Raw genomic sequence first — 57,204 nt, 5'->3', positions numbered from 1 at the left:
TTCGAGCTGTGGTGCCTCGCCGTCTCGGCGATCACCGGCTGCGGCGTCTGCCTGGAGTCGCACGAGAAGACGCTGCGTGGTGCCGGGTTCACCCGGGAGCAGGTGCACGAGGGGCTGCGCATCGCCGCCGTCGTGCACGCCGCCGCGGTGGCCCTCGACGCGCAGGCCGCGCTGGCCTGAGGCCGGTCGGTGTAGCGATCCCCACAACCGGGTAGGTAGTGATCCGACAGGCAAATCCCCCGAGAAAGTCGAGAAAGGGAGTGTTGACGCCATGGAGCGGCTCGACCCTCGAACGACCCACGGGACGCCGGATCCGCTGACCCAGGGTGGTCAGGGCGCCTTCGCGGGCGGCGCGCCCGCCGGGCGCTTCGATCCGTGGAGCTACCGGGACGACGCCGGGGTGACCGGTGTCGACCTGGTCGGCTACAAGGTGGAGGCGAGTGACGGCGGTATCGGCAAGGTGGACCGGGCCAGTCACGAGGTGAGTTCCAGTTACCTCGTGGTGGACACCGGGCCGTGGATCTTCGGCAAGAAGGTCATGCTGCCGGCCGGCACCGTCAACCATGTCGACCACGACGAGCGGAAGGTCTACGTCGACCGGAGCAAGGACCAGATCAAGGCCGCGCCCGAGTACGACGAGACGACCGACACGGACCCGGCGTACCGGGACAAGCTCGGCGGTTACTACGACGACACCTACTCGTCGATTCCGCCGGGCACGGCCCGGTAACGGAGGCACCTGCAACCAGCGGCCGGCGGGGCACATCGTGGCCCCGCCGGCCGTTACCGTGTCAGGGGTGGACGCCCCGGAGACACCCTTCCCCGCGCTGTTCAACTTCCGCGACGTCGGCGGCTACCGCAACCGGGACGGGCGCACCGTCCGGCACCGCCGGCTCTTCCGCTCCGACTCGCTGCACCGGATCGACCAGACCGACCGGGCCGCGTTCACCGCGCTCGGCATCCGCACCGTCATCGACCTGCGCCGCCCCACCGAGGTGGCGCGGGACGGCCGGGTGCCGGCCTACGACGGCCTCACCTACCGGCACATCCACCCGGAGCACACGGACTGGGCGCAGCACCGGTACGAGCCGGGGTCCGACCTGGCCCGCTACCTCGCCGACCGGTACGCCGACCTCGCCCGCACCGGCACCGCCGGGCTGGCCGAGGCGGTCGGGCTGATCGCCGACAGCGCGACCGCGCCGGTGGTCGTGCACTGCGTCGCCGGCAAGGACCGCACCGGCATCGTCTGCGCGCTCACCCTGGCCGTGCTCGGCGTGCCCGACGAGGACGTCGCCGCCGACTACGCGCTCAGCACCGCCGCGTCCGAGCGGTTCAGCGCCTGGGTCCGGGCCACCATGCCGGACGCCGAGGAGCCACCGCCGCCATTCCTCTCCTCCCCCGCCGAGGCGATGATGCTCTTCCTCAGCGAGCTACGCGAGGGCTACGGCTCGGCCGAGGGCTACCTGCGCCACGCCGGAGTCACGGACGACCAGCTCACCGCCCTCCGCGACCACCTGCTCGACCAGCCCGCGTCCCGCCCCGGCCGCCCGCGATGACCGACCGCCGGCCGCGCCGCACCACGGCGGCGGGCCGGCGGCCGGTACGGGTCGTCAGAGGACGCGCCGCACCCAGCCGTGCGGGTCCTCGGCCTCGCCGCGCTGGATCGACACCAGCTGCTCCCGCAGCGCCATGGTCGACCGGCCCGGCTCGCCCCCGCCGATGAGGAACTCCCCGTCGGGGAAGCGCACCCGGCCGATCGGGGTGATCACCGCGGCGGTGCCGCAGGCGAAGACCTCGCGCAGCCGGCCGCTGGCGGCGTCCGCCTGCCAGTCGGCGAAGCTGACCGGCCGCTCCTCGACCCGGTGCCCGGCCGCGGCGGCCAGGGTGAGCACCGCGTCGCGGGTGATGCCGGGCAGGATCGTGCCGGTCAGCGGCGGGGTGACCAGGGTGTTGTCGTCGTAGACGAAGAAGACGTTCATGCCGCCCAGCTCGTCGACGAACCGGCGCTCCACCGCGTCGAGGAAGACCACCTGGTCGCAGCCGGCCCCGATCGCCTCGGCCTGGGCCGCCAGCGAGGCGGCGTAGTTGCCGCCGCACTTCGCCGCGCCGGTGCCACCGGGCGCCGCGCGGGTGTAGTCCGGGGAGACCCAGACGGTGACCGGCTTGACCCCGCCGGCGAAGTACGCCCCGGCCGGCGAGGCGATCACGCAGTAGAGGTACTCGTTGGCCGGGCGGACGCCGAGGAAGACCTCGCTGGCGAACATGAAGGGCCGCAGGTAGAGGCTGGCGTCCGGCCCGTCGGGGATCCACTCCCGGTCGATCTCGACCAGCCGGCGCAGCGACTCGACGAACGTCTCCGCCGGCAACTCCGGCATGGCCAGCCGCTGGGCGGAGGCGATGAACCGGTTGGCGTTGGCCTCGGGGCGGAACATGGTGACCGCCCCGTCCGCCGTCCGGTACGCCTTGAGCCCCTCGAAGATCTCCTGCGCGTAGTGCAGCACGGCGCTGGCCGGATCCATCGGGATCGGCGCACGCGCCTCGACCCGGGCGTCGTACCAGCCCTTGCCCTCGGCGTAGCGGATGGTGACCATGTGGTCGGTGAAGACCCGGCCGAAGCCCGGGTTGGCCAGCAGGGCGGCCCGGTCGGCGGCGGATACCGGTGCGGGATTCGGACGGATCTCGAAATCGAGCTTGTCACCACCGCTCATCGCGCTGACCTCCCTGCGGGTCGACGGCGTGCGGGATCGCACACCGAATCACTGGTGCCAGAAACTTACCCCGAACGGTCGTTCAGCGGATAGCTCCGCCCCGGCGGATCGAACGCCCCGGATGGGGGCGCCACGGGGGCGTGCGGAGCAGCGACGACGGCGGGGCCGAGAAGGCCCGCCCCGGGTCCGGCGGACCCCGGAGGCGGACCGGTGGAGCGTGCCGGTGGCCGGTCAGGCCACGGCGTGGGCGGCGAGCCGGTCGCCGACCTCCTCGGTGCGCAGCGGTACGCCCGGGGTGCGGTTGGCCAGCTCCACGCCGACCGCGGCGGTCACCCGCGCGGCGGCGTCGGCGTCGCCGAGCTGGTCGAGCAGGAGCGCGGCGGAGAGCACCGCGGCGACCGGGTCGGCGAGCCCCTTGCCGGCGATGTCCGGCGCCGAGCCGTGTACCGGCTCGAACATCGACGGGTACGTCCCGTCGGGGTTGATGCTGCCGCTGGCGGCGAGCCCGATCCCGCCGGTGACCGCGGCGGCGATGTCGGTGAGGATGTCGCCGAAGAGGTTGTCGGTGACCACCACGTCGTAGCGCTGGGGCTGGGTCACCAGGAACATCGCGGCGGCGTCGACGTGCTGGTACTCGGTGGTCACGTCCGGGTGCTCGGCGGCCACGGCGGCGAAGGCGCGCGCCCACAGCGAACCGGCGTGGGTCAGCACGTTGGTCTTGTGCACCAGGGTCACCTTGCGGCGCTCGCGCCGGGCGGCCCGGGCGAAGGCGTCCCGGACGACCCGCTCGACCCCGTGCCGGGTGTTCAGGCTCTCCTCGGTGGCCACCTCGGCCGGGGTGTCCCGGTGCAGCACGCCGCCGGCGCCCGCGTAGAGCCCCTCGGTGCCCTCCCGGACGACCACCAGGTCGACCTCGCCGGGCTTGACGTTGGCCAGCGGGCCCGGCACGCCGGGCCAGAGCCGCGACGGGCGCAGGTTGACGTACTGGTCGAAGGCGAAGCGGAGCTTGAGCAGCAGGCCGCGCTCGAGCACGCCCGGCGGGACGGAGGGGTCGCCGACGGCGCCGAGCAGGATGGCGTCGTGGCCGGCCAGCTCGGTCAGCACCGCGTCGGGCAGCACCTCGCCGGTGCGGTGGTAGCGCTCCGCGCCGAGGTCGTAGCGGGTGGTCTCGATCCCGGGGTGCACGGCGTCGAGGACCTTGAGGGCCTGCGCGACCACCTCGGGTCCGATACCGTCCCCGGCCACCACCGCGATCCGTGCCACCTGGCGCTCCTCACCTCGTCGTTCACGTGCACGGTACGTCGCCGTCCCGCTTCCCGGTACGCGTCTTCCAACATTCGGGACACGCCGATGCTCAGGAGGCTCCCAGGTGACATTCATGGTGCGGTCATGTCCGCTGCCTATGGTCGATGACGAACGGGTCACGGGGGCCCGTGACGGGATTCGCCGCGGTGCCGCGGCGCCGTCGGCGAAGGAGCGGTGTCATGCGGATCGACCAGCGGTACCGACCGGCCGGGACGAACGAGCAGCCCCGCACCCGGTGGGTGGACCAGGCGGCGTTCGCCCGGCGCCGGCCGGACCTGCGGCTCGGCACCAGCAGCCACCGGGTCGACCGCACCGGCGAGGCCGCCGTCGACCGGATCGCCGTCCGGCACACCGTACGCACCAGCACCGCCGAGTACTCGCTGCTGCTCAACGCCCCCGAGCACGTCGGGCGCCGGCTGGTCGGGGACGCGCTGCGCGACGCCGTCGCCGAACTGCGCGCCATCGACCTCACCTACGGCCCCGGCCGGCCGGACAGCCTGGTCTCCCGGCTGCGCCGGGGCGAGATCGCGCCCGAGTCGTACCCGCCGCTGGCGGACCTGGTGGACCGCTGCGCGGCGATGCGCGCCGCCACCGACGGCTGGTTCGACGCCTGGGCCGTACCCGGCGGTTTCGATCCGGGCGGCCTGCTCAACGGCTGGGCGGTGGAGCGGGCGGCGGCCCGGCTGCGCGCCGCCGGCATCCACGACTACGCCGTGCTCTCCGGCGCGGACCTCACCGTGCGGGGTCACGCCGCGCACGGCGGGCCCTGGCGGGTCGCGGTGCACCACCCGACCGACGGGCGTCGCCCGCCGCTGGTGCTGGAGATGACGGCCGGCGCGGTGGGCACCTCCGGGGTGACGGGCCGCCGGGACCACGTGGTCGACCCGCACACCGGCGAACCGGCCGATCAGCTGGTCGCCGCCACCGTCGTCGGGCCCGACCTGGCGGTGGCGGACGCCTACGCCACCGCGCTGTACGCGGCCGGCCCGACCGGGCTGGCCTGGTTCCGCAACGGCTCGGGATATCAGGCGCTCTTCGCCCACCGGCGTCGCTGAGTGGGGCGGGGGCACGTCGGCCGACCGGTGGCGGGGGTCCACTCGGGTGGCGCGGTCGGCGGGCCCGCGATCGGCCCCCACGGTCTCGGCAACAACCGTGGGGGCCGGTCAGCGACGAGTGCGCGTGGCTCGCGCAATCGAGGGGTGCGGACCGGTCGGCCGGAACGCCTGACCTCGTCACCCGAAGACGGGCCGAACGCTCCACCCGGCCGGCGACCGCACCGGTACGCTAGCGAATCGACGCAACTCGACGCAAGAGTCTCCACAGCGGACCGTCGTGTACGGACCTCGCGTCACTCTCGGAGTCGCTCGTCGGCGGGTCCCTGCAGCAAGGTGAACGGCGGATGGCACGCTGTCCGCCGTGAGTTTCGATCTGAGCGTGTGGGCCCTGCCTGCCGGGGCGACACCGGAGGACGTCCGGGCGGCGGTGCGGCGGTGCCGCGAGGGACGCCACGATGACCTGCACCCCGACCCGCGGGTCGTCGCCTTCTACCGGGCCATCACCGCGAGCTATCCGGACCGGCGGGTCGTACCGGGTACGCCGTGGGAGGTCGTACCGCTGCACGCGGCCAACGACCACGTCGAGCTGAACCTCGTGCCGACCTGCGCGGACCAGGTGCTGCTCGACATCGAGCGGCTGGCCGGCCAGCACGACCTGATGCTCTTCGACGCCCAGGACGGCTCGGTCTATCCGCCGCCGTCCCGCGTCGCGGGCTGACCCGCCGTACGGCGAGGGGCCCGGCCGAGACGGCCGGGCCCCCCTGCGTCGTGCCTACGGGTACTACTCGTCGCGCAGGTCGGCGGCGCTGGCCGAGGTCGCGCCGATCGAGTCGGCCGCCGAGGTGAGCAGGTCCGCCCCGAGCGCCTGGTCGACGGTGAGGGTCATCAGCGTCTCGCCGCCGGCCTCCCGACGGGCCACCTGCATGGCGGCGATGTTGACGCCGGCCTCGCCGAGCAGGGTGCCGACCGTGCCGACCACGCCGGGCCGGTCGACGTAGCGCAGGAAGAGCAGGATGCCCTCCGCGCCGATCTCCACGTCGAAACCGTCCACCTCGGTCAGCTTGATGACGTCGCGGGCGCCGGTGTTGGTGACGGTGCCGGAGACGCTGACCGTACGGCCGTCGGGCAGCGCGCCGCGGACGGTGACCAGGTTGGGGTGGTCGACCGTCTCGGCGTGCGTCGCGAGGGTCACCTCGACGCCCCGCTCGGCGGCCAGGTGCGGCGCGTTGACGTAGGTGACCTGCTCCTCCACCACCGAGCTGAACAGCCCCTTGGTGGCGGCGAGCTTGAGGACCGACACGTCGTGGTTGACGATCTCGCCGCGCACCTCGACGGTGACGCTGGCGGCCACCCCGCCGGCGACGGCGGTGAAGGCCCGGCCCAGCTTTTCGGCCAGCGGCAGCAGCGGGCGGACGTCCTCGGCGACCACACCGCCGGCCTGCACGTTGACCGCGTCCGGCACGAACTCGCCCTGCAGCGCCAGCTTGACGCTCTTCGCCACGGCCAGCCCGGCCTTGTCCTGCGCCTCGTGGGTGGAGGCGCCCAGGTGCGGGGTGGCCACCACGTTGTCGAACGCGAACAGCGGCGAGGAGGTGCAGGGCTCCTTGGCGTACACGTCGACGCCGGCGCCGGCGACCCGGCCCTCGGCGATCGCGTCGGCCAGGGCCTGCTCGTCGACCAGGCCACCGCGGGCGGCGTTGACGATCCGGACGCCGGGCTTGACGACCGCCAGCTCCTTCTCACCGATCAGGCCCACGGTCTCCGGGGTCTTCGGCAGGTGGATGGAGATGAAGTCGCTCTCCCGCAGCAGCTCCTCCAGGCCCACCAGGCGGACGCCGAGCTGGGCGGCCCGGGCCGGCTGGATGTACGGGTCGTACGCGATCAGCCGGGTGCCGAAGGCGGCGATGCGCTGGGCGAAGAGCACGCCGATGCGGCCCAGGCCGACCACGCCGACGGTCTTGCCCTGCAGCTCGACGCCGGTGTACTTGGACCGCTTCCACTCCCCCGCCTTGAGCGCGGCGCTGGCCGCGGCGGTGTTGCGCGCGACGGCGAGCAGCAGCGCGACGGCCTGCTCGGCGGCGGAGACGATGTTGGAGGTGGGAGCGTTGACGACCATGACGCCCCGCGCGGTGGCGGCCGGCACCTCGACGTTGTCCAGCCCGACGCCGGCCCGGGCGACCACCTTGAGCCGCGGCGCGGCCGCGATCGCCTCGGCGTCGATCTGCGTGGCGCTGCGCACGATCACCGCGTCGGCCTCGGAGAGCGCGGAGAGCAGGGCCGGGCGATCGGTGCCGTCGACGTGGCGTACGTCGAAGTCGTGGGCGAGCACCTCGATGGCGGCGGGAGCGAGTTCTTCGGCGATCAGTACGACAGGATTCATCGGTCCTCGTAGACGTCGTATGCGGTCGGCCTGGGGCGTCGGGACGCCGCGCTGCGCCCTGCGCTGATCCGTGCCATGGCCGTGTCGGTGCCGGCTACGCACCTACCAGGGATCGTAGGTGGCCCGATGCCCGACGTGTCCCGGACGGCGGGGTGAGCGCCCTCACACAGGGTCGTCGCACGCTCGTCATCCCGCGTTCACCCGGCCACCCGGTGGCGCGGCCCGGCTGCGCCCGGCTGACCCGGCGGGCGCCGCTCCGGTTCGGCCCGCCGCTGGCCGAGGCGTTGGTCACCCGGTCCCAGCAGGTGGGCAGCCGGCCCAGCGCCACCGCCACCGCCCGGCCCACCTCGCCGCGGTCCTGGCCGCCTCGGCCGCCAGCACGAGGCGGACCGGACGGCCACCGAGGCCGACGCCGTGCGCTCCGTTCCACCTGGGCCGGGTGGGCCCACGGACCGGCCTGGGGTATGAGCCCGCACGCAGCGTGACGGACACCGACGCGGGGCATGCGGTGAGCGATATGCCTCAGCGGCATAAAAATGACTGTCCGGCATACCGCTCGACGGGCACCGGAGTGTCCGCGGCGACACGCCGGCTCGGCGGCGACGCGCTTCCTTCTCGTCGGCGCGAGGTCGCGAAACAACGCGGCCCGCGACCCGACGCCGGGGAGAGCGTCGGGTCGCGGGCCGCGTCGCGGCGGCCCCGCCGGGGCGGGGCCGCGCGTCAGGCGGTCTCGGTGATCGGCCGGTCGACCCAGCTCATCATGGCGCGCAGCTTCTGGCCGGTCTCCTCGATCGGGTGGGCCGCGCCCTCGGCCCGCCACTTGGCGAAGTTCGGCCGGCCGGCCTCGTCCTCGGCCACCCACTCGCGGGCGAACTCGCCGGACTGGATCTCACCGAGGATCTTGCGCATCTCCTCCTTGACCCGGGAGTCGATGACCCGGGGGCCACGGGAGAGGTCGCCGTACTCGGCGGTGTCGGAGACGCTGTAGCGCATCCGGGCGATGCCGCCCTCGTACATCAGGTCGACGATCAGCTTCAGCTCGTGCAGGCACTCGAAGTAGGCCACCTCGGGGGCGTAGCCGGCCTCGGTGAGCACCTCGAAACCGGTCTGCACCAGCGCCGCCGCGCCGCCGCAGAGCACCGCCTGCTCGCCGAAGAGGTCGGTCTCGGTCTCCTCGGTGAAGGTGGTCCGGATCGCGCCGGCCCGGGTGCCGCCGATGCCCTTGGCGTACGAGAGGGCGAGCTGGAACGCGGTGCCGCTGGCGTCCTGCTCGACGGCGACCAGGCAGGGCACGCCCTTGCCGTCGACGTACTGGCGGCGGACCAGGTGACCGGGGCCCTTCGGGGCGACCATCGCCACGTCCACGTCGGCCGGGGGCTTGATCAGGTCGTACCGGATGTTGAAGCCGTGACCGAAGAAGAGCGCCTTGCCGGGGGCGAGGTTGGGGGCGATCGCCTCGGCGTACAGGCCGCGCTGCGCGGTGTCCGGCGCCAGGATCATGATGACGTCCGCCTCGGCGGCCGCCTCGGCCGGCGTGAGCACCCGCAGGCCCTGCTCCTCGGCCTTCGGCCGGCTCTTCGAGCCCGCCGGCAGGCCGATCACCACGTCGACGCCGGAGTCGCGCAGCGACAGCGCGTGGGCGTGGCCCTGGCTGCCGTACCCGATCACCGCGACCTTGCGGCCCTGGATCAGGCCCAGGTCGGCGTCGTCGTCGTAGTACACCTCAACGCTCATTGACTTCCCTTTCGTACGGCGGTCCGAGCGGCCCGTCGTGGACTAGTGCGGTGGTTCGGGCGGCGCGGAGCGCCGGCGAGGTCAGATCAGGCGGCGCGCAGCGCGGGCCCGGCGGTGATGGAGCGCGAGCCGCGCCCGATCGCCACCGTGCCGGACTGGACCATCTCCTTGATGCCGAACGGTTCGAGGTCGCGCAGCAGCGCGTCCAGCTTGTCGGGGGTGCCGGTGGCCTCGATGGTCAGCGTGTCCGGCGCGACGTCGACCACCCGGGCCCGGAACAGGTTGACCGTCTCCAGCACCTGCGCCCGGGCGTTGCGGTCCGCGCGGACCTTGACCAGCAGCAGCTCCCGGGCCACCGAGACCTGCGGGTCCAGCTCCACGATCTTCAGTACGTTGACCAGCTTGTTGAGCTGCTTGGTGACCTGCTCCAACGGGGACGACTCGGCGTTGACCACGATGGTGATCCGGGAGACGTCCGGGTTCTCGGTCTCGCCCACGGCGAGGCTGTCGATGTTGAACCCGCGCCGGGAGAACAGGCCGGAGACCCGGGCCAGGACACCCGGCTTGTTCTCCACCAGGACCGAAAGGGTGTGCAGAGTCATCAGATCTCGTCCTCGTCGAAGGCCGGGCGGACGCCACGGGCGAACATGATCTCGTCGTTGCTGGTGCCGGCGGCCACCATCGGCCAGACCATCGCGTCCTTGCCGACCACGAAGTCGATCACGACGGGCGCGTCGGTGATCGCCATCGCCGCCTCGATCGTCTTGTCGACGTCCTCGGGGGTCTCGCAGCGCAGGCCGACGCAGCCGAGCGCCTCGGCCAGCTTGACGAAGTCCGGGATGCGGTGCTTGTGGGTGCCCAGCTCGGTGTTGGAGTACCGCTCACCGTAGAAGAGGGTCTGCCACTGCCGGACCATGCCGAGGTTGCCGTTGTTGATCACGGCGACCTTGATCGGGATGCCCTCCAGCGCGCAGGTGGCCAGCTCCTGGTTGGTCATCTGGAAGCAGCCGTCGCCGTCCACCGCCCAGACCACCGTGTCCGGCCGGCCGACCTTGGCGCCCATCGCCGCCGGCACGGCGTACCCCATGGTGCCGAGGCCGCCGGAGTTGAGCCAGGTCCCCGGCTTCTCGTACGAGATGAACTGGCTGGCCCACATCTGGTGCTGGCCCACGCCGGCCACGTAGACCGCGTCCGGGCCGGCGATCTCGCCCAGCCGCTTGATCACGTACTGCGGGGCGAGGGTGCCGTCGGCCGGCTCCTCGTACCCCAGCGGGTAGCGCTCGCGCAGGTCGTCCAGCTGGGTCCACCAGTCGGCCAGGTCGGACCGGTGGCCGGCCTTGCGCTCGGCGGTGACCGCGGCGATCAGCTCGTCGATGACGTGCTTGGCGTCACCGACGATCGGCACGTCCGCGTGCCGGTTCTTGCCGATCTCGGCCGGGTCGATGTCGGCGTGCACCACCGTGGCGTCCGGGGCGAACGAGTCCAGCTGGCCGGTGACCCGGTCGTCGAACCGGGCGCCCAGCGCCACGATCAGGTCGGACTTCTGCAGGCCGTACACCGCGGCGACGGTGCCGTGCATGCCGGGCATGCCCAGGTGCTGGCGGTGCGAGTCGGGGAACGCGCCCAGCGCCATCAGCGTGGTGACCACCGGGATGCCGGTCAGCTCGGCGAGCTTGCGCAGGCCCTCGGTGGCGCCGGCCTTGAGCACGCCGCCGCCGACGTAGAGCACCGGCCGGCGGGCCATCGCCATCAGCCGGGCCGCCTCGCGGATCTGCTTGCCGTGCGGGTGCAGGGTCGGCCGGTAGCCGGGCAGGTCCAGGGTGGGCGGCCAGGCGAAGGTGGTCGGCGCCTGGAGGACGTCCTTGGGGATGTCGACCAGCACCGGCCCGGGCCGCCCGGTGGAGGCCAGGTGGAAGGCCTCGGCCAGCACCTGCGGGATCTCCTCCGGGGTCTGGACCAGGAAGTTGTGCTTGGTGATCGGCAGCGTGATGCCCTGGATGTCCGCCTCCTGGAAGGCGTCCGTGCCGATCGAGGGCCGCGCGACCTGACCGGTGATCGCGACCATCGGCACCGAGTCCATGTACGCGTCGGCGATCGGGGTGACCAGGTTGGTCGCGCCCGGGCCGGAGGTGGCGATGCAGACGCCGACCCGGCCGGTGGCCTGCGCGTACCCGGTGGCGGCGTGTCCGGCGCCCTGCTCGTGGCGGACCAGGATGTGGCGCACGGTCGAGTCGTAGAGCGGGTCGTACGCGGGCAGGATCGCCCCGCCGGGGATGCCGAAGACGACGTCGACGCCGAGCGCCTCGAGGGACCGCACGAGCGAGCCGGCCCCGGAGACCTGGGCCGGGGCGGGCTGCCGTACGGCCGGGGTGGCCGCGGCGGCCCCGCGCGGCGCGGGGGTGTGGTCGGCGTCGCCGGCCGGCTCGGTGGCCGTGCGCGCCCGCCGGGCGGAATGGGCGAGTGTCTCTGGCGTGGGTCTCGTCATGGCGGTTCAGGCCTTCGGCTGGAGGGTGGAGGCTCTTTCGACACGTGCGACGCGGGCGGGGCCCGCCCGGTCAAGTCCGACGGCAATAAAAACGGCCCTCGTGCAGATGCACGGGGCCAGCGCACTCTCGGTGACGGAGAGTGCGCTCAGGTAAGTACTCGCTGCGACGGGATCGACGACATGTGGACCAGCCTGACGCATCTCACGCGATGAGTCAACTGATCCCACATGTTGGTTCACGAACGGGGGACACCGTCTCCCGTCGCGGGCTTCGCGAGCGGTCCGACCTGCGCGGATCCCGTCCCACCGACGCGCGGCGCGGGCACCGGCCGCCGCCCACTGGCGAACGGCGTGGCCGGCAGCGGCCCCGGGCGGGCGCCGGGCGAGGTGGCGGCGTCCAGCATCGCCTCCAGGTGCTCGGCCGGCACGCCCCAGCCGAAGAGCGCGCCCTGGCCGAACCGGCAGCCGGCGGCGACCACCGCGGCCAGCTCCGTCGGCGTGGTGACGCCCTCGGCGATCACCTCCAGCCCGAGCTGGTGCCCGAGGCGCATGACGATGTCGACCATCGGGGCGAAGGCCGGCCCGTCGGTGTCCACCGGGCGGACCGGCTCGTGCTCGGCGACCAGGCTGTGGTCGATCTTGAGGATGTCGATCGGCAGCCGGCGCAGCTGGCCGAGGGACGAGTAGCCCGCGCCGAAGTCGTCCAGCGCGATCCGCACCCCGGTGCGCCGCAGCGCGGTCAGCCGCCGGATCAGCTCGTCGAGGTCGGTGGCGACGGCGTGCTCGGTGACCTCCAGCACCAGCCGCTGCGGCGGCACGTGGTGGGCGCGCAGCGCCTCGGCCACCTGGACGACGTACTCCGGGGCGTGCAGCTCACGCGGGGAGACGTTGACCGAGACCCAGACGTCGTGGCCGTCGGCCAGCCAGCGGGAGAGCTGCCAGCAGGCCTGGTGCAGCACCCAGGCGCCCAGCTTGGCGATCATCCCGCACTCCTCGGCGAGCGGGATGAACTCGTCGGGGCGGACGTTGCCCAGCTCCGGGTGGTGCCAGCGGAGCAGCGCCTCGGCGCCGACCGGGCGGACCGACGGCAACGAGGCGACCGGCTGGAAGACCAGCCGCAGCTCGTCGCGCTCGATCGCGCCGCGCATCTCGTGCTCCAGCCGGGTCCGCCGCAGCAGGAGCTGGTCGTGCGTGCCGTCGTAGCGCTCGATGCGGTTCTTGCCGCGCTGCTTGGCGTAGCGCAGGGCGAGGTCGGCGTGGCGCAGCAGGGCCACCGAGTCGGGCTCGCCGCACTGCCCGGCCACCCCGATGCTCACCGAGAGGAAGACCGGCCCGTTCGGCTGCTCGTACGCCCGGCCGAGCACCCCGAGCAGCCGCTCGGCGACCACGTCGGCGTCGGCCTGCCGGCCGCGCATCAGCACGGCGAACTCGTCGCCGCCGAGCCGGGCGGCCAGGTCGCCGGGGCGCAGGTTGCCCCGCAGCCGCCGGCCCACCTCGGCCAGCACCATGTCGCCCACGTCGTGGCCGCGCATGTCGTTGACGTTCTTGAAGCCGTCCAGGTCGAGCCCGAGCAGCACGCACCCGACGCCCTCGTCGGCGCAGCGTTGCAGCTCCCGCAGCAGGCCCCGCCGGTTGGCCAGCCCGGTCAGCGGGTCGGTGTGGGCCAGCTCGCGGAAGTGTCTCTCGCGCTCGGCCAACCGGCCGGCGTACCCACGCATGTCGTTGAGGGTGAGGTACTGCCGGGCCACCAGCGCGAACCCCTCGACGCTGCCGGCGACGATGCCGAGCGCGTCGAAGCGCCCACCCTGGGCCAGGTGGTACATCGCCGAGGCCGCCATCGCGAACATCGGGACGAAGGCGTACGCGCCGTCCCGGCGGATCAGGTCGACGTCGACCTGCCCCGGCGCCTCGACCCGGTGCACCGCCAGCGCGACCGCCAGCAGGCCCACGGCGAGCAGCGCGGCGCTGGTCAGGGTCATCCCCGGGCCGGCCTGGCAGACCCCGCCGGCCACGCCCAGCCCGCCGGCGGCGTTGGCGGTGATGCCGATGCCGAGCAACCCGAACCGGCCCCGGGGCGGAGCGGCGCGCAGCAGCACGGTCAGGGTCACCCCGACGGTCAGCGCGGCGTTGACCGTGGCCAGCAGGATCGCCGGGCAGGCCACCGGGGTGGCCGGCCCGAGCAGCCGGGTCGGCGCGGAGAAGAGCACCCAGCCGACGAACCAGAGGGCCGTCGCGACGATCAGCGCGTCCAGCAGCAGCCGGGCGGTCGCCGGCCGGGACACCACCGCCCCGGGCAGGCGGAGCAGCCCGGCGGCGGCGGCCAGGCCGCTCACCGTCACCGCGGCGGAGATCAGGACGGGCCACCCGCTGAGTCGCGCCGGGTGCGGCGGGTGGTGCGGGTCACCGAGCACCAGGCCCACCCCGACCAGCAGGCCGACCAGGGCGAACCCGCCGGCGGCGGCCAGCAGCGCGTACGGCCGGCGGTCCGGGCCGCTGCGCCGCTGGACCGACCCGACGAGCAGCAGGGTGGCGGTCACGGCGACCAGGGCGCTGGGGAGCGCGACGGCGACCATGCCCGGGGGGAAACGCACGTCCCCAACTGTGCCGGATCCGCGCCCCGCGCGGGGAACCGGGTGTGCATCTGTTGGGACACGCTCGGACCGCTGGGGGCCGCCGCCGGGACGGTGCCAGACTGGTATCCATGCCTGAGCTGCGGTCGAGGACCTCCACCCACGGTCGGACGATGGCCGGCGCCCGGGCCCTCTGGCGGGCCACCGGGATGACCGACGACGACTTCGGCAAGCCGATCGTCGCCATCGCCAACAGCTTCACCCAGTTCGTCCCGGGTCACGTACACCTGAAGGACCTCGGCGGCCTGGTGGCCGACGCGGTGGCCGAGGCCGGCGGAGTGGGTCGCGAGTTCAACACCATCGCCGTCGACGACGGCATCGCCATGGGCCACGGCGGCATGCTCTACTCGCTGCCCAGCCGGGAGTTGATCGCCGACGCGGTCGAGTACATGGTCAACGCGCACTGCGCGGACGCCCTGGTCTGCATCTCGAACTGCGACAAGATCACCCCGGGGATGCTGCTGGCCGCACTGCGGCTGAACATCCCGACCGTCTTCGTCTCCGGCGGGCCGATGGAGGCCGGCAAGACGGTGGCGATCGAGGGGATCGTGCACTCCAAGATCGACCTGATCGACGCCATGATCGCCTCGTCCAACGAGGCGGTCACCGACGACCAGCTCGGCGAGATCGAGCGCTCCGCCTGCCCCACCTGCGGCTCCTGCTCCGGCATGTTCACCGCCAACTCGATGAACTGCCTGACCGAGGCGATCGGCCTGGCGCTGCCGGGCAACGGCTCGACGCTGGCCACCCACGCCGCGCGCCGGTCGCTCTTCGTCGAGGCCGGCCGCACCGTCGTGGAGATCGCCAAGCGGTGGTACGACGGCGACGACGCCTCGGTGCTGCCCCGCGCGGTCGCCAGCCGGGCCGCCTTCGAGAACGCGGTCGCCCTGGACGTGGCGATGGGCGGGTCGACCAACACGATCCTGCACCTGCTCGCCGCCGCCCGCGAGGCCGAGCTGGACTTCCAGGTGGCCGACATCGACGCGATCTCCCGCCGGGTGCCCTGCCTGGCCAAGGTCGCGCCGAACTCGCCGCAGTACCACATGGAGGACGTGCACCGGGCCGGCGGCATCCCCGCCATCCTCGGCGAGCTGGACCGGGCCGGCCTGCTCCACCGGGACGTGCACGCCGTGCACTCCCCCTCGCTGGAGCGCTGGCTGGCCGACTGGGACGTGCGAGGCGGCTCGCCGAGGCCGGAGGCGGTCGAACTGTTCCACGCCGCCCCGGGCGGGGTGCGCACCACCGAGCCGTTCTCCACCACCAACCGCTGGTCGTCGCTGGACACCGACGCGGCCGGCGGCTGCGTCCGGGACCGGGAGCACGCGTACTCGGCCGACGGTGGGCTGGCCATCCTGTACGGCAACCTCGCCCCGGACGGCTGCGTGGTGAAGACCGCCGGGGTGCCCGAGGAGTGCCTGACCTTCCGCGGTCCGGCGAAGGTCTACGAGTCGCAGGACGACGCGGTCTCGGCGATCCTGGCCAAGCAGGTCGTCGCCGGGGACGTCGTGGTGATCCGCTACGAGGGCCCGAAGGGCGGCCCGGGCATGCAGGAGATGCTCTACCCCACCTCGTTCCTCAAGGGCCGGGGACTGGGCCGGGCCTGCGCGCTGCTCACCGACGGCCGCTTCTCCGGCGGCACCTCCGGGCTCTCCATCGGGCACGTCTCCCCCGAGGCCGCCTCGGGCGGGCTGATCGCGCTGGTCGCCGAGGGCGACGAGATCGTGATCGACATCCCCGGCCGGTCCATCGCGCTCAACGTGCCCGACGACGTGCTCCAGGCGCGCCGGGTCGCCGAGGAGAAGCGGGAGCGGCCGTACACCCCGGTCGACCGGCAGCGGCCGGTGTCGGCGGCGCTGCGCGCGTACGCCTCGATGGCGACGTCGGCCAGCGACGGCGCGTACCGGCGGGTGCCCGAGTAGTTCCTGGCGACGGCTGTCCGCGGCGCGAAGGTCGTACCGAGCCGCTGCTTGCGCTCACTGCGTGGCCCCGGCCGTCACGCCCAGGGCGATGGGGCGGGCGTGGCGAATGGCGGCCGGGGTGTCCGGGAAGACCAGGCCATCCCGGCGCAGCTGGTCCGCGACGCCGAGGGTGGCCAGCACCTGGTCGTGGCCGGGGGTGATGCCGGAGAGCAACACGGTGATTCCCCGCCCCCGCAACCGGGTGATCGCGTCGCCGAGGACCTGCGCGCCGGTGGCGTCGATGGTGGACACCCGGGACATCCGCAGGATCACGACCCGGACGTCCGCGACGTCGGAGAGTTCCAGCAGGAAGGTGTGGGCGGCGGCGAAGAAGAGCGGTCCGTCCAGCCGGTACGCGACGATGTGCTCGGCCAGCAGGGCGTGTTCCTCGGCGCTGTGGTCCCCGGCGTCGAGCGGGACCTGCTCCAGCCGCGCGCTGCGGGCCACTGCGCGCAGCGCGACGACAACCGCGACGGCAACGCCGACCGCGACGGCGGTGACCAGGTCCCAGATGACCGTGACGGCGAAGGTGAGCACGAGCACCAGCGCGTCGCCCCGGGTGGCCCGCGCGAGCGCCCAGAGCGAACCCGCCTCGACCATCCGGACGGTCGTGGCGAGCAGGACTCCGGCCAGGGCGGCGAGGGGGATCCGGCCGACCAGGGGCGCGGCGGCCAGCACGATCACCGCGAGCGCGACGGCATGGGTCAGTGCCGCCAGTTTCGAGGACGCCCCGGCGCGGACGTTGACCGCCGTCCGGGCGATCGCGGCGGTCGCGGGAATTCCACCGAAGAGCGGGGAGGCGAGGTTGGCCAGGCCCTGGCCGAAGAGTTCCCGGTCCGGGTCGTGCCGCTCGCTGACGGTCATCCCATCGGCCACGGTGGCCGACAGCAGGCTCTCCAGCGCGGCGAGTGCGGCCACCGCGAGCGCTGAGGGTAGCAGCACACTGGCCGCGCCGAGGTCGAGGAAGTCCAGCGACGGCGCCGGCAGGCCCTGCGGCAGGGCGCCGATCCGGACCAGTTCGACCGGGGTGGTCTCGGCCAGCACCGTCGCGGCGGCCACCCCGAGCAGCGAGAACGGCAGCCCGGGCCGCCACCTGGCGCCGAGCAGCATCAGCGCCGCGACACCCAGGGCCACTGCAACGGCCGCCGGCCGAGGGTGTACGACGAACCGGGCGACCGCGTCGGCAGCCACCGCCCAGACCCGGTCGCCCTCGGCGTCGGTCACGCCGAGTGCTGCCGGCACCTGTTGCAGGGCGATGACCACCGCGATGCCGGCGGTGAAGCCCTCGATCACGGGGGCGGGCAGGTAACGGACGTACCGGCCGAGGCGGGCGAGGGCCAGGGCGACCAGGATCAGTCCCGCCATCGCGCCGACCATCAGCACCCCGGTCGGGCCGAACTGCTGCACCACGGGCACCAGCACCACCGTCATCGCGCCGGTCGGACCGGACACCTGGAGGTTCGAGCCGCCGAAGATGGCGGCCACCGCGCCGGCCACCACGGCGGTGACCAGCCCGGCCTGCGCGCCCAGCCCGGAGGTGACCCCGAACGCCAGGGCCAGGGGCAGCGCGACCACCGCCACGGTCAGCCCGGCGAGCAGGTCCCGGCGCGGCGAGCGGCGGACGGCGGCCCAGTCGGCGCGGCCGGGAAGCAGCCCGAGCACCCGCCGTCCCACCAGGCCGGGAACGCCCTGCCGCCGGTCTGAACCTGGTATCCGCGGCCCGCGGACGCTCTCCGCCCGGCGGGCGGACGGTGGTGGTTGGTGACCCGCTCCCGCCCTGCTCACCGGTCGCGCCCGTCGGCGCGCAGCTCGTCGAGGAGCGCGTCGCGGTCGGTGAGGACCGCCCCGAGAATGCGCCGCCCGGCGGCCAGCAGGTCGGCCACGTCGGGAGTGCTGAGCGCGTACATCACCAGCGGGCCGTCCCGGTAGGAGGTGACCAGGCCGGCGCGGCGTAGCACGCCGAGCTGCTGGGAGAGGTTGGACGCCTCGACGTCGATGGTCGCCAGCAGGTCACGGACGGGCATGGGGCCGTCCTGGAGCAGTTCGAGGACCCGGATCCGCACCGGGTGCCCCAGGGTGCGGAACAACTCCGCCTTCGCCTGATACAGCGGCACCGACACGCCCGTCTCTCCCCCATCCCATGGTTGACCGGCATCGCCTTGCACACTTTATCACTTGAAGAGTTCTTCAATCAGGGGTCGGTCCGGGCCACTTCGGCGGGACGGGAGTGCGCCACGCCCACGGTCGAGTGGCGGCGGGCAGGCGTGTCCTTGGGGGGAAAGGGCATATGCCCGAACGGCGATATACCTGAGAGGCATAAATATGACCCACAGGCATCTCGCTCGTGGCGGCGTCGCCTCCGCGCCGACCTCGGGGGCGATTACCCCGGCCGGCCGCCCACGCCCCTCAGGCCCGCACGCCTTCCGAGGCGGTCGGGGCGGTCATGCTCACCCGGATGATGTCGTTCACGCAGCGCAGCACGGGCCGGGCGGTCAACGCCACCGGGTCCAGCTCCGTGTCGGCCCGCACGGTGAAGGTCGCCGACTCCCCCGGCAGCAGGGTGACCAGCGCCCGGTCGACCTCGGCGGACGGGTCCAGCCGGTCCGGGAAGAGGGTCAGGTCGCGCAGCACCGTCCGGGCGGTCACCCGGACCCGCTGGCCGTCGTCGCCCGACGCGACCGTCGCGTCGAAGCGGGCTGCCGGCCAGTCGACCTCCCGGTCCTCGGCGAAGAACCAGAGGGCCCGCTCGGCCGTGTCGCCGGCCTCGGCGATCAGCAGCTCCCGGCGGGCTTCCGCCGGCCCAGCGAGGTCCGCGGGCAGCGCCAGCACCACCGCCGAGTACGCCGGGACGTCCAGCGGGTAGGCCGTCTTCGCCCTCGGCTCACCGGCCAGGGTCAGCCGGGTGACCGTCGCCGGGGCCCGCCAGGGCGCGCCGGTCTCGTTGACCGCCACCAGGGCCAGCCCGCCGTCGCGGGGCTGGACGGTGAGCAGCCGGTCCGCGTACGCCCGGCGCAGCGCGTACCAGAGCGGCTTGCGGCGGCCGTCGCCGTCGATCGCCGACCACGAGGTCACCGGCCAGCAGTCGTTGAGCTGCCAGACGATGGTGCCGGCGCAGACGTCCCGGTGCGAACGGAAGTGCTCCACCCCGAGCTGGATGGCCCGCGCCTGGTTGAGCTGGGTGAGGAAGTGCCAGTCGTCGAAGTCGGCCGGCTCGGGCAGGTGGGCGTCGAGTCCGCGCTGGAGCTTGGCGTCGCCGTCGGCGGCCTTCTGGTGGTGCGCCATGCCCGGCGAGTCGGGCGCGAGAGGCTCGTCGGTCAGCGCCCGGCGCAGCGTCGCGTACGCCGCCGGCGCCTGGTAGCCGAACTCGGCGACGAAGCGGGGCAGGTACTCGCGGTACTTCGGGTAGTCGTCGGTGTTCCAGACGTCCCAGATGTGCATGGTGCCGTGCGCCGGGTCGTTGGGGTGGATCTCCTCGCTGCCCGACCACGGGCTGCCCGGCCAGTACGGCCGGGTCGGGTCCAGCTCGCCGACGATCCGGGGCAGCAGGTCGAGGTAGTAGCCCCGCCCCCAGGTGCGCCCGGCCAGTGGCTCCTGCCAGCCCCAGTCGTACCAACCCCAGATGTTCTCGTTGTTGCCCGTCCAGAGCACCAGCGACGGATGGCCGGCCAGCCGGGTGACCTGCTCGGTGGCCTCGGCGGCCACCTCGGTGCCGAACGGCTCCTCCTCCGGGTACGCCGCGCAGGCGAAGAGGAAGTCCTGCTGCACGAGGATCCCCAGCTCGTCGGCGAGGTCGTAGAAGTCCTCCGACTCGTACCGGCCGCCGCCCCAGACCCGCAGCAGGTTCACCCCGGCTCCGGCGGCCTGGTCGAGCCGGTGCGCCAGCCGGTCCCGGGAGATCCGGCTCGGGAACGGGTCGTCGGGGATCCAGTTGATCCCGCGGACGAAGACCGGGGTGTCGTTGACGTGCAGGGCGAAGGGGGTGCCGTGGGCGTCCGGGGTGGTGTCGAGGCGTACCGACCGGAAGCCGATCCGACGGGACCAGGCGTCCAGGGTCCGGCCGTTCGGCGCGCAGAGCGTGACGTCGAGCTGGTGCAGCGCCTGCTCGCCGTACCCCCGGGGCCACCACAGCTCGGGGTCGCGGACGGTGAGGGTCGCCACCGCCGTGCGCTCCCCCGCCGGGACGACGGCCTCGACGGCCGCGCCGGCGACGGCGGCCCGGACGGTCAACGGGGTGGCCGCGACCCGCTCCACCTCGACGTGCAGTTCGACCCGTCCCACCCCGCCGGCGACGGTGACCAGCGGACGGACGGTGGCGAGCCGGGCGGTGGACCAGGCGTGCAGGCCGATCTCCTGCCAGATGCCGGCGGTGACCAGGGTCGGTCCCCAGTCCCAGCCGAAGTTGCAGGCCATCTTGCGGATGAACTGGAACGGCTCCGGGTAGGCGTTCGGCCGGTCGCCGAGGGCGTCCCGGTGCCGTTGCGCGTAGCGGTACGCCGAGTCGAACCGGACGGTCAGCGTGTTCGCTCCCGGGCGCAGCAGCGCGCCGACGGCGAACCGGTGGCCGCGGTGCATGTTCTCGGTGCGGCCGACCTCGACCGCGTTGAGGGTGATCGTGGCGATGGTGTCGAGGCCGGCGCAGACCAGGTCGACCCGCTCGTCGTCGCCGGCCCGCCGGTCGAAGGTGGTCTCGTAGACCCAGTCGGTGTGCCCGATCCAGGCCAGCGCCGCCTCGTTGTCGTCGACGAACGGGTCGGGGATCAACCCGGCGGCCAGCAGGTCGGTGTGCACGCAGCCGGGCACGGTGGCGGGCACCGCCCGGCCGGCGATCCCGTCCGGCACCTGCGGCCCCGGTACGGCCCGCAGCGTCCAGCCCTCGTGCAACGTCTGCCGGGTCACGACTTCACCGCGCCTTCCATAATCGAGAGACGTCGACTGAACCGGATAAGTTAGGCCACCGTACGGGCCGGGTCCAGCACTGTCAACGGCGGTTAAGGGTGGTAGGTCTGTCGGGGTAGCGTGAGGGCCGCCGGTGATCCCGGCGCCGTGGGACCGGCCCGGGGGGCCGCGAGGATTGAGGAGCACGCCGGTGAAGCGGCCGACCATCGCCGACGTCGCGCGACGTGCCGGGGTGTCCAAGGGTGCGGTGTCGTACGCGCTCAACGGGCAGCCGGGCGTCTCCGAGGCCACCCGTCAGCGGATCCTGGCCATCGCCACCGAGATCGGGTTCAGCCCGAGCAGCGCCGCCCGCGCGCTCTCCGGCGCCACCGCAAACGCCGTCGGCCTGGCCCTGTGCCGGCCCGCCCGGATACTGGGCATCGAGCCGTTCTTCATGGAGCTGATCAGCGGCGTCGAGGCGGAACTCTCCGCCCGGTCGTACGCGCTCACCCTGCAGGTGGTGGCCGACCAGGAGGCGGAGATCGCGGTCTACCGCCGGTGGTGGGCCGAGCGGCGCGTCGACGGGGTCTTCGTCTGCGACCTGCGCACCGAAGACCAGCGGGTGCCGGCCCTGGAGAAGCTGCAACTGCCGGCCGTGGTGATCGGTGGACCCGGCCACACCGGCAGCCTGGCCAGTGTCTGGTCGGACGACGCGGCGGCGCTGGTCGAGACGGTCGAATACCTGGTCGCCCTCGGGCACCGGCGGATCGCCCGGGTGGGCGGCCTGCCCTCGCTGCTGCACACCGAGATCCGTACCGACGCCTTCGCCGAGGTGTGCCGGCGGCTCGGGCTGGCCGACGCCGTCACCGTCTGGTCCGACTACACCGGCGAAGAGGGCGCCCGCGCCACCCGCCGCCTGCTCAGCTCCGCCAACCGCCCCACCGCGGTGATCTACGACAACGACGTCATGGCGATCGCCGGGCTCTCGGTGGCGCAGGAGATGGGCCTGGCCGTCCCCGGCGACCTCTCGATCGTGGCCTGGGACGACTCGCCGCTCTGCCGGCTGGTGCACCCGCCGCTGACCGCGCTCGGCCGGGACATCCCGGCGTACGGCGCGCACGCCGCACGGCAGTTGCTGGCGGTCATCGCCGGCGAGCCGGTGAGCGGCCTGCAGGACGAGACCGCCCACCTGACCCCGCGCGGCAGCACCGCACCGCCCCGGATCAGGTGAACCGGTTCAGCATCTGCTGAGCAGCGCGGTCAGCGGGAGGCGGACGGGAACTCCTCGAAGTACGCCTCCACCCGCTCCGCCGTGGCCGGCCGGGCCAGCGCGAACCCCTGCCCGTACGGGCAGCCGGCCCGCTGCGCCCGGTCGACGTCGGCGTCGGACTCCAACTCCTCCACCACCACCGACAGCCCGAGCCGTTCACCGAGGCTGACCACCACGTCGATCAGCGGTCGCTGCGGGTCGTGCACCGACCCCACCAGCTGCGGCCGGACCTTGAGCAGGTCGATCGGGAGCCGACGCAGCTGGGCCAGGGAGGCGTGCTCGGCGCGGAAGTCGTCCAACGCGGTGCGCACCCCCAACGACCGCAGGCCGGCCAGCCGGGCCACCACGGTGGGCAGGTCCCGGCCGATCCGGGGCTCCGCCACCTCGACCACCAGCCGGTGCGCCGGCACCCCGTGCCCGGCCAGCGTGGCGGCCACCCCGGCCAGGAAGTCCGGGGCCAGCAGCTCCCGGGGGGTCACGTTGATTGCCATCCAGAGCTCCCGGCCCCCCGTCGACCAGCTGGCGAGCTGCCGGCAGGCCCGGTCCAGCACCCAGCGCCCCAGCTCGCCGACGAGGTCGAGATCTTCAGCCACCGGCAGCAGTTCGGCCGGGAGCACGGTGCCCAGCACCGGGCTGCGCCAGCGCAGCAACGCCTCCGTACCGACCGGCTGCCGGTCGGCCAGCCCCAGCACCGGCTGGTAGACCAGGTCCAGCTCACCCCGGGTGGCCGCGCCGGGCAGTTCCCGCTCCAGGTCCAGCCGGCGGACCAGTTGCTCCTCCAGGTAGGCGTCGTACCACTCGACCCGGTTGCGGCCGAGCTGGACGGCGCGCCGCCGGGCCAGGTCCGCCTGGCGCAGCGCGTCCTCCGGCCCGGTCCCGGCCAGCTCGGCCAGGCCGACGCTCACCCGCAGCCGCACCATCGACCCGGGCGTCGGGCAGGGCTCCGCGAGCGCGGCGACCAGGCGGCCACCCAGCGCGTACGCCGGCACCGGACCGGCGTCGGTGAGCACGGCGAACTCCTCGCCGGCCACCCGGGCGACCAGGTCGTGCGGGCCGACCACGTCGCGCAGCCGGCGGGCGGCCGTGAGCAGCAGGCCGTCCGCCGCCGACGGCCCCGCTCCGTCGGTCACCGCGCCGAGGCCGTGCACCTCCAGCAGCAGCAGCGCGCCCGAGCCGTCGCCCCGCGCGCCGAGCGCCCGCATCAGCTCGCGCCGGTTGGCCAGGCCGGTGAGCTGGTCGGTGGCGGCCAGCCGGTGCAGTTCGCGTTCCAACCGGCGCCGCTCGCCGATGTCGCGCACGTGCAGCACCACCGCGTCGACCTCGGGCACCCCGCGCAGGTCGCTCACGGTCGACTCGGTCTCCCGCCAGCCACCGTCGCCGGTGGCCATCCGGGCCACCAGCAGCAGCGGCTCCTGGCCGCTCCGGGGAGCGGCCAGCCGGCCGAGCGCGCCCGGCGCGTCGTCGGGGTGCAGCAGCTCGACCAGCCGCCGGCCGCGCACCTCGTCGTCGCGCAGCCCGAACCAGCGGGCACCGGCCGCGGAGAGCCAGCGCACCCGCAGCTCGTCGTCGAGCAGCAGGATCAGGTCGCGGCCACCGGAGACCAGCGCCCGGAAGTGCGCCTCCCGGGCGGCCAGCCGGCTGGCCCAGTGCCGGTTGTCGGCGGCGGTGATCAGCTCCCGCCCGACCAGCGGCGGGATCACCGCGAGCCCGAGCAGGACGGCGGTCGGCGTGAAGCTGCCGACCGCCCAGAGGTGGTACCCGGCGGCGAGGGTGGCCACCGCGGCCGGCGCGGTCACCCGGGGCCAGGCCGGGGGCGGGCCGGTGCCCAGGGCCGGATCCCCGGCGGACACCCGCGCCATCCCGGCGGCGGTGAACAGGGCACCCACCAGCAGCGGCGCGACCGCGGTCAGCGTCGCCACGGCCGGCGCCCGGTAGGCCAGCAGCCCCACCAGGTCGGCCAGGCCGAGCAGGGCGGCCGCCGCCCCGGCGCGACAGAGCGCCGCACCCGGCCGACGGCGCCGCTCGGCCAGCGCGCTCACCAGCAGCACGGCGAGCCCGCCCGCACCGAGCACCGTGACGGCGCGGGCCAGCGGAGGGACGTCACCCGGCGGCAACAGCACCCAACCGGCGAACAACAGGGCGGTGCCGAGCCCGAGCACGTCGACGGTCCGGCGCAGCCGGACCCGGGGCGCCAGCCGGGAGTGGCCGGGGAGCAGGAGCAGGCCGCCGGCGTACAGCAGGGTCGCGGCCGCCAGGCCGGTGGCCGCGACGTTCGCGCGCTGCTCCCCGGCGGCCAGGGGCAGCACGCCGACGGTCAGGCCGACCACCAGCACGGCGGCGTCGAGCAGCGCGGCGGCCCGCCGGCGACGCGGCGCCCGCCGGTCCCGGCCGCCACCGGTGGCGGCCTCCCGGGAGAGTCGGACGCCGGCCAGGGCGCAGCCGGCCGCGCCGGCCAGCGTCGTGGCGGCCAGCGGTGGCAGCACGCCGGCCAGCGCGGCGGCGGCCAGCAGCGCGGCCGCCGTCAGCAGGGCGGCCACCGCGGGCGCAGGGCGGTGGACCAGGTACGCGTGAGGCACGACGGTCGCCTTCGTGAGGGGGACACGGGGCGGTGCGGCGATGCGGGCGGGAGGGGACACAGGACAGATATCCGACACCCACCACCCCCGCCAACGACGGTTCGGAGCGGTGGTTACGGCCCCCTGTAGTGACTCATGTCACTGTCGAATGGCGCCGGTCACCGTCCACCGCCCGCGCGGAGCGGGGCCGCGCCGGAGTGGGATCATCGGAGGGTGAGTAGCGCCGACACCATCCGCTTCCGGTACAACCAGGCCATCCTGGTCGCGGCGATCGTCGCCTTCATCGGCGCCCTGCCGCTGGCCACCGCCGAGTGGTACCTGCTGCCGGTGCTGCTGATCCCGCTGGCCGTCGCCGTCTGGGCGTGGCGGGCGGGCACCGACGCCGACCGGCGGGAGCTGCGGCTGCGGGCCCTGGCCGGCAGCCGCCGGATCGCCTGGGACCGGGTCGTCGAGCTGACCGCCGACCCCCGCGGGCGCGCCGTCGCCCGCCTCGACGACGGGCAGGAGGTCATGCTGCCCGCCGTGCGCGACACCGACCTGCCCCGGCTGGTCTCCGCCACCGGGCAGCACCTGCCCGGCGAGCGCTGAGCCCGCTCAGTAGCCGTCGGTCACCGTGTTGACCAGCGGCTCTCCCGCGACGAACCGCCGCAGCTGGGCAGCCACCAGCCGGTACGCCCGCGGCAGCAGGCCGCGTACCGAGCCGGCGACGTGCGGGGTGAGCAGCACGTTGGGCAGCTCCCACAGCGGATGGTCGGCGGGCAGCGGCTCGGGATCGGTGACGTCCAGCGCGGCCCGCAGCCGGCCGCTGGACAGCTCCGCCACCAGCGCCTCCGTTCGGGCCACCGGGCCCCGCGCCGCGTTCACCAGCAACGCGCCGTCGGGCATCGCGGCGAGGAAGGCGGCGTCCACCATGCCCCTGGTCTGCTCGGTCAGCGGCACCAGCAGCACCACCACCTCCGCCTCCGGCAGCAGCCGGGGCAGTTCGTCCACCCCGTGCACGCCGTCGGCCGGGCGGGCGGTGCGGGCGACCAGCGTGACCGTGACGTCGAACGGGGCCAGCCGGGCGTGCACCGCAGCGCCGATCGAGCCGGCGCCGACGATCAGCACCCGCTTGCCGGTCAGCTCGTCGGTCGGCGCGACCTCGTCGTACGCCCACTCCCGGCGGGCCTGCGCCCGGGCCATCGCGGGGAACCCGCGCAGCTGAGCCAGGATCGCGGTGAGCACCCACTCGGCGGTGCCGGCGTCGTGCACGCCCCGCGCGTCGCAGAGGGTCACCCCGTCCGGCACCTGGCCGACCCAGGCGTCCGCCCCGGCGGAGAGGAGCTGGACCACCGCCAGGTCCGGCAGTCGCGCCAGCATCGCGGCGGTGTCCCCGGCGGCCAGGAACGGCGGCACCCAGAACCGGACCCCGGCCGGGTCCGACGGCGGGCGTCCCGGGTCCGTCCACGCCTGGACGGTGACGCCCGCGGGCGCCTCGCCGAGCAACCCGACTCCGGCCTCGTGCGGAATCCATACCTTCACGTCCGCCGACGATAGCGACCGCGACCCGACCCGATCCGGCGGACCGGCGCATCGGGGGCGAGCGGCCGGCGTCACCACCCGTGGGCGTCACCGCCGCCTGCCGGGTATAACCGAGGGTCGGAGCGCAACCCGGTGCCCCGCACGCCCGCAGACAGGTGGCCGATGACCGAGCGCTCCCCGCACCGTCGCGGTCCGCTGCCCGCGGTGGACATCCCCGCGCTGACGGACCCGGCGCGGCTGCGCGCGCTCGCCGAGACCGGCCTGGACGCCGAACCCGACGAGGCGTTCGACCGCTTCGCCCGGCTGGTGAGCGACCTGCTGGAGGTGCCGGTCGCGCTGGTGTCGCTGGTCACCGGCGAACGGCAGTTCTTTCCGGGCGCGGTCGGCCTGCCGGAGCCGTGGGCCGCCCGCCGGCAGACCCCGCTGACCCACTCGTTCTGCCAGCACGTGGTGGACATCGAGATCCCGATGGTGCTGCCCGACGCCCGGCTCTACCCCCGGGTGTGGAACAACCTGGCCATCGCGGAGCTGGGCGTGGTCGCGTACGCGGGGATGCCGCTGACCGACCTGGACGGCCGGGTGCTCGGCTCGCTCTGCGCCATCGACAGCAAGCCCCGCGCCTGGACCGCCGACCAGCTGCGTACCCTGGCCGACCTCGCCGCCGCGTGCTCGTCGGAGCTGCGGCTGCGGATCGCGCTCGACGGCGCCGAGGAGGCCCGGCGGCGGGTCGAGGAGGCGCACGAGCGGCTGAAGCTGCTCTCCGCGCTGAGCGAGACCCTGACCGGCACCCTCGGCGTGGCCACCGCGGTGGACCGGCTGACCGAGGCGGTGGTGCCGCTGCTGGCCGACTGGGCGCTGGTGACGCTGGTCGACCGGGCGGGCGCGCCGCGCCGGGTCACCGCCCTGCACCGGGACCCGGCCCGGGCCGCCGAGGTGGACCGCTTCGCCGAGCTGATGACGACCAACCTCGGCCCGGAGTCGATCACCCGTACGGTGCTGCGCACCGGCCAGCCCGTGCTGGGCAGCGCGGCCACTCTGGACGACGTCCGGCGGGCCACCACCGACCCGGAGATGGTGTCCCTCGCCGATCAGCTCGGCTTCGCGTCGCACCTGACGGTGCCGGTGCCCGCGCCCGGGCGCGGTGCGGTGGTCGGCTGCGTGACGCTGATCAACGCCAAGGGGCGGCGGCCCTTCGACGACAGCGACCTGCACACCGCCCTGGAGATCGGCCGCCGGGCCGGCCAGGCGCTCGGCAACAGCTGGATGTACGACGAGCAGCGGCACGTGGCCGAGGTGCTCCAGCACAGCATGCTGCCGAACCTGCCGGAGAGCCCCCGGGTCGAGCTGGCCGCCCGCTACCAGCCGGTAGCGGACCGGGTCGAGGTGGGCGGGGACTGGTACGACGCCTTCGTCCAGCCCGACGGCGACCTGGTCGTGGCGATCGGTGACGTCGCCGGCCACGACATCGAGGCCGCCGCCACCATGGGCCAGCTGCGCAACCTGGTCCGGGGCAACGCCTTCGGCCGGACCGACCCGGTGGACGAGCTGATGACCCGGCTGGACCGGGCCATCTCCGGGCTGCGCATCCCGGCCGCCGCCACGGCCACCCTGGCCCGGCTGCGTCCCCGGGCGGCCGGAGGCCTGACGGTGAGCTGGTGCAACGCCGGGCACCCACCGCCGCTGCTGGTCGACGCCGAGGGCGTGGTCCGGGTCCTCGGCGGCCGGCGCGAGCCGCTGCTCGGCTTCGCCCGGCCGATCCCCCGCAGCAGCCAGGAGACCACCCTGGCGGCGGGGGACACCCTGCTGCTCTACACCGACGGCCTGATCGAGCGCCGGGACCGCTCCATCGACGAGGGGCTGGCCGAGCTGCTGAGCCGACTCTCCGAAACCGGCCCGCTCCCCCTCACCGAGCTCTGCGACCTGCTGCTCACCTCCTCGGACCGGCGCGAGGACGACGTCGCGCTGCTCGCCGTCCGGGCCCGCTGAGCGGGTCACGACGTCCTCGACCGTCGCCGGTGGGCCGGGAAGTCCGGATTCGCGGGCTAGGCTGGGCCGGGTGAGCGCCCGTCCCCCGTACCCCCGCACCGGCCGCCGTCGCGCGGCGCTGGCGGCGTCCTGCGCGGCGCTGCTGCTCGCCACCTCCGGGTGCAGCTTCGGCCCGCCGGAGCCGGACCCGGCCGGCGAGCCCCCCAACCTGCCCACCCCGTCCGCGTCGGCGAGCGCCGGCGGCGCCGGTCAGGAGGTGGTCGCCACGGTCCTGGCCAAGGGGTTGCGGGTGCCGTGGGGCATCGCGTTCCTCCCGGACGGCGGCGCCCTGGTCACCGAGCGGGACAGCGGGCGGATCCTCAAGGTCGGCCCGGAGTCCGGCCCGGAGGGGTTGCGGGTCGCGCCGGTGCAGACCGTGCCGGACGTGGCGGCCGGCGGCGAGGCGGGGCTGCTCGGCATCGCGGTCTCCCCCGCGTACGCCAAGGACGAGACCGTCTTCGTCTACTACACCACCGAGCGCGACAACCGGGTCGCCCGGCTGAAACTCGGCGGCACGCCGACGCCGATCCTCACCGGCATCCCGAAGGCGGGCAACCACGACGGCGGCGGGCTGGCCTTCGGCCCGGACGGCCAGCTCTACGTGAGCACCGGCGACGCCGGCAACCGGGACGTCGCGCAGGACCGGAAGAGCCTCGGCGGCAAGATCCTGCGGATCACCCCGGACGGCAGACCGGCGCCCGGCAACCCGTTCCCCGGCTCGCCGGTGTGGTCGCTGGGGCACCGCAACGTGCAGGGCATGGCCTGGGACGCCGGCAAGCGGATGTACGCCACCGAGTTCGGCCAGAACACCTGGGACGAGATCAACCGGGTCGACAAGGGCGCCAACCACGGCTGGCCCACCGTCGAGGGGCAGGCCGGCGACAAGCGGTACGCCGACCCGCTCGTGCAGTGGCGCACCGCGGAGGCGTCCTGCTCGGGGCTGGCCGCGACCGGCCGACTGCTGGTCACCGCCTGCCTGCGCGGCAAGCGGCTGTGGCTGCTCGAGCTGACCGACACCGGCACCGTGCTCGGGCAGCCCCGCCAGCTGCTGACCGGCCGGTACGGCCGGCTGCGCGCGGTGGCCGCCGCCCCGGACGGCTCGCTCTGGGTCTCCACGTCCAACCACGACGGGCGGGGTGAGCCGGCGCCGGAGGACGACCGGCTGCTGCGGCTGGTCTTCGCCGACGGTGGCGCCGGGCGCAGCTGAGCACCGGCCGAACGGCTGTCACGAGCGGCCGAGAGGCGCGACACACCGGGAGTTTCGGCGCGGAACGCGCCGCCGTCCGTGGGGTTTGCCAAGATCCATCATTGGGCAGGTCAGAATCTCAGCATGGACGGTGGGGAGAACGAGCAGCGCGGGCCCGGGGACGAGGACACTCCCCCGGCCCGGCGTGAGCGACGCTGGGGGCCCCGGCGGGACCGGGCCGGCCGGGCGGACCGGGCGGGCCGGACGGGGTGGGTCCGGCGGGTGGGCGTGGTGCTCGCCGTCCTGACGGTCGCGCTGGCCGGGGCCGTGATCGGGGTGCTGGCCGGCGGCCGGGTGAACACCGACATCGGCCCGTTCCGGGCCAACCTCACCCTCGCCCCGGCGGTCAAGGGCAGCACCACCGTCGACGTGCCGCCGCTGGGCGCGCTCCAACTCGACAGCCACGACGGGCCGACCCACCTGACCGTCCGGCTGGGCGCGCTGGACCAGCGCAAGACCGAGGCGCTGATCGACGACCCGGCCAGCATCAACCGGGCCAGCCTGTCGGCGGTCGAGGACGTCCGCGACGGCGTGATGCGGCTCGGGCTGCGTACCGCCGGGTCGGCCGTGCTGGCCACGCTGCTGCTGGCCGGGCTGGTCTTCCGGGACGTCCGCCGGACCGCGTGGTCCACCGGGCTCGCGCTGGCGGTCACCGCCGGCAGCCTGGGACTCGCCGCGGGCACCCTGCGCCCCCAGGCGATCGAGGAGCCACGGTACGAGGGGCTGCTGGTCAACGCCCCGGCGATCGTCGGCGACGCCCGCCGGATCGCCAACGACTACTCGCGCTACGCCGAGCAGCTGCAGCGCATCGTCGGCAACGTCAGTCAGCTCTACACCACGGTCTCGGCGCTGCCGGTGTACGAGCCGGCGCCCGGCACCACCCGGGTGCTGCACGTCTCCGACATGCACCTCAACCCGACCGGCTGGCAGCTGATCCGCACGGTGGTGGAGCAGTTCGACATCGACGTGGTGATCGACACCGGCGACATCACCGACTGGGGCAGCGAGCCGGAGGCCTCCTTCGTGGGCTCGATCGGCCTGCTCAAGAAGCCGTACGTCTACATCCGGGGCAACCACGACTCCTCGCGCACCGCCGCGGCGGTGGCCCGGCAACCCAACGCGATCGTGCTCAACAACTCGACCACCACGGTCGCCGGGCTGACCATCGCCGGGATCGGCGACCCCCGGTTCACCCCCGACAAGGAGACCTCGCCGGCCGGCAGCGGCCTCACCAAGCAGGTCGCCGAACAGGTGATCGGGGCCGGTGAGCAGCTCGCGGCCACCGTGCAGCGCTCACCCCGACCGGTGAACATCGCACTGGTGCACGACCCGGCCTCCGCCGGCCCACTCTCCGGCACCTGCCCCCTGGTGCTCGCCGGGCACACCCACGCCCGCCAGGTGTCCAAGCTGCCGCAGCAGCTCGGCAAGCAACCCACCCAGTTGATGGTGGAGGGCTCCACCGGCGGGGCCGGGCTGCGCGGCCTGGAAGGCGAGAAGCCGACCCCGCTGTCGATGACCGTGCTCTACTTCGACCAGCGGAAACTGCTCCAGGCCTACGACGACATCACCGTCGGCGGCACCGGGCAGGCGCAGGTCAACCTGGAACGCCACGTGGTCAAGGAGCCGGCGCAGGGCGCCCCGGTCCCCGTCACCCCCACCCCGACCCGCTGACCCACCCCGCCGGGCGATCCGACGGCAGCCAGCCGCACGGCTGGCTCGTGCCAGCAGCGGCCCACAGCCCAACGCTGGCTCCCCGGCCGCCGCCGGCCCCGGCAAGCACGGCTCCAGCTCCAGCTCCAGCTCCATGATCGTCACCCAGCGCAAGATTCTCTCCATCACCGGCGCTCCGGCCCGCGCACTTTGCTCTGCTGCCGCGGATGCAACAGTCACCCAAGGTGATTGCGCATCTGGAGATCGTCGTCGGCGAAGCCCTGGTCAGTAGCGGTGTCGCCGGGAGGGCAGCAGAGCAAAGGGGCGACCGGAGGTGCGCGGACCCACGCCGACGTCACCCTCCGCGACCTCCACGCTGGGTGATTGGCAGGCGCCTCCGAAACGGCTCCACGGGAGGCCGGGAACGCTCGGTCCGTGCGTCCGACGCGAGCCCGCGCCGGTCCCCCCGCCACCGTGGATGGCGGCGGGGCGGGCCCGGCTCAGGCTTGGCGCCCCTGGCTCAGCGCAGCGACAGCGCGGCCAGGGCGGCGTTGACGATGCTGCCGGGCAGCAGGTCGTGCAGCTCGTACAGCTCGCGGACGCTGCCGGACTGGCCGAACTCGTCCACCCCGAGCGGCACCGCCGGCACGCCGAGCGCCGAGCCCAGCCAGGCCATCGCGTGCGAGGCGGCGTCGTGCACGGTCACCACCGGGGCCCGGTCGCCGAACGCCGCCCGCAGCGCGCCGGCCACGCTCGGCACGGTCGCGGTCCGCACCCCCTGGCGCAGCGTCCGCTGCCAGGCCCGGTAGAGCCGGTCCAGCGAGGTCACGTCCACCACGTGCGCGGCGATGCCCTCCTCCGCCAGCTCCGCGGCCGCCGCGAGCACCTCCGGCAGCACCGCGCCGGAGCCGGCCAGGGTGACCACCGGGGCATCCGCCAGCTCCGGGTACGCCTGGTGCGCGTCGACCAGCCGGTACGCCCCGGCGACCACCTGCCGCCGCAGCACCGCGTCGCCGATCCGGGCCCGGGCCGCCTCGAACGGCGACTGGTCGATCGGCCGGGTGCTCAGCCGGAAGTAGTACGCCCCGTCCTCGGCCGGCGCGGCGGTGGCCGCCGGCGTCGACCCACCGGCGATCTGCCCGAGCGCGTCGCAGAGCAGCCAGTCCAGGCTGGCCGCGTACGCCGGCTCGATGAAGGTGACGCCGGGCAGTTCCAGGCCGACGGAGGCGGTGATGGTCGACTGGTGGGCGCCGCCCTCGGGGGCGAGGGTGATGCCCGACGGGGTGCCGGCGACCACGAACCGGGAGCCGGAGTAGGTGCCGTAGAGGAACGCGTCCAGGCCGCGCAGCACGAACGGGTCGTAGACCGTGCCGATCGGCAGCAGCGGCTGCCCCGACAGGTCCCACGACAGGCCGAGCTGCCCGAGCAGCAGGAACAGGTTCATCTCCGAGATGCCCAGCTCGATGTGCTGGCCGGCGGGGCTCTCCGTCCAGCGCAACATCCGGTCCTCGGTCCACGAGCGCTGCTCGGTGGGGGCGAAGACGCCGGTCTTGTTGATGAACCCGGCGAGGTTGGTGGAGGTGGCCACGTCCGGTGCGGTGGTCACCAGGTACGGCGCGACAGCGGGATCCCGGGCCAGGTCGACCAGCACCCGACCGAAGACCTCCTGGGTGGAGACGGGCTTGTTGGCGCGTACCCGGGTGGTCTCCGGGACGGTGACCCCCAGCGACCGCTCGCGGGGCGCGCGGGACAGCGCCTCCCGGCGCTCGCCGGCCCGGATGCCGGCCGGCGACGCCGGGTCGAGGCGGTCCCACTCGGTCTCGGCGGTCAGGCCGTTGGCGGCACGCAGCGCATCGACCTGCTCCGTGCTGAGCAGCGCGGAGTGGTTGCGCGGGTTGCCGGCGATGGGCAGCCCCCACCCCTTGACGGTGTACGCGAAGACGACGCTCGGCCGGTCGGTCACCGCGTCGCACTGCGCGTACGCGTCGAGCATGGCTTCCAGGTCGTGCCCGCCCAGGTCGGTCACCAGCGGGCCCAGCTCGTCGTCACCGATGTCCGCGACGAAGGCGCCCACCTCGGCCGGCGCGCCGTCGAGGAACTGCTTGCGCAGGGCCGGCCCCTCCAGCCCGAACAGCGACTGGTACTGCTCGTTGGGCATCAGGTCGATCCAGTCGCGCAGCGCCGCGCCGCCCGGCCGGGCGTAGGCCTCGGCGAGCTTGCGGCCGTACTTGACCTCCACGACGTGCCAGCCGGCGGCCTCGAACTGGCCCCGCCACTGGTTGATCCGGATGCCGGGGACGACCCGGTCCAGCGACTGGCGGTTGAAGTCGACCAGCCACATGACGTTGCCGAGCCCGGTGGTGGCCGGGTCGGCGACGGCCTCCCAGATGTTCCCCTCGTCGAGCTCGGCGTCGCCGATCAGGGCGACGAACCGGGAGTGCGGACGCGCCCCGAAGTGCGCGTCGACGTAGCGGCGGGTGACCGCGGCGAACAGCGGCGCGGCGGCGCCGAGCCCGACGGAGCCGGTGGAGAAGTCCACCTCGTCCGGGTCCTTGGTCCGCGACGGGTACGACTGGAGCCCGCCCCGCGCCCGCAGCTTCGGCAGGTACGACCGGTCCAGGTTGCCGAGCAGGTACTGGATGGCGTGGAACACCGGCGAGGCGTGCGGCTTGACCGCGACCCGGTCCTCGGCGTCGAGGTGGGCGAACCAGAGCGCGGTCATCGCGGTGACCAGCGAGGCGCTGGAGGCCTGGTGGCCGCCGACCTTCACCCCGTCGCCGGTGTCCCGGTCGTGGTTGGCCGCGTCCACGATCCGGGTGGCGAGCCAGAGCACCCGCCGCTGGATCTCGTCGAGGACGTCGAGGTCGTGCTCGTTCACGGTGACTCCATCCGGGCGTCGCCGTTGACGCCCTCGCGAGGGGTGGCGCGGATCGCGCGTACTCGGGGGGAAGCGGGAAGGCCGCCGCCGGGGTGCGACGGCGGCCTTCGACGGGTCGGGCTCAGTGTCGGGCTCAGCCCTGGACGCCGAGGCGCTCCAGGATCAGCTCGCGGACGGTCTTGGCGTCGGCCTGGCCGCGGGTGGTCTTCATGACCGCGCCGACCAGCGCGCCGGCCGCGGCGACCTTGCCGCTGCGGATCTTGTCCGCGACCTCCGGGTTGGCGGCGATGGCCTCGTCCACGGCGGCGGTGAGCGCGCCGGTGTCGGAGACGACCTCCAGGTTCCGGTTGGCCATGATCTCGGTCGGCGAGCCCTCGCCGGCCACCACGCCCTCCAGGACGGTACGGGCCAGCTTGTCGTTGAGCTTGCCCGCGTCGACCAGACCCTGCAGCTCGGCGACCTGCGCCGGGGTGGCGCCCACGTCGGCCAGCTCGATGCCGGCCTCGTTGGCCCGCCGGGACAGCTCACCCAGCCACCACTTGCGGGCGGCGGCCGGGGTCGCGCCGGCGGCGATGGTGGCCTCGATCAGCTCGACCGCGCCGGCGTTGAGCACCGACTGCATGTCCAGGTCGGACAGGCCCCACTCCTGCTGCAGCCGGCGGCGGTGCAGCCGGGGCAGCTCCGGCAGGGCGGCCTTCAGCTCGGCCACCCAGGCGGTGTCCGGGGCGAGCGGCACCAGGTCCGGCTCCGGGAAGTACCGGTAGTCGGTGGCGGTCTCCTTGGACCGGCCCGGCGTGGTGTCGCCGGTGTCCTCGTGGAAGTGCCGGGTCTCCTGGGTGATCTTTCCGCCGGCGTCGAGCACGGCGGCCTGCCGCAGCATCTCCGAGCGGACCGCCCGCTCCACCGAGCGCAGCGAGTTGACGTTCTTCGTCTCGGTGCGGGTGCCCCACTCCTCGCCCGGCAGGTTGAGGGAGGTGTTCACGTCGCAGCGCAGCGAGCCCTCCTCCATCCGCACGTCGGAGACGCCCAGCGAGCGGAGCACGTCGCGCAGCTCGGTGACGTACGCCCGGGCCACCTCCGGCGCCAGCGCGCCGGTGCCCGGGACCGGCTTGGTGACGATCTCCACCAGCGGGATGCCGGCGCGGTTGTAGTCGACCAGCGACTCGGTCGCGCCGTGGATGCGGCCGGTGGCGCCGCCGACGTGCAGCGTCTTGCCGGTGTCCTCCTCCAGGTGCACCCGCTCGATGCCGATCCGCACCAGCTCGCCGCCGACCTCGACGTCCAGGTAGCCGTCGAAGCACAGCGGCTCGTCGTACTGGCTGATCTGGAAGTCCTTCGGCATGTCCGGGTAGAAGTAGTTCTTCCGGGCGAACCGGCACCACTCGGCGATGGAGCAGTTCAACGCCAGGCCGATCCGGATGGTCGCCTCGATGGCCGCCTTGTTGGCCACCGGCAGCGAGCCGGGCAGGCCCAGGCAGACCGGGCAGACCCGGGTGTTCGGCTCGCCGCCGAAGTCGGTCGGGCAGCCGCAGAACATCTTGGTGTTGGTGCCCAGCTCGACGTGGGTCTCCAGGCCGATCACCGGTTCGTAGCGCGCGACGACCTCGTCGTACGCGGGCAGTGTCGTGGTCATCTGAGCTCCTGCCTCACAGCGCCGGTGGGGTGAACGTGCCGACCACGGACTCCAGCGCGGCGGCGACCCGGTACATCCGGTCGTCGGCCATCGTCGGGGCCATCACCTGCAGGCCGACGGGGAGCCCGTCGGAGAGGCCGCAGGGCACCGAGATGCCCGGGCCGCCGTACAGGTTGGTCGGGATGGTGAACAGGTCCGCCAGGTACATCTGGTAGGGGTCGGAGGTGCGCGCGCCGATCGGGAACGCCACGAACGGGGTGGTCGGCGAGATCAGCGCGTCGACCCGCTCGAAGGCGGCGTTGAAGTCCCGGGTGATCAGGGTGCGGACCTTCTGCGCCTGGCCGTAGTAGGCGTCGTAGTAGCCCGAGGAGAGGGCGTACGTGCCGATCATGATGCGCCGCTTGACCTCGGCGCCGAAGCCGGCCTCCCGGGTCAGCGACATGACCTCCTCCAGCGACCGGTTGCCGTCGTCGCCGACCCGCAGGCCGAACCGGACGCCGTCGAACCGGGCCAGGTTGGAGGAGCACTCGCTCGGCGCGATCAGGTAGTACGCCGGCAGCGCGTACGCGAAGTGCGGGCAGGAGACCTCGACGATCTCGGCGCCCAGCTTGGCCAGGGTGTCGGCCGACTCGCGGAACGCGGCCAGCACGCCCGGCTCCGCGCCCTCGCCGGTGAACTCGGTGACGATGCCGAGCTTCACGCCGGTCAGGTCGCCGGTGGCGCCGAGCTTCGCGGCGGCCACCACGTCCGGCACCGGGGCCGGGATGGAGGTCGAGTCGCGCGGGTCGTGCCCGCCGATCACCTGGTGCAGCAGCGCGGCGTCGAGCACCGTACGGGCACACGGGCCGGGGGTGTCCAGCGACGAGGAGAACGCCACCAGGCCGTACCGGGAGGTGCCCCCGTAGGTGGGCTTCGCGCCGACGGTGCCGGTGACCGCGCCGGGCTGGCGGATCGAGCCGCCGGTGTCCGAGCCGATCGCCAGCGGCGCCTCGTACGCGGCCAGCGCGGCGGCGCTGCCGCCACCGGAGCCGCCCGGGATCCGGTCCAGGTCCCACGGGTTGTGGGTCGGGCCGTACGCGGAGTATTCGGTGGAGGAGCCCATCGCGAACTCGTCCATGTTGGTCTTGCCGAGCATCACCGTGCCGGCGTCGCGCAGCCGCTGCACGATCGTCGAGTCGTACGGCGGGCGCCACCCCTCGAGGATCTTGGAACCGACGGTGGTCGGCACGCCCTTGGTGGTGAGCACGTCCTTGACGGCGATCGGCACGCCGGCCAGCGGGCCCAGCTCCTCGCCGGCGGCCCGACGCTCGTCGACCGCGCGGGCGGCGGCCAGCGCGCCCTCGGTGTCGACGTGCAGGAAGGCGTGCACCCGGTCGTCGACGGCGGCGATCCGGCCCAGGTGGGCCTGGGTCACCTCGACGGCGGAGGTCTCACCGCTGGCGACGAGACCGGCGATCTCCGTCGCGGTCAGCTTCGTCAGGTCGCTCATGAGGCCACATCCTCGTCCAGGATCCGCGGGACGCGGAACCGCTGCTGGTCGGCGTCCGGCGCGCCGGACAGCGCCTCCTCCGGGGTCAGGCACGGCGTCACCACGTCCTCGCGGAGCACGTTGGTCAGCGGCACCGAGTGGGAGGTCGGCGGGATGTCCGCCGCGGCGACCTCGCCGACCTGGGCCACCGACTGGAGGATCACGTCGAGCTGGCCGGCGAAGACGTCCAACTCCTCCTCGGTGACGGCGAGCCGCGACAGTCGCGCCAGGTGCGCGACCTCCTCGCGGGAGATGGCGGCCATCGGTGCCCCCTTCGTGGCTGTCCTGCTGCGTCTGCGGTGTGCCGGCCGCGCGATCGGAGATGACGCGCGGTGACCGGAGCGAGTCTATTGTCCTGCGGTCACGCCGATGCCTCCGACTCCCCCCGCGCCCGCCCGGCGGGACCGTCCGTCGCCGTGGCGGGCTCAGCCGGTCGGCCCGCCACGGCCGTCCCGGCGGTCGCCCCCACCGCCGAGTCAGCGGGTGGGGCGGCGCGGCGCCTCGGTGTCCGGGCCGCCGGTCGGGTGCACCGGCCGGTACCGGGTCAGCCAGGTCACCAGCTCGTCGGCCGGCATCGGCCGGGCGTGGAACCAGCCCTGCGCCACGTCGCAGCCGGCTGCGTGCAGCATCCGCCAGGTCCGCTCGTCCTCCACGCCCTCGGCGACCACCCGCAGGCCGAGGGCGCCGGCCAGCTCGATCATCGACCGGACGATGGCGGCGTCGTCGGCGTCGTCGGCCATCCCGAGGACGAACGAGCGGTCCACCTTCACCTCGGCCAGCGGCAGCCGGCGCAGGTGCTGCAACGACGAGTACCCGGTGCCGAAGTCGTCCAGGGAGATGGCCACCCCGATCCGGTGCAGCCGGGAGATGGTGGTGAGCACCCGCCGGGGGTCGGCCATCAACGCGCCCTCGGTGATCTCCAGTTGCAGGCGCTCGGGGGCCACCCCGAAGGCGGCCAGCCGGTCGGCGATCCGGTCGGCGATCTCGCCGGTGTGCAGGTCGCGGACGCTGACGTTGAGCGCCGCCCGCAGGTGGATGCCGGCCGCCGACCACTTGGCCAGCTGTTCCACCACGTCGTCGACCACCCGCTGGGTGAGCAGCCGCATCACCGCGCTCTGCTCGGCCACCCGGATCAGCTCCTCCGGGTCCACCATGCCCCGGCGCGGGTGCCGCCAGCGCAGCAGCGCCTCCACCCCGACGACCTCGCCGGTGGCGATGGCGATCTGCGGTTGGTAGTACATCGTGATGACGCCGACGTCGGCCGCCGCGTCCTCGGCCCGTTCCACCGGGTCGGGAACGGCCGGCAGCTCGGGCCGCTCGGGCTCGGCGGCGGGCTGCCCGGCGCGGCGGCGGTGCGGGTCGGCGCCGGTCAGGATCTGGTTCAGCAGTTCGTCGGAGCCGTCCACCGCGACCCGCGCCCGCCGGCGCCGGGGCCACCACCGCCCACCCGCGCCGTTCGCCCCGGCGCCGTTCGGTGCCGCGCCGTTCATCCCGGCGCGGTCCGGTCCCGCGGCGCGCGTCCCGGCGAGCCGGGCGGGCAGCGCGGCGCCGTCGCCGCCCCGCACGGTCCGCCCGGCGGGCGGCCCCGCCTCGAGTACGCGGCGCAGGTCGGCCAGGAGCCCCAGCCGCTCGGCCGAGTTGTGGTCCGACTCGGCGGCGTAGACGGCGACGGTGTCGTTGCGGTGCTTGGCGTCGTACATCGCCACGTCGGCGTGGCGCATCAGGGTGGCGAAGTCCTCGCCGTGCTCGGGGAAGAGCGCGATGCCGATCGAGGCGCCGACGTCGAGCGGCAGCCCGTCCAGCGACACCGGTTCGGTGAGCGCCGCGACCACCCGGCCGGCCAGCTCGCGGGCCTCGTCGACGCCGTCGAGCCGGCCGGCGACGATGGCGAACTCGTCCCCGCCGAGGCGGGCCAGCATGTCCCGGCCGCCGACGACGTCCACCAGCCGGGCGCTCACCTCGACCAGCAGCCGGTCGCCGACGGCGTGGCCGAGCGCGTCGTTGACGTTCTTGAACCGGTCCAGGTCGATCAGGAGCAGGGCCAGGTGGGCGTCCCGGTCGCCCTTGGCGACCCGCTCGGCGTGCAGGTGCACCTGCTCGGCCACCTCGGCGAGCAGCGCCTTGCGGTTGGGCAGGCCGGTGAGCGGATCGAGCGCGGCGAGGTGTTCCTGCTCGGTGGAGAGCCGGGACATCCGGTAGACGGCGAAGAGCGGCACCAGCACGAGCGGGACCAGCGCCGCACTGGCCCGGGCGGCGGTGACCAGCACCGGGGCGAGCAGCAGCAGCGAACCGGTGGAGAGCAGCTCGTACGGCAGCGCCTGCCGCACGCTCGGCCACCACCGGCCGCCGAAGCGCAGCCGCAGCGCGCTGCTGACCAGGCCGTAGTTGACAGCGAACCAGGTGAGGGTGGCGCCACCGACGGCGGTCACGTCCGTCCAGCCCAGCCGGCCGCCGTCGAAGAGTCCACCCGGCCCGAGCCGGAGCACCAGGTACGCGGCGCCGAGCGCGCACGTGTACTGGGCGGCGTTGAAGGTGGTCCGCCAGAGGGCGTGGCGCATCCGCCAGCCGGAGACGGCGACCGCGACGGCCTGCACCGCCACGGCCGGGCCCAGCCCCCAGCCGAGCAGGATCGCGAAGGTGAAGCAGGTGGACGGGAAGACGGCCGAGGTGTGCCGCCGGCCCGGCGGGACGAAGGGCCGCGCGTCACAGGCGACGGCGAGCGCCGCCATCGCCCAGAACGCCGCCGGCAGCCGGGGCAGGCGGTCGGGGAGCCCGATCAGCGGCAGGACGGAGACCAGCAGCGCCGACCCGACCACGGCGGCGACGAAGCCGGCGAACCGCGCCTCCCGCCCGGGTGGGACGGAGTTGCGGGGGTCGGCCGTCTCCATCGCACCTCCCGGGCATGCGGTACACGGCGCGCGCCGGTCGCGCACCGTGCCCCAATGAAACGCCCTGAGTGGCCGTACCCCGACACGACAGTCACGAATCGGTCGTAGTCGTAATTAAGTTGGTATACGACCCCAAGATCCCCGCCGGCGCGTCGGCTCACCCCTCGACGCGGGCGACCTCCCGGGCCGCGTCCGGCCCCCGGTCGAGCAGCACCCGGAAACCGTCCTCGTCGAGGACCGGCACCTTGAGGCTGGCCGCCTTGTCGGCCTTGGAACCGGGGTTGTCGCCGACCACCACGAAGCCGGTCTTCTTGGAGACCGAGCCGCTGACCTTGCCGCCGAGGCTCTGGATCGCCTCGGACGCCTGGTCCCGGCTGAACCCGGCAAGGGTGCCGGTCACCACCACGGTGACCCCCTCCAGCGGGCGCGGCCCCTCGTCGACCGCCTCCTCGGCCATCCGTACGCCGGCCCGGGCCCACTTCTGCACGACCTCGCGGTGCCAGTCGACGGCGAACCATTCCTTGATGCTGGCGGCGATGGTCGGGCCGACACCGTCCACGGAGGAGAGTTCCTCCTCGCTGGCCGCGTCGATCGCCTCGATCGAGCGGAAGTGCCGGGCGAGGGCCTGCGCGGCGGTGGGGCCGACGTGCCGGATGGAGAGCGCGACCAGCACCCGCCACAGGTCGCGCTCGCGGGCGACGGCGAGGTTGTCCAGCAGCTTGGTGGCGTTGCTGCCGAGGCTGCCGTCCTTGTTGACGAAGAACGGCGAGCGGGCGAGCTGCTCGGCGTCGAGCTGGAACAGGTCGCCCTCGTCGGTGATGATCTCGGCGTCGAGCAGCGCGGCGGCGCCCTTGTAGCCGAGCACCTCGATGTCGAAGGCGCCCCGCCCGGCCAGGTGGAACACCCGCTCGCGCAGCTGCGCCGGGCAACTGCGGCTGTTGGGGCAGCGGATGTCGACGTCGCCCTCCTTGGCCGGCGCCAGCGGGGTGCCGCAGGCCGGGCAGGTGGTGGGCATCACGAACGGGCGGGCGTCGGCGGGGCGCAGGTCGACCACCGGGCCGAGCACCTCGGGGATCACGTCGCCGGCCTTGCGCAGCACCACCGTGTCGCCGATCAGCACCCCCTTGCGCTCGACCTCGCGGGCGTTGTGCAGGGTCGCCAGGGCGACCGTGGAGCCGGCCACCCGCACCGGTTCGAGCACGGCGAACGGGGTGACCCGCCCGGTGCGCCCGACGTTGACGTCGATGTCGAGCAGCTTGGTGGTCACCTCCTCGGGCGGGTACTTGAAGGCGATCGCCCAGCGCGGCGCCCGGCTGGTCGAGCCGAGCCGGCCCTGGATGGAGACCGGGTCGACCTTCACCACCACGCCGTCGATCTCGTGCTCGACGTCGTGCCGGTGCTCGGCGTAGTAGGCGATGTAGTCCGCGACGCCGGCCAGGCCGGGCACCACCCGCCAGCGGTCGCTGGTCGGCAGGCCCCACGCCTTCAGCGCCGCGTACGACTCGGACTGGGCGGTGGGCCGGAAACCGCGCCGGGCGCCGATGCCGTGCACCACCAGGCGCAGCGGCCGGGAGGCGGTGATCCGCGGGTCCTTCTGCCGCAGGCTGCCGGCGGCGGCGTTGCGCGGGTTGGCGAACGGCGCCTTGCCCTGCTCCACCAGGCCGGCGTTGAGGTCGGCGAAGGCGGCCACCGGAAAGTAGATCTCGCCGCGCACCTCCAGCAGCTCGGGCAGGTCGCCGAACTCGGCGGACGGGGTGAGCCGGCCGGGTACGTCGCGGATGCTGCGGACATTGGCCGTCACGTCCTCACCGGTCCGCCCGTCGCCCCGGGTGGCGGCCCGGACCAGCCGGCCCTTCTCATAGGTGAGGTTGATGGCCAGGCCGTCGACCTTCAGCTCGCACAGGTAGGGCACCGGACCGCCGGCGTCCCGCTCGACCCGCTCGGCCCAGGCGGCCAGCTCCTCGTCGGCGAAGGCGTTGTCGAGGGAGAGCATCCGCTCGGCGTGGGTCACCGGGGTGAAGTCGGTGGAGAAGGTGCCGCCGACCCGCTGGGTGGGCGACTCGGGGCTGCGCAGCGCCGGGAACTCGGCCTCCAGCGCCTCCAGCTCGCGCAGCCGCCGGTCGAACTCGGCGTCGGAGATGGTCGGCGCGTCGAGGACGTAGTAGCGGTACTGGTGTTCGGTGAGCTCCTGGCTCAGCGTGGCGTGCCGTTCCCGCGCCTCGGGGGTCGGTTCGCCGCCGGCCGCCGCCTCCTGCGCGGGGCTGACCTGCTGACCGATCGCTTCTTCGGACACCCTGCCGCCTCCGGACACCAGTGGGATCTCCCCGTGATCACGCTACCTCCGCACCGTAGCGGGCCGGTGGGACAATCCCCCGCCACCCCCGCCACCCCCGCCGCGCCCGACGGGCGGCGACCCGCCGACCGTGCGACGATCGCCGGACGTCGGCGGCGTCGGCGCCGGAGAGGCAGGGGTGGGAATGCCCGAGTGGGTGTGGTGGGCGGTGCTGGTCGTGCTGGCCGTGGCCGCCGGTTGGGCCTGGAACGAGTGGCGACGACGCGGCGGCCGCCCGGCGGCGGGCGAACGCACCCGGCCCGAGCGGGGCACCCCGCCGCGCGACCGGGCCCGCCCCACCGCGCCGCCCCGCCCGCGCACCCCGACGGGTACGCCCCGGCCGGGCGAGATCTGGTGGGCCGACGTCCCGTTCCACGACGGGACCGGCTCGAAGGTTCGCCCCTGCCTGGTGCTCCGCGCCGACGACCGGGGCGCCGACGTCCTGAAGATCACCAGTCAGGACAAGAGCAACCGCGACGACCACGTCCGCATCCCGACCCGGGAGTGGGACCAGGACGCCGACCACGACAGCTGGCTCGACCTCGCCGAGTCCGTCCCCGTCCCGAGCAGCGCCTTCACCCACCGCGCCGGCACCTGCGACAAGTCCCTCTGGCACCGTCTCCGGTCCCTCCCCCACCTCCCCACCTGACCCACCCACCGGGTCGACCATGAGGTTGGCCGCGGTGCTCGATTCGGGCCGCCCGGTCAGTCCCAGCGGGTGGCGAGGGTGGTGAGCTGGTCGGCGTACTCGATGCGGGTCGACCAGTCCGGCGGCCAGCCGGCCATGCCGTGGGCGGTGCCGATGAAGGCGCCGGCCAGGGCGGCGATCGAGTCGGAGTCGCCGGCGGTGGTCGCGCCCCGGGCGATCGCGGCGACCGGGTCGTCGGGATGGCGCAGCGCGCAGAGCAGGGCCGTGGCCAGCGCCTCCTCGGCGATCCACGCCTCGCCGGTGTCCCGGCACGGGTCGCCGCCGTCGTCGGGTCGGCCCAGCGCGGCGACCAGCCGGTCCAGCACCTGCCGGCACTCGTCCCAGCCCCGGGCGACGAACTCCTCCGGGGACGTCGCGCCGCACCGCTGCCACAGGTCGCCGAGCCAGTCGGCGCGGTAGACCCGCCGCTGCTCCCCCGCCCGCGCGATGAGCAGGCCGGGCAGTTCGGCCAGGCCCGCGCCGTCGCGCAGCAGCCGCACCGCGTACGCGGTCAGCTCGCTGGCCGCGAGGCCGGTCGGATGCCCGTGGGTGAGACCGGCCTGGAGCTGGGCCAGCCCGGCGAGAGTGTCCAGGTCGACGTCGAGCAGCCCGACCGGGGTGACCCGCATGTTCGCGCCACAGCCCTTGGAGTCGGCGACGGTCGCCTCCTGCCAGCGCAGGCCACGACCCAGCTCGGCGCAGGCCCGCAGGCAGGTCATCCCCGGGGCGCGGTTGTTGTCCGGGCTGACCGCCCACGCGCCGAAGCGCTGCCGCAGCAGCGGCTCGACCACCTCCGGGGTGTACGCGGACGCATCGTGCAGCGCCCACGCCACGGCCAGGGCCATCTGCGTGTCGTCGGTGACCAGCGCCGGATCACCGACCAGCTCACGCGGGCCGCCCGGGCCGTAGCGACGGGTGATCTCGGCGACGGTCAGGAACTCGGTCGGCTTGCCGAGGGCGTCGCCGTAGGCGAGACCGAAGAGCGAACCGGAGGCACGGTGGGGCGAGGAGTCGATCACGCCCGCGATCATGCCGCCCGGCCGCAACCTTCGGCCGGCCGCCGTCGGATCAGTCCCAGCAGAGGCAGAACGGGTGACCGGCCGGGTCGGCGTAGACCCGCCAGCCGTCCCCCTCGCCCGGCAACCGGCGCGCGCCGAGGGCGAGCGCCGCCTTCTCCGCCGCCTCGATGTCGTCGACGGTGACGTCGAGGTGGAACTGCTGGGGCCGCTCCGGGTCCGGCCAGGCCGGGGCCCGCAGGTTGAGCGCCTTCTGGAAGGCGAGCCGCGGCTGGTGCCCCGGCGAGCCGCCGAGCACCACCCAGTCGTCGCCGTCGGAGTCCCCCTCCACCAGCGGCAGGCCGAGCAGCTCGGCGTAGAACCCGGCCAGGGCCCGCGGATCGGGGCAGTCGATCACCGTCGAACGCAGCTGTCCAATCATGACGGTCATCCTGCCCGCCGGGTACGACGGAAAACCTCAGTCCTCGTGCAGGCGCCGACCGGCGTCCCGGCAGGCGGCCAGCACGGCCCGGGCGTACCCCGGGGTGGCGTTGGCCAGGCCGCAGGCCGGGGTGACCACCACCTGCTCGGCGAGCTGGCGGCGCGGGAAGCCGAGGCGGTCCCAGAGCGTGCGTACCCGGCCGGCGACCTCGGCCGAGGTCGGCGCGCGACCGGCGGACGGCGGCTGGGTGGGCGCGGCGCCGGCGAACAGCCCGAGCCCGGCGTCGATCGCCTCGCCGAGCGGGTCCAGGTCGGTGACCAGGGCGAGGTCCAGCGCCACGGCGGCCGCCCCGGCCGTGCGGATCAGCTCCAGCGGCACGTCCGGCGCGCAGCAGTGCACCACGGTCGGCGCCCCGGCCGCCTCGATCACGGTGCGCAGCAGGGCGCGGGCCACCTCGGACCCGACCGGCCGGTGGGCGCCGAAGCCGCTCTCGGTGGGCACCCGCCCGGCGAGCACCGTCGGCAGGGACGGCTCGTCGAGCTGGAGCAGCACCGACGCCCCGGGCAGCCGGCGGGCCACCGCCTCGACGTGCAGCCGCAGCCCCTCGGCCAGGGAACCGGCCAGGTCGCGCACCGCGCCCGGGTCACGCAGCAGCCGCCCGCCGATCGGCAGCTCCAGCGAGGCCGCCAGGGTGAACGGTCCGGCCGCCTGGATCTTCACCGGCCCGGTGTACTCCTCGGCCTGCTCGGCGAGCTGGTCGAGGTCGCGTTCCATCAGGTCCCGGGCCCGGCGCAGGTCCCGGCCGGGGCGCAGCGCGATCCGCCAGCGGGCCGCGTAGAGCTCGACCGGCAGCTCCACCAGCAACCCGCCGGTCCGGCCGATGAGGTCGGCGCCCGGCCCACGGGCGGGCAGTTCGGGCAGGTGGGGTAGGGCGGGCAGCTCGCCGAGGACGACCCGCTGCGCTTCGGCGATGTCGGTGCCGGGCAGCGAACCGATGCCGGTTGCCGCCCCCGCGGGCCAGGGCCAAGGCTGATCAGTCACGGCCGAAGGGTAGCCGCTCGGCGTGGCCGGCCGGAGGCGGACGGCGGCGGTCAGTCGGTGATGGTGGCCGAGCCGAGCACCACGTCCCCGGCCGGGTCCGGCCGGTACGCCACGATCGCCTGCCCGGCGGCCACCCCGCGTACCGGGCGGCGCAGCTCGGCGCGGAGGGCGTCGTCGGTCAGCTCGACGGTGGCGGGGACCACGTCACCGTGGGCGCGCAGCTGCACCTCGCACTCGACCGGGGCGGTCGGCCGCTCGCCGCCGGTCCAGACGGGACGGGTGGCCTGCACCCGGGAGACGTCCAGCGCCTCGGCCGGGCCGACGGTCACCGTGTTGGTCTTCGGGGTGATGGAGAGCACGTAGCGGGGGCGGCCGTCCGCGGCGGGCCGGTCCAGGTGCAGGCCGCGCCGCTGCCCGACGGTGTACGCGTACGCGCCGGTGTGGCTGCCCACCACCGTGCCGGTGAGCGCGTCGACCACGTCGCCGGGCGCCTCACCGAGCCGGCCGGCGAGGAAGCCGCGGGTGTCGCCGTCGGCGATGAAGCAGATGTCGTGCGAGTCCGGCTTGTCGGCCACCGCCAGACCGCGCCGCGCCGCCTCCTCGCGGACCTGCGCCTTGGTGGAGTCGCCGAGCGGGAAGAGGGACCGGTCGAGCTGGTCGTGGGTCAGCACGGCGAGCACGTACGACTGGTCCTTGGCGAGGTCGACGCTGCGGCGCAGCAGGCCGTCCGCGCCGAGCCGGGCGTGGTGGCCGGTGACCACCGCGTCGAAGCCCAGGGCCACCGCCCGGTCCAGCACCGCCGCGAACTTGATCTTCTCGTTGCAGCGCAGGCAGGGATTCGGGGTACGGCCGGCCGCGTACTCGGCGACGAAGTCGTCCACCACGTCGGCGTGGAACCGCTCAGCCATGTCCCAGACGTAGAACGGGATGCCGATCACGTCGGCGGCCCGCCGCGCGTCCCGGGAGTCCTCCAGGGTGCAGCAGCCGCGCGCCCCGGTGCGGTAGGTCTGCGGGTTGCGGGCCAGCGCCAGGTGCACCCCGGTCACGTCGTGCCCCGCCTCCACGGCGCGCGCCGCCGCGACGGCGGAGTCCACCCCGCCCGACATCGCCGCCAGAACCCTCACCGTGACACCTCCCTCACCCCACGACCCTATCCGCCCCCGCGCCGCCGTCCCCACCCCCGCCACCCGGCTGCGCCGCCGGTCACCGCCAGCCGCGCGTTCGGGCACTCACGGCCGGGACGAACCGGGCAAAGCAGCACCGCCGACCGCCGGGCCGGCGGCGTGTCGACGGCCGGGTCCGGTGGCGTGTCGACGGCCGGGTCCGGTGGCGTGTCGACGGCCGGATCCGGCGGCGTGTCGACGGCCGGATCCGGCGGCGCGTCGACGGCAAGCCGGGCGACCGGCCCAGCCCGGCGGCGGCTCAGCGAAGGTGGCGGACGGCGGGCAGCGCCGGTGGCGGCCCGGCGGACAGCACCGGTAGCGGCCCGGCGGACAGCGCCGGGCCGGGGCGGGAGACGGCGGGTCAGCGGAGGGTACGCAGGGCGGCCGCGCGGCGGGCCCGGTCGACGGCCGCCGGGAGGGCGGCGATCAGGGCGTCCACGTCGGCGGGGGTGCTGGTGTGGCCGAGGGTGAAGCGCAGCGAGGAGCGGGCCCGATCGTCGTCGGCGCCCATCGCGATCAGCACGTGCGAGGGCTGGGCCACCCCCGCGGAGCAGGCCGAGCCGGTGGAGCAGGCGATGCCCTGGGCGTCGAGCAGGAGCAGCAGCGCGTCCCCCTCGCAGCCGGGGAAGGAGAAGTGCGCGTTGCCGGGCAGCCGGTCGGTCGGGTCGCCGTTGAAGACCACCTCGGGCACCGCCTCGCGGACCCGCCGGACCAGGTCGTCGCGGAGCGCGGCCACCCGTACGGCGTACTCCTGCTGGCCCTTCACCGCGGCCTCGACGGCGACGGCGAAGGCCACGATGCCGGCGGTGTCGAGCGTGCCGGAGCGGACGTCGCGCTCCTGGCCGCCGCCGTGCAGCAGCGGGGTGGCCGGCACGTCGCGGGCCAGCAGCAGGGCACCGACCCCGGTCGGGCCGCCGAGCTTGTGCCCGGTGACGGTGAGCGCCGAGACGCCGCTGGCGGCGAAGTCCACCGGCACCTGACCGACCGCCTGGATCGCGTCGGTGTGGAACGGCACCCCGTGCGCGGCGGCCACGGCGGCCAGCTCGGCCACCGGCTGGACGGTGCCGACCTCGTTGTTGGCCCACATCGCGGTCACCACGGCGACCCGGTCGGCGTGCGCGGCCAACTCGGCGCGGAGCCGTTCCGGGTCGAGCCGGCCGGCCGCGTCCACCGGCAGCCAGCCCACCTCGGCGCCCTCGTGGTCGGCCAGCCAGTCCACCGCGTCGAGCACCGCGTGGTGCTCGACCGCGCTGGAGACCACCCGGACCCGGCCCGGGTCGGCGGCGCGGCGGGCCCAGAAGACGCCCTTGACGGCGAGGTTGTCGCTCTCCGTGCCGCCGCCGGTGAAGACGACCTCGGAGGGGCGGGCACCCAGCGCGGCGGCGACCCGTTCCCGCGACTCCTCCACCCGCCGCCGGGCGCGCCGGCCCGCCGCGTGCAGTGACGACGCGTTGCCGACCTCGCGGGCGGTGGCGACGTACGCCTCCAACGCCTCGTCGAGCATCGGGGTCGTCGCCGCGTGATCCAGGTATGCCATCACCGTTCAGCCTAACGGCCTGCAGCCGTCCCGCCGGACGCCGGATCACCGGGGGCCGGGCGCCGCACGAGGGCTCAACCGGGGCGGCCGGGCCGGCGGGTGCCGGGTCCGGCTGTGTCACGGCTCAGGCCGGTACGGCCGCGACGACGATGTTGTCCCGGTAGTGCCGGCTCTTCGAGTCGAACGGGCCGCCGCAGGTGATCAGCGTCAGCCGCGGTCTGCCGTCCCGAGCGAAGTACCGCTCCAGCGGGATCTTCGTCTTGGCGTACTCCTCGCGGGCGACCACCCGGTACGCCCGCTGCTTGCCGTCGGCGCCGGGCCGCCGTGCTCGGCGTGGTCGGCACCCTCGCCGTGCTGGACGCCACCGATCGGGAGCCGGATCGGGCACCGCAGCAGGCCGTCCTGGCCAGCGCGCCGCTGTCCGCGTACGGGAGGACGCCGAAGGACGCCAACGGCGACGCCCGGATCTTCGCCGACGGCCGACTGCACCTGCACGTGGCGAATCTCCCGGACGTTCCGGGGTATTACGAGGTCTGGCTGATCAACCCGACCAACATGGAGATGTTCTCGATCGGTGTACTGCGCGATCCGTCGGGGGATGCGCTGCTCCCGCTACCACCAAATGTCGATCTTCAGGCATACTCGGTTGTCGACGTCTCCGCCGAGCAGTACGACAACAAGCCCGCCCACTCCGGCGACAGTTTGCTGAGGGGCACCCTGACGGGCTGATCGGCGGGCCGGCTCAGCTCCCCGGCCCGCCGATCAGCTCCCTTCCCCACCGCGACGGGAACGGGAACAGATACAGAGAAAGAGTGGCCATTCCGCGAAGGATGGCCACTCTTTCTCTGTATCTGCGTCGCGTCGGGGCGCCGGCTGGCGGCGCCCCGAGCGGGCGTCACTTGCGCTTGCGGATCTCCTCGGCGGCCTGCGGCACGACCTTGAACAGGTCGCCCACCACGCCGAAGTCGGCCAGCTCGAAGATCGGGGCCTCGCCGTCCTTGTTCACGGCGACGATCGTCTTCGAGGTCTGCATGCCGGCCCGGTGCTGGATCGCGCCGGAGATGCCCAGCGCGACGTAGAGCTGCGGGGAGACGGTCTTGCCGGTCTGGCCCACCTGGAACTGGTGCGGGTAGAAGCCGGAGTCGACCGCCGCGCGGGATGCGCCGACGGCGCCGCCGAGCAGGTCGGCCAGCTCCTCGACCAGCTTGAAGTTGTCGGCGTTGCCGACACCACGACCACCGGAGACCACGATGCCGGCCTCGGTCAGCTCGGGGCGGGAGCCCTTCTGCTCGGCGACCCGGTCGACGACCTTGGCCAGCTTGTCGGTGTCGGTGACCGCCACCGTGAGCTGCTCGACGGCCGGGGTGGCCGGTGCCGGGGTCGGGTTGACCGAGTTGGGCCGGACGGTGACCAGCGGCAGGCCCTTGGTGACCTTGGACTTGACGATGGTGGAGCCGGCGAAGGCGACCTGGGTCGCGGTGCCGTCGGCGGCCAGGCCGACCACGTCGGTCAGGATGCCGTTGTCGAGCTTGACGGCGAGGCGGGCGGCGATCTCCTTGCCCTCCTGCGCGGAGGCGAGCAGCACGGCGGCCGGCTGCACCCGCTTGACCAGCTCGGCCAGCACGGTGGCCTTCGGGGCCACCAGGTAGCCGTCGATCTCCTCGCTCTCGGCGGCGTAGATCTTCTCCGCGCCGTACTCGCCCAGCTTGGCGCTCAGCGCCTCGGCGGCGCCGGCGCCACCGAGCACCACCGCGCTCGGGGTGCCCAGCTCGCGGGCGAGGGTGAGCATCTCCAGGGTGACCTTCTTGACGCCGAATTCCCGGGTGGCTTCGACGACGACGAGAACCTCAGACATGTCCAGCCCTCTCACACGAACTTCTCGGTGGCGAGGAACTCGACCAGCTTGACGCCGCCCTCGCCCTCGTCGGTGATCTTGGCGCCGCCGGACCGCGGCGGGCGCTTGGTGTGCTCCAGCACGGCGCTGGTCGCGCCGTCGAAGCCCACCTCGGTCGGGGCGACGCCGAGGTCACCCAGGGAGAGCGTCTGCACCGGCTTCTTCTTGGCGGCCATGATGCCCTTGAAGGACGGGTAGCGCGGCTCGTTGATGGTGTCCCAGACGGAGACCACGGCCGGGGTCGAGGCGGTGATGACCTCGTAGCCCTCCTCGGTCTGCCGCTCGACGGTCAGCGTGGCGCCGTCGACGGTGAGCTTGCGGGCGCCGGTCAGCGCCGCGACGCCCAGCCGCTCGGCGATCATGTGCGGCATGACCTGGACCCGGCCGTCGGTGGACTCGGCACCGCAGATGACCAGGTCGGCGTTGAGCTGACCGAGGGCGGCGGCGAGCACCTTCGAGGTGGCCACGGCGCAGGACCCGTGCAGGGCGTCGTCCACCACGTGCACGGCCTTGTCCGGGCCCATGGAGAGCGCCTTGCGGATCGACTCGGTCGCCCGGTCCGGACCCATGGTCAGGATGGTGACCTCGCCGCCGTGCGCCTCCTTGATCTTCAACGCCTCTTCGATGGCGTACTCGTCCATCTCGTTGATGACGTTGTTCGCCGAACCGCGGTCGACGGTGTTGTCGTCAGGACGCAGGTTGCGGTCCGCGCCCGAATCGGGCACCTGCTTGACGAGTACGACGATGTTCATCGCGTTTCGACGACCCTCCTGTTGGTGTGGCGATCGCTCGCCCGGTCACGGGCGCAGCCTCGCGCGTCCGTTGACGCCCGGTCAACCGCGGGCGCTTGTGCAGTTGCCCACGGCGCAATGTTACCTGCCAGTAGGTTCCGCTTCCTGGGCACTCAGAGTGACACAGCTCACCGGAGCGGCGGGCCCGGCTAGACTCACAAACTGGGAGGTGTCAGGACATGTCTGGACAGGACACGGGGCGTCCGGTCGGCGCGGCGACCCGCGGCGACCGCGCACCGGAGCGCTGCGGTCGCCCGGCGACGGCGGAGGCGTACCGGTGCGCGTGCGGCCGGGTCCGTGACCTCTGCGTCCGCGACACCGTGCACACCGTCTGGACCGCGCCCGGCGGCGACCCGGCGGGCGGGCCGCCCCCGGCGGACGGGTAGCTCTCACGCCGGCTCGGCGAGAGCTCCCCGGATCCGTTCGATCACGGCCGCCTCGGCCGGGGAGACCCCCCGGTGCACCCGGGCCACCCGGTCCGCGGCCGCCAGCACCACGTCCCGGTACACGGCCAGGTCCTGCGGCGACTTCTCCCGCAGGATGTCGACCGCCCGGCCGAGCGCCGGCAGCACCACGGACTCGACCTCGAGCGCGGAGTCCCGGGGCAACCTGGGCAGCGGCCCGGTGGTGAGTGCCTCCTTCACCACCCCGCTGGCGCCGTCGAGCGCCCCGGACGCGGCGATGCTCTCCCGGATCATGGCGAACATGCCCACATCGGCGTTCGACACCAGGAAGACCGCCCCGAACGCGCCGGTCTTGAGGGTGAGCCGCTCGTCGTCCGTCAGCCGCTGCTCCATCATCACGGAGTGTAGACGTACGGGGTGGTCGTGGTGACCGGTACGAAGCCCAGCCGCTGCAGGATCGGCCGGCTGTCCTCCGAGGCGTCCACCTGGAGCAACGCCTTGCCCCGCTGGTCCGCCAGCCGCGCCCGGTACGCCACCAGCGCCCGGTAGATGCCCCGGTGCCGCCACTGCTCCAACGTGGAGCCGCCCCACAGACTGGCGAAGCCGGTGTTCGCCAGGTAGCGGACCCAGCCGGCGCTGACCACCCGGTCCCCCGCCTCGGCCACCACCACGGTGATCGACTGCGGGTCGGCGGCGATCTCCTTCTCCAGCCCGGTCACCAGGTGGCTGCGGTCGGCCTGCCACACCTCCTGCTCCATCGCGGCGATCCGCTCCAGGTCCGCCCGGGAGGTGACCTCGCGCAGGCGTACCCCCTCGGGCAGCACCGGGACGGCGCCGGCCAGCGGGGCGACCGGCCCGATCAGGACGGTCTCCCGGTCCTCCGGCACGAACCCGGCGGCACGCAGCCGGTCGGCCAGGTCGGCGGGCTCGTCGTGCGCGTTCAGCTTCCACTCCACCGACTCGCCCCGCTGCCGGAACAGCTCGACCTGCCGGGCGATCAGCGCGTCGAGCTCCGCGCCGGCCAGCCCGTCCAGCGTCCGGTAGGTGAGGAAGCCGCCATGGTCGAGGCCGAGGATCCGGACCAGCGGGCCGTCCCGTTCGACGGTCACCCCGGCCGGCACCGGGTCCGGGATCTCCGGGCGGATCTGGCTGTCGTACGCGGCGCGCAGCGCGCCAGGCTCAAGATCGGTCATCCGTCCAGGCTATTCCCGGTACAAAGCGGATAATCGACGCCGTGTGGCAGGCGATCAGGCGGTGGTTCGACCCGTCGGAGCTCAGGTCGGTCGGCACCGCCCCCGACTACCGCTTCTCGCTGGCCAACGAACGCACCTTCCTGGCCTGGCTGCGCACCGGGCTGGCGCTGATCGCCGGCGGGCTGGCCGCCGCCCAGTTCCTGCCCCCGACGCCGGTGCGCCATCTGCGCGAGGCGATCGCGGTCGCGCTGCTGCTGCTCGGCGGCACCGTGGCGGTGCGGGCGGTGGACCACTGGGCGCGGACCGAACGGGCCATCCGGCTCGGCGAGGAGCTGCCCGTCTCCCGCTTCCCCGCCGTGCTCGCCCTGATCGTCGGGCTGGGCGCGCTGCTGCTGGTGGCCGCGGTGCTGGCGCGGGGGGTCGGCGGCCGGTGACCGGCGACCCGGGGCTGCAACCGGAGCGCACCCGGCTGGCCTGGCGGCGTACCGCCCTGGCACTCACCGTGGTGGCGGTGCTGGCGGTCCGGCTCGCCCTCACCGGGGACGTGCCCGGCGCGCTGCTCGCCGCAGCCGTGGTGCTGGTCTGGGCCGGGGCGCTGGCGGCCTGCTGGCGCCGGGCCGCGGGCAGCGGGCCGATCCGGGTCGGCTCGCCGGCCCTGCCCACGGTCGCCCTGGCCACCGCCGTGCTGGCGCTGCTCGCCGTGCCGCTGGTGCTGCGCGGGATGTGGTGACGGGCCGCAGTGCGCCATCATGGGGGCATGGCCCGGTTGTCCCTCCTGCTCTTCGCGGTCCAGATCGTCCTGGCCGTCTGCGCCCTGATCAGCTGCCTCTCCGCCGACGAGGAGGACATCCGCGCGCTGCCCCGCATCGCGTGGGTGCTGATCATCCTGTTCTTCCCGCTGGTCGGCTCGATCGCCTGGTTCCTCGCCGGCCGCAAGGTCACCCCCGCCCGGCCCGGCCCGGCCGGCCCCGCCCCCGCCGGACGGGACCGCCGCCGGCCGGTCGCGCCCGACGACGACCCGGAGTTCCTCGACTCCATCGCCGAGCGCTCCCGTCGGGACGACGAGGAGCTGTTCCGCCGCTGGGAGGACGACCTGCGCCGGCGCGAGGACGACCTGCGCCACCGCGAGGGCGACCCGCCGCGCGAGGAGGACCGCCCGGAGGTCTAGGGCTGTGTCTAAGTCCTCGGTCGAGCCGAGGCGGAGTCCAGGCGGCGATCCGGCAAGGCGGATCCCGCTCGCGCGTCTGCGGTGACGGGCGACCGAAGCGGCCCGGGTGCCCGGAGGGAGACGGCCGGGGAGGCCGTCCGGGTCACACCCGGCGCTTGAGTGCGCGCAGGGACAGCGGTGCGAAGAGCACCGCGATGCCGGCGCCCCAGAGCAGGGTCTGCAGCACCGGGCCGGCCACCGGACCGCTGACCAGCAGCCCCCGCAGCGCGTCGGCGACGACGGTGACCGGGTTGACCTCGACCCAGTTCTGCAACCAGCCGGGCATCCGGTCGGTGGGCACGAAGATGTTGCTGGTGAAGGTGAGCGGGAAGATCACCGTGAAGCCGAAGATCTGCACCTTCTCCGGCTCGCTGACCAGCACCCCGACCAGCACCGAGATCCACGATGCGGCCAGGGTGAACGCCAGCAGCAGGGCGAACGCTGCCAGCACGCCGAGCGCACCGTTGCCGACCCGGAAGCCGAGGATCATCCCGACGCCGAGCAGTAGCGCGATCGACCAGGCCTGCTTGACCGTGTCGGCGAGGATCCGGCCGGCCAGCGGCGCCCAGCGGGCGATCGGCAGCGCCCGGAGCCGGTCGAAGACCCCCTTGGTCAGGTCGTTGTTCAACCCGAACCCGGTGGTCATGGTGGCGAACAGCGCGTTCTGCACCATGATGCCGGGCAGCATGAACGTCAGGTACTCGCCGGACGAGCCGGCGATGGCGGTGCCGAAGACGTAGGTGAAGAGCAGCACGAACATCACCGGCTGGATGCTCAGATCGAGCAGCTCCATCGGGTTGTGCTTGATCTGCACCAGGCTGCGCCAGGCCAGGGTGAGGGTGTGCCGCAGGCCGGCGCCGACGCCGAGCCGGCGGGCCGGGGCGAGCGCGGTCGCGGGCGCGGTGACGGCGGTCATGCCGGGGTCCCTTCGAGTACGTCGGCGGAGGCGTCCTGCTCGGCCCGGTGGCCGGTGAGGGAGAGGAAGACCTCGTCCAGGCTGGAGCCGCGCAGGGCCAGCTCCGCCACCTGGATCTCGGCGGCGTCGAGCCGGCGGACCACCGCGGGCAGCACGTCCGGGTCGTTCACCGGCACGGTGACGGTGGTCTGGGCGACCTCCGGCGTCGCCCGGGCCACCTCGCCGGCGATGGCCCGCACGGTCGGCAGGTCGGCCGGGTCGACCGGGCGCACGGTGAGCACCTGCCCGCCGGTCTTCGCCTTCAGCTCCTCCGGGGTGCCCTGGGCGATCACCCGCCCGTGGTCGACCACCGCGATCTGCCCGGCGAGCTGGTCGGCCTCCTCCAGGTACTGCGTGGTGAGCAGCACGGTCACCCCGTCGGCGACCAGGGTGCGCACGATGTCCCACAGCTCGTTGCGGCTGCGCGGGTCCAGCCCGGTGGTCGGCTCGTCGAGGAAGAGCACCTGCGGCCGCCCGACCAGGCTCGCCGCCAGGTCCAGCCGGCGGCGCATGCCACCGGAGTAGGTCTTGGCCGCCCGGCCGGCGGCGTCGGTGAGCTGGAAGTCGGCGAGCAGCTCCGCGGCGCGGGCTCGCGCCTGGGCCCGGCCGAGCCCGAGCAGCCGGCCGATGAGCAGCAGGTTCTCGGTGCCGGTCAGGGTCTCGTCGACCGAGGCGTACTGGCCGGTCAGACCGATCAGCTGGCGCACCCGGTGGGCGTCGCGGCCGACGTCGTACCCGCCGACCGTGGCGTGCCCCTCGTCCGGGGCGAGCAGGGTGGCGAGCACCCGTACCGCGGTGGTCTTTCCGGCGCCGTTGGGACCGAGCAACCCGAATACCGTCCCCGTGGGAACCTCCAGGTCGACCCCGGCGAGGGCGGTGGTGGCGCCGAAGCGGCGCACCAGCCCCTCGGCGCGGATCGCGTATGTCATCAGAACTCCGATCGTTATCGTTGGTCGCCCAACGATGCGCGAGGGGTCTGACGTTACGACGACGGCCGCTGACATTCCGCCGATTTAGCTGCCGACAGAACGCGACCGCCGCGCCGGTCACCCGGCTGCGGCGGTCGCGGCGTCGTGGTCAGGCCAGGTTCGACGAGCGCGGGTACGCGTCGGTCGGGTCGGTGAGCACGTTGACCAGGTACGGCACCCCGGCGTCGAAGGCGCGGGCCAGGGCCGGCCCGAGGTCGGCGGCCTTGGCCACCGTCTCGCCGGCCCCGCCGAGCGCCTCGACCACCTTGTCGTAGCGCAGCTCCGGCTGGAGGTCGGCGGCGACGTCGTAGCCGTACATGGCCCGCATCGGGTGCTTCTCCAGCCCCCAGATGCCGTTGTTGCCGACCACGATGACCACCGGCAGCCGCTGCCGGACCAGGGACTCCACGTCCATCAGCGAGAAGCCGGCGGCGCCGTCGCCCATCAGCACGCAGATCTGCCGGTCCGGGTGGCTGACCCGGGCGCCCATCGCGTAGCCCATGCCGGTGCCGAGGCACCCGTACGGGCCGGGGTCGAGCCAGGTGCCCGGCTGCGCCGGCTCCAGGTAGCGGCCGGCGTACGAGACGAAGTCGCCGCCGTCGCCGATGGTGATCGCGTCGGGGGCGAGCACCCGGCGCAGCTCGCCGTAGACCCGGGCCGGCCGGATCGGGTCGGTGTCGGCGGCCATCTCCTCGGCGTCGCGCGCCTTCGCGGCGTCCTCGGCGGTGCGCAGCTGCGCGATCCAATCGGCGTGGTCGACCCGGTCGCCGGTCTGCCCGGCCAGCGCGGAGAGGATCAGGCGCAGGTCACCGGCGGGGCTGGCGGCGGGCTGGACGTGCCCGGCCCGCTGGCTGGGGGCGTCGACGATGTGCACCACCGCCGCGTCGCCGAAGTCGCCGAAGCTGAGCCGGAAGTCCAGCGGGGTGCCGATGACGACGACCACGTCGGCGCCCTTCAGGGCGACCCGCCGGGCCCTGGCGAAGGCGAGCGGGTGCTCCGGCGGCAGCGCGCCGCGCCCCATGCCGTTGGTGAAGACCGGCACCCCGAGCGCCTCGGCGGCCTCGCGGAGGGCGGCGACCGCGTCGCCGGCGTACACGTCGGAGCCGGCGATGATCACCGGGCGGTGCGCGCCCGCGATCAGCCGGCCGGCGCGGGCCACCTCGTCCGGGTCCGGTTCGACCGGCGCGACGGCGACCGGCGCGGGCAGCTCGGCGTCGCCGACGCTGAAGACCGCCTCCAGCGGGAAGTC

At 74.2% G+C, this 57,204-nt stretch carries 46 protein-coding genes and 2 pseudogenes (2 of these 48 running past the window's edge); 17 read left to right on the top strand and 31 right to left on the bottom strand.

Going from position 1 to position 57,204, the window contains the following annotated elements; translation table 11 throughout:
* The 3 genes from V6U89_RS01500 to V6U89_RS01490 all read left to right on the top strand — a co-directional run.
* A protein-coding gene (locus V6U89_RS01500; protein WP_334568756.1) for a carboxymuconolactone decarboxylase family protein crosses the window boundary here: on the top strand, positions 1-180 show its final stretch. The gene continues 351 nt to the left of window position 1, outside the view; the window shows 180 of its 531 coding nt (coding positions 352-531); its start codon lies off the left edge, out of view; the stop codon is at positions 178-180.
* A 91-nt stretch (positions 181-271) separates the two neighbouring features.
* Positions 272-730, top strand: coding sequence for a PRC-barrel domain-containing protein (locus V6U89_RS01495; RefSeq protein ID WP_238450509.1), 459 nt, complete (start codon positions 272-274; stop codon positions 728-730).
* A 58-nt stretch (positions 731-788) separates the two neighbouring features.
* A complete protein-coding gene (locus tag V6U89_RS01490) occupies positions 789-1,556 on the top strand; it encodes a tyrosine-protein phosphatase (protein WP_334568754.1) in 768 nt (255 codons plus the stop codon).
* 54 nt (positions 1,557-1,610) lie between these two features.
* Here the strand turns inward: V6U89_RS01490 and V6U89_RS01485 are convergent, their stop codons facing one another.
* A complete protein-coding gene (locus V6U89_RS01485; RefSeq protein ID WP_334568753.1) occupies positions 1,611-2,708 on the bottom strand; it encodes a branched-chain amino acid aminotransferase in 1,098 nt (365 codons plus the stop codon).
* Between the two features lie 231 nt (positions 2,709-2,939).
* Positions 2,940-3,971, bottom strand: coding sequence for a 3-isopropylmalate dehydrogenase (locus tag V6U89_RS01480; protein ID WP_334568752.1), 1,032 nt, complete (start codon positions 3,969-3,971; stop codon positions 2,940-2,942).
* A gap of 221 nt (positions 3,972-4,192) precedes the next feature.
* Here V6U89_RS01480 and V6U89_RS01475 point away from each other — a divergent pair, with 221 nt between their 5' ends.
* Positions 4,193-5,068, top strand: coding sequence for an FAD:protein FMN transferase (locus tag V6U89_RS01475; RefSeq protein ID WP_334568751.1), 876 nt, complete (start codon positions 4,193-4,195; stop codon positions 5,066-5,068).
* Between the two features lie 361 nt (positions 5,069-5,429).
* Complete coding sequence (locus tag V6U89_RS01470; protein ID WP_210778159.1) at positions 5,430-5,786, top strand: hypothetical protein; 357 nt, start codon at positions 5,430-5,432, stop codon at positions 5,784-5,786.
* A 63-nt stretch (positions 5,787-5,849) separates the two neighbouring features.
* On the opposite strand, the gene serA is transcribed toward V6U89_RS01470, so the two are convergent.
* From serA to V6U89_RS01445, 5 genes are all read right to left on the bottom strand, one after another.
* Positions 5,850-7,448, bottom strand: coding sequence for a phosphoglycerate dehydrogenase (gene serA / locus V6U89_RS01465; protein ID WP_334568750.1), 1,599 nt, complete (start codon positions 7,446-7,448; stop codon positions 5,850-5,852).
* A gap of 720 nt (positions 7,449-8,168) precedes the next feature.
* Positions 8,169-9,182: a ketol-acid reductoisomerase gene (ilvC, locus tag V6U89_RS01460; RefSeq protein WP_210778156.1), complete on the bottom strand. Its 1,014-nt coding sequence runs from the start codon at positions 9,180-9,182 to the stop codon at positions 8,169-8,171.
* Between the two features lie 86 nt (positions 9,183-9,268).
* On the bottom strand, positions 9,269-9,784 hold the full coding sequence (gene ilvN, locus V6U89_RS01455) for an acetolactate synthase small subunit (protein ID WP_088963577.1): 516 nt from the start codon (positions 9,782-9,784) through the stop codon (positions 9,269-9,271).
* Positions 9,784-11,667, bottom strand: a complete 1,884-nt coding sequence (locus V6U89_RS01450) for an acetolactate synthase large subunit (RefSeq protein ID WP_334568749.1) — start codon at positions 11,665-11,667, stop codon at positions 9,784-9,786. Before V6U89_RS01450 ends, ilvN begins: the two co-directional genes overlap by 1 nt.
* Before the next feature lie 236 nt (positions 11,668-11,903).
* The gene (locus tag V6U89_RS01445; protein ID WP_334568748.1) at positions 11,904-14,258 is read right to left on the bottom strand and encodes a putative bifunctional diguanylate cyclase/phosphodiesterase; all 2,355 of its coding nucleotides are present in this window, start codon (positions 14,256-14,258) and stop codon (positions 11,904-11,906) included.
* A gap of 110 nt (positions 14,259-14,368) precedes the next feature.
* Between V6U89_RS01445 and ilvD the strand changes: the two genes are divergently transcribed.
* A complete protein-coding gene (ilvD, locus tag V6U89_RS01440) occupies positions 14,369-16,216 on the top strand; it encodes a dihydroxy-acid dehydratase (protein WP_334568747.1) in 1,848 nt (615 codons plus the stop codon).
* Positions 16,217-16,270: 54 nt separating this feature from the next.
* On the opposite strand, the gene V6U89_RS01435 is transcribed toward ilvD, so the two are convergent.
* The 3 genes from V6U89_RS01435 to V6U89_RS01425 form a co-directional block, all read right to left on the bottom strand.
* The gene (locus V6U89_RS01435) at positions 16,271-17,917 is read right to left on the bottom strand and encodes a SulP family inorganic anion transporter (RefSeq protein ID WP_334568746.1); all 1,647 of its coding nucleotides are present in this window, start codon (positions 17,915-17,917) and stop codon (positions 16,271-16,273) included.
* A gap of 119 nt (positions 17,918-18,036) precedes the next feature.
* Entirely contained in the window at positions 18,037-18,375 is a 339-nt protein-coding gene (locus V6U89_RS01430) for an ArsR/SmtB family transcription factor (protein ID WP_334568745.1), read from the bottom strand.
* 286 nt (positions 18,376-18,661) lie between these two features.
* Positions 18,662-21,151, bottom strand: coding sequence for a glycoside hydrolase family 2 protein (locus V6U89_RS01425; RefSeq protein ID WP_334568744.1), 2,490 nt, complete (start codon positions 21,149-21,151; stop codon positions 18,662-18,664).
* 190 nt (positions 21,152-21,341) lie between these two features.
* Here V6U89_RS01425 and V6U89_RS01420 point away from each other — a divergent pair, with 190 nt between their 5' ends.
* A complete protein-coding gene (locus V6U89_RS01420; protein ID WP_334568743.1) occupies positions 21,342-22,361 on the top strand; it encodes a LacI family DNA-binding transcriptional regulator in 1,020 nt (339 codons plus the stop codon).
* A 29-nt stretch (positions 22,362-22,390) separates the two neighbouring features.
* Here the strand turns inward: V6U89_RS01420 and V6U89_RS01415 are convergent, their stop codons facing one another.
* A complete protein-coding gene (locus V6U89_RS01415; RefSeq protein WP_334568742.1) occupies positions 22,391-24,976 on the bottom strand; it encodes a putative bifunctional diguanylate cyclase/phosphodiesterase in 2,586 nt (861 codons plus the stop codon).
* Positions 24,977-25,189: 213 nt separating this feature from the next.
* Here V6U89_RS01415 and V6U89_RS01410 point away from each other — a divergent pair, with 213 nt between their 5' ends.
* Positions 25,190-25,564, top strand: a complete 375-nt coding sequence (locus tag V6U89_RS01410) for a PH domain-containing protein (protein WP_334568741.1) — start codon at positions 25,190-25,192, stop codon at positions 25,562-25,564.
* Positions 25,565-25,570: 6 nt separating this feature from the next.
* Here the strand turns inward: V6U89_RS01410 and V6U89_RS01405 are convergent, their stop codons facing one another.
* Positions 25,571-26,497, bottom strand: a complete 927-nt coding sequence (locus V6U89_RS01405) for a 2-hydroxyacid dehydrogenase (protein WP_334568740.1) — start codon at positions 26,495-26,497, stop codon at positions 25,571-25,573.
* A gap of 162 nt (positions 26,498-26,659) precedes the next feature.
* Between V6U89_RS01405 and V6U89_RS01400 the strand changes: the two genes are divergently transcribed.
* From V6U89_RS01400 to V6U89_RS01390, 3 genes are all read left to right on the top strand, one after another.
* A complete protein-coding gene (locus V6U89_RS01400; protein WP_334568739.1) occupies positions 26,660-28,483 on the top strand; it encodes a SpoIIE family protein phosphatase in 1,824 nt (607 codons plus the stop codon).
* 70 nt (positions 28,484-28,553) lie between these two features.
* A complete protein-coding gene (locus V6U89_RS01395) occupies positions 28,554-29,729 on the top strand; it encodes a PQQ-dependent sugar dehydrogenase (protein ID WP_334568738.1) in 1,176 nt (391 codons plus the stop codon).
* A 123-nt stretch (positions 29,730-29,852) separates the two neighbouring features.
* A complete protein-coding gene (locus V6U89_RS01390) occupies positions 29,853-31,439 on the top strand; it encodes a metallophosphoesterase (protein WP_334568737.1) in 1,587 nt (528 codons plus the stop codon).
* A 499-nt stretch (positions 31,440-31,938) separates the two neighbouring features.
* Here the strand turns inward: V6U89_RS01390 and V6U89_RS01385 are convergent, their stop codons facing one another.
* From V6U89_RS01385 to ligA, 6 genes are all read right to left on the bottom strand, one after another.
* Positions 31,939-34,296 (bottom strand): transketolase-like TK C-terminal-containing protein, encoded by a 2,358-nt coding sequence (locus V6U89_RS01385; RefSeq protein ID WP_334568736.1) that lies wholly within the window; start codon positions 34,294-34,296, stop codon positions 31,939-31,941.
* Positions 34,297-34,429: 133 nt separating this feature from the next.
* Positions 34,430-35,929 carry an Asp-tRNA(Asn)/Glu-tRNA(Gln) amidotransferase subunit GatB gene (gene gatB / locus V6U89_RS01380; RefSeq protein WP_334568735.1) on the bottom strand — a complete coding sequence of 500 codons (1,500 nt, stop codon included), beginning with the start codon at positions 35,927-35,929 and terminating at the stop codon, positions 34,430-34,432.
* 13 nt (positions 35,930-35,942) lie between these two features.
* A complete protein-coding gene (gatA, locus tag V6U89_RS01375; RefSeq protein ID WP_334568734.1) occupies positions 35,943-37,418 on the bottom strand; it encodes an Asp-tRNA(Asn)/Glu-tRNA(Gln) amidotransferase subunit GatA in 1,476 nt (491 codons plus the stop codon).
* A complete protein-coding gene (gatC, locus tag V6U89_RS01370; protein WP_088963593.1) occupies positions 37,415-37,720 on the bottom strand; it encodes an Asp-tRNA(Asn)/Glu-tRNA(Gln) amidotransferase subunit GatC in 306 nt (101 codons plus the stop codon). The genes gatA and gatC overlap by 4 nt, the downstream gene beginning before the upstream one ends.
* Before the next feature lie 213 nt (positions 37,721-37,933).
* Positions 37,934-40,345: a putative bifunctional diguanylate cyclase/phosphodiesterase gene (locus V6U89_RS01365; RefSeq protein ID WP_334568733.1), complete on the bottom strand. Its 2,412-nt coding sequence runs from the start codon at positions 40,343-40,345 to the stop codon at positions 37,934-37,936.
* A gap of 157 nt (positions 40,346-40,502) precedes the next feature.
* On the bottom strand, positions 40,503-42,638 hold the full coding sequence (gene ligA, locus V6U89_RS01360) for an NAD-dependent DNA ligase LigA (RefSeq protein ID WP_334568732.1): 2,136 nt from the start codon (positions 42,636-42,638) through the stop codon (positions 40,503-40,505).
* Positions 42,639-42,822: 184 nt separating this feature from the next.
* Between ligA and V6U89_RS01355 the strand changes: the two genes are divergently transcribed.
* Positions 42,823-43,326: a type II toxin-antitoxin system PemK/MazF family toxin gene (locus tag V6U89_RS01355; RefSeq protein ID WP_334568731.1), complete on the top strand. Its 504-nt coding sequence runs from the start codon at positions 42,823-42,825 to the stop codon at positions 43,324-43,326.
* Positions 43,327-43,382: 56 nt separating this feature from the next.
* Here the strand turns inward: V6U89_RS01355 and V6U89_RS01350 are convergent, their stop codons facing one another.
* From V6U89_RS01350 to V6U89_RS01325, 6 genes and pseudogenes are all read right to left on the bottom strand, one after another.
* Positions 43,383-44,396, bottom strand: a complete 1,014-nt coding sequence (locus tag V6U89_RS01350; protein WP_334568730.1) for an ADP-ribosylglycohydrolase family protein — start codon at positions 44,394-44,396, stop codon at positions 43,383-43,385.
* Between the two features lie 37 nt (positions 44,397-44,433).
* Complete coding sequence (locus tag V6U89_RS01345; protein WP_334568729.1) at positions 44,434-44,802, bottom strand: VOC family protein; 369 nt, start codon at positions 44,800-44,802, stop codon at positions 44,434-44,436.
* 36 nt (positions 44,803-44,838) lie between these two features.
* On the bottom strand, positions 44,839-45,843 hold the full coding sequence (locus V6U89_RS01340) for a methionine synthase (protein WP_334568728.1): 1,005 nt from the start codon (positions 45,841-45,843) through the stop codon (positions 44,839-44,841).
* Positions 45,844-45,893: 50 nt separating this feature from the next.
* On the bottom strand, positions 45,894-46,967 hold the full coding sequence (gene mnmA / locus V6U89_RS01335; RefSeq protein WP_334568727.1) for a tRNA 2-thiouridine(34) synthase MnmA: 1,074 nt from the start codon (positions 46,965-46,967) through the stop codon (positions 45,894-45,896).
* A 400-nt stretch (positions 46,968-47,367) separates the two neighbouring features.
* A complete protein-coding gene (locus V6U89_RS01330; protein WP_334568726.1) occupies positions 47,368-48,543 on the bottom strand; it encodes a cysteine desulfurase family protein in 1,176 nt (391 codons plus the stop codon).
* 124 nt (positions 48,544-48,667) lie between these two features.
* A pseudogene (locus tag V6U89_RS01325) lies at positions 48,668-48,859 on the bottom strand (class F sortase); the annotation flags it as partial.
* Between the two features lie 2 nt (positions 48,860-48,861).
* On the opposite strand from V6U89_RS01325, the pseudogene V6U89_RS01320 reads away from it, so the two are divergent.
* Positions 48,862-49,272: pseudogene (locus tag V6U89_RS01320) on the top strand (anti-sigma factor); the annotation flags it as partial.
* Positions 49,273-49,438: 166 nt separating this feature from the next.
* Here V6U89_RS01320 and V6U89_RS01315 read toward each other — a convergent pair.
* Together V6U89_RS01315 and V6U89_RS01310 are read right to left on the bottom strand one after the other, a co-directional pair.
* Positions 49,439-50,398: an electron transfer flavoprotein subunit alpha/FixB family protein gene (locus V6U89_RS01315; protein ID WP_088963606.1), complete on the bottom strand. Its 960-nt coding sequence runs from the start codon at positions 50,396-50,398 to the stop codon at positions 49,439-49,441.
* Positions 50,399-50,409: 11 nt separating this feature from the next.
* A complete protein-coding gene (locus V6U89_RS01310) occupies positions 50,410-51,189 on the bottom strand; it encodes an electron transfer flavoprotein subunit beta/FixA family protein (protein ID WP_179803481.1) in 780 nt (259 codons plus the stop codon).
* A 218-nt stretch (positions 51,190-51,407) separates the two neighbouring features.
* Here V6U89_RS01310 and V6U89_RS01305 point away from each other — a divergent pair, with 218 nt between their 5' ends.
* Positions 51,408-51,614, top strand: coding sequence for a hypothetical protein (locus tag V6U89_RS01305; RefSeq protein ID WP_334568725.1), 207 nt, complete (start codon positions 51,408-51,410; stop codon positions 51,612-51,614).
* 3 nt (positions 51,615-51,617) lie between these two features.
* Here V6U89_RS01305 and V6U89_RS01300 read toward each other — a convergent pair whose 3' ends face one another.
* Both V6U89_RS01300 and V6U89_RS01295 read right to left on the bottom strand, forming a co-directional pair.
* A complete protein-coding gene (locus V6U89_RS01300; RefSeq protein ID WP_334568724.1) occupies positions 51,618-52,025 on the bottom strand; it encodes a hypothetical protein in 408 nt (135 codons plus the stop codon).
* Positions 52,026-52,027: 2 nt separating this feature from the next.
* Positions 52,028-52,825 carry a GNAT family N-acetyltransferase gene (locus V6U89_RS01295; protein ID WP_088963610.1) on the bottom strand — a complete coding sequence of 266 codons (798 nt, stop codon included), beginning with the start codon at positions 52,823-52,825 and terminating at the stop codon, positions 52,028-52,030.
* Positions 52,826-52,866: 41 nt separating this feature from the next.
* Between V6U89_RS01295 and V6U89_RS01290 the strand changes: the two genes are divergently transcribed.
* The 3 genes from V6U89_RS01290 to V6U89_RS01280 are packed head-to-tail and all read left to right on the top strand — an operon-like array spanning position 52,867 to position 53,993.
* A complete protein-coding gene (locus V6U89_RS01290) occupies positions 52,867-53,259 on the top strand; it encodes a YidH family protein (protein ID WP_334568723.1) in 393 nt (130 codons plus the stop codon).
* Positions 53,256-53,555, top strand: coding sequence for a DUF202 domain-containing protein (locus V6U89_RS01285; RefSeq protein ID WP_334568722.1), 300 nt, complete (start codon positions 53,256-53,258; stop codon positions 53,553-53,555). The genes V6U89_RS01290 and V6U89_RS01285 overlap by 4 nt, the downstream gene beginning before the upstream one ends.
* Positions 53,556-53,582: 27 nt before the next feature.
* Positions 53,583-53,993: a PLD nuclease N-terminal domain-containing protein gene (locus tag V6U89_RS01280; protein ID WP_334568721.1), complete on the top strand. Its 411-nt coding sequence runs from the start codon at positions 53,583-53,585 to the stop codon at positions 53,991-53,993.
* 142 nt (positions 53,994-54,135) lie between these two features.
* Here V6U89_RS01280 and V6U89_RS01275 read toward each other — a convergent pair whose 3' ends face one another.
* The 3 genes from V6U89_RS01275 to V6U89_RS01265 all read right to left on the bottom strand — a co-directional run.
* Positions 54,136-54,948: an ABC transporter permease gene (locus V6U89_RS01275; protein WP_334568719.1), complete on the bottom strand. Its 813-nt coding sequence runs from the start codon at positions 54,946-54,948 to the stop codon at positions 54,136-54,138.
* Positions 54,945-55,916, bottom strand: coding sequence for an ATP-binding cassette domain-containing protein (locus V6U89_RS01270; protein WP_334568718.1), 972 nt, complete (start codon positions 55,914-55,916; stop codon positions 54,945-54,947). Before V6U89_RS01270 ends, V6U89_RS01275 begins: the two co-directional genes overlap by 4 nt.
* Before the next feature lie 148 nt (positions 55,917-56,064).
* Positions 56,065-57,204 carry the 3' portion of an acetolactate synthase gene (locus tag V6U89_RS01265; protein WP_334568717.1) on the bottom strand. It continues 483 nt past the right edge of the window, so the window shows 1,140 of its 1,623 coding nt (coding positions 484-1,623); its start codon lies beyond the right edge, outside the window; its stop codon occupies positions 56,065-56,067.

Origin of the sequence: Micromonospora sp. CPCC 206171 (genome assembly GCF_036906755.1) — a bacterium.
GTDB classification, from domain to species: Bacteria; Actinomycetota; Actinomycetes; order Mycobacteriales; family Micromonosporaceae; genus Micromonospora; species Micromonospora purpureochromogenes.
Note: the sequence above shows the minus strand (reverse complement) of the source record. Positions and strands in the feature narration are given on the sequence as shown.

What these genes read in the sequence shown, in the direction of transcription:
- ilvC (WP_210778156.1), bottom strand. Translation starts at nt 9,182, where the DNA reads ATGAGCGTTGAGGTGTACTACGACGACGACGCCGACCTGGGCCTGATC.
- V6U89_RS01365 (WP_334568733.1), bottom strand. Translation starts at nt 40,345, where the DNA reads ATGGAGACGGCCGACCCCCGCAACTCCGTCCCACCCGGGCGGGAGGCG.
- V6U89_RS01345 (WP_334568729.1), bottom strand. Translation starts at nt 44,802, where the DNA reads ATGATTGGACAGCTGCGTTCGACGGTGATCGACTGCCCCGATCCGCGG.
- V6U89_RS01270 (WP_334568718.1), bottom strand. Translation starts at nt 55,916, where the DNA reads ATGACATACGCGATCCGCGCCGAGGGGCTGGTGCGCCGCTTCGGCGCC.
- V6U89_RS01450 (WP_334568749.1), bottom strand. Translation starts at nt 11,667, where the DNA reads ATGACGAGACCCACGCCAGAGACACTCGCCCATTCCGCCCGGCGGGCG.
- V6U89_RS01350 (WP_334568730.1), bottom strand. Translation starts at nt 44,396, where the DNA reads ATGATCGCGGGCGTGATCGACTCCTCGCCCCACCGTGCCTCCGGTTCG.
- V6U89_RS01400 (WP_334568739.1), top strand. Translation starts at nt 26,660, where the DNA reads ATGACCGAGCGCTCCCCGCACCGTCGCGGTCCGCTGCCCGCGGTGGAC.
- V6U89_RS01310 (WP_179803481.1), bottom strand. Translation starts at nt 51,189, where the DNA reads ATGAACATCGTCGTACTCGTCAAGCAGGTGCCCGATTCGGGCGCGGAC.
- gatA (WP_334568734.1), bottom strand. Translation starts at nt 37,418, where the DNA reads ATGAGCGACCTGACGAAGCTGACCGCGACGGAGATCGCCGGTCTCGTC.
- V6U89_RS01495 (WP_238450509.1), top strand. Translation starts at nt 272, where the DNA reads ATGGAGCGGCTCGACCCTCGAACGACCCACGGGACGCCGGATCCGCTG.
- gatB (WP_334568735.1), bottom strand. Translation starts at nt 35,929, where the DNA reads ATGACCACGACACTGCCCGCGTACGACGAGGTCGTCGCGCGCTACGAA.
- ilvD (WP_334568747.1), top strand. Translation starts at nt 14,369, where the DNA reads ATGCCTGAGCTGCGGTCGAGGACCTCCACCCACGGTCGGACGATGGCC.
- V6U89_RS01355 (WP_334568731.1), top strand. Translation starts at nt 42,823, where the DNA reads ATGCCCGAGTGGGTGTGGTGGGCGGTGCTGGTCGTGCTGGCCGTGGCC.
- V6U89_RS01330 (WP_334568726.1), bottom strand. Translation starts at nt 48,543, where the DNA reads ATGGCATACCTGGATCACGCGGCGACGACCCCGATGCTCGACGAGGCG.
- serA (WP_334568750.1), bottom strand. Translation starts at nt 7,448, where the DNA reads ATGAATCCTGTCGTACTGATCGCCGAAGAACTCGCTCCCGCCGCCATC.
- V6U89_RS01295 (WP_088963610.1), bottom strand. Translation starts at nt 52,825, where the DNA reads ATGACCGATCTTGAGCCTGGCGCGCTGCGCGCCGCGTACGACAGCCAG.
- gatC (WP_088963593.1), bottom strand. Translation starts at nt 37,720, where the DNA reads ATGGCCGCCATCTCCCGCGAGGAGGTCGCGCACCTGGCGCGACTGTCG.
- V6U89_RS01315 (WP_088963606.1), bottom strand. Translation starts at nt 50,398, where the DNA reads ATGTCTGAGGTTCTCGTCGTCGTCGAAGCCACCCGGGAATTCGGCGTC.
- V6U89_RS01305 (WP_334568725.1), top strand. Translation starts at nt 51,408, where the DNA reads ATGTCTGGACAGGACACGGGGCGTCCGGTCGGCGCGGCGACCCGCGGC.
- V6U89_RS01390 (WP_334568737.1), top strand. Translation starts at nt 29,853, where the DNA reads ATGGACGGTGGGGAGAACGAGCAGCGCGGGCCCGGGGACGAGGACACT.
- V6U89_RS01280 (WP_334568721.1), top strand. Translation starts at nt 53,583, where the DNA reads ATGGCCCGGTTGTCCCTCCTGCTCTTCGCGGTCCAGATCGTCCTGGCC.
- V6U89_RS01485 (WP_334568753.1), bottom strand. Translation starts at nt 2,708, where the DNA reads ATGAGCGGTGGTGACAAGCTCGATTTCGAGATCCGTCCGAATCCCGCA.
- V6U89_RS01475 (WP_334568751.1), top strand. Translation starts at nt 4,193, where the DNA reads ATGCGGATCGACCAGCGGTACCGACCGGCCGGGACGAACGAGCAGCCC.
- ilvN (WP_088963577.1), bottom strand. Translation starts at nt 9,784, where the DNA reads ATGACTCTGCACACCCTTTCGGTCCTGGTGGAGAACAAGCCGGGTGTC.
- V6U89_RS01275 (WP_334568719.1), bottom strand. Translation starts at nt 54,948, where the DNA reads ATGACCGCCGTCACCGCGCCCGCGACCGCGCTCGCCCCGGCCCGCCGG.
- V6U89_RS01300 (WP_334568724.1), bottom strand. Translation starts at nt 52,025, where the DNA reads ATGGAGCAGCGGCTGACGGACGACGAGCGGCTCACCCTCAAGACCGGC.